A 57,671-nucleotide genomic window follows, 5' to 3' on the forward strand; every position below is an offset into this window, starting at 1 on the left:
GTAAGAATTTGTTGGTACTGATTGTAATAGTATCGCTAATAAAAGGAAAAGCAAAGTTACTTACCTTAATGGAAGAGGAATATAAAGAGGTTGTTTCTGTGAAGTTACTATTACTTCAAGATAAGCTTTATATGATTTACAAAGACAATCCACAGGAACTAGCAGAAAAAATTAAAACTATTCTCCAGAGTTAACACTGGCCTATTCCAGAGATCCTGTGTATGGGAATGAGTATAAATCCTATTGATACATATAGTGAAATTATTAAAAATCAATAAGTTACTTTGCCTTATCTTTGTGGCTCCTCGGCTCGAAAGGGTGTTGAAATGAGAAAAGCCATTTTTAATTATGGGTAAATCTTATAAAATGTATGAAGATATAGCGTCATCATAGTCATTTCTTTACTTGGTAAAATTATTAATAAAATTAAATGCTGTAAGATATTATTAGGTTTTCATTAGAATGGATAACGTAGATAAAATAATTAGCAATGAAAGTGTAAATCAATTTATTGATCTAAAATACGTGCTATTGGTCACGATTTTGACCATGATATGTCGACTATTTTATATGAATATGAGTTTAATGTTAGTTATGTTGAGATGTAATTAGTATGTGATTCATGGAATAGATGACTATTCTCTTTATGAATGCAGAGAGATATTTCAGTGATATGCAAGTAAATCACTTTAATATTTATGGCGATAATCATTGGAATAAAGGAAATATGTATGTCTTATTTTTTTGATACAGCAGTTAATATTGAGGGAAATAAGAAATTAAGAACGCCTCAAATTGAGGCATACATCAAAATTAGAGACTATTTTAGTCAACCAGATAATAAAGAAGCATTAGTAGTACTACCTACAGGTACAGGGAAGAGTGGTTTGATTTCTATTGCACCATATGGAGTATCAAATAAAAGAGTTCTCATTATAACCCCTGGGCTTGTTACTAAAGATAGTATACGAAAAACGCAAGAGGTTTTAGAGGACAATTTTTGGGTGAATTGTGATGTTATATTTAATAGCAAAGATATTCCTGTGGTGAATGAATATCTTCAAGATATCAGTGATGAGCATTTGTTTGCCAGTCATATTATTTACTCTAATATACATCGAGTATCGAGTAAGCGTGAGACAAGCCTAATAAGTAGAGTTCCGCAGGATTTTTTTGATTTTATTATTATTGATGAGGCTCACCATGCTCCTGCGCAGAGTTGGCGTGAGGTTTTAGGATATTTCAGTGAAGCTAAGATACTTCATGTTACAGGAACGCCATATCGAGGTGATAACCAAGAAATTCCTGGAGAAAAAATACATGAAACTCCTCTTTCAGAGGTTATGAAAAATAAGTATGTGAAATGGCTAAGAAAAGAAACGGTTAATGCTCATGAGCTGTATTTTTCTATAAAAGAAGATGAGGAAGTTAAATTATCAAAGGAAGAAGTGTTAGCATTTAAAGATAAAGAGTGGATAGAGAAAAGCGTTGCTCTATCGGAGGAATGCTCAAAAGATGTTATTGAATATAGCATATCAAAATTAAATGAATTAAAAAAATTATCTAGTAAAGTACCCCATAAAATATTGGCTGTAGGTTGTAGTATTTCTCATGCAGAAGATTTATGTCATTGGTATAAAGAAGAGGGATTAAATTCTATTATTGTTCATAGTGAAATGGCTTCTGATGAATTGCGTGTTGCTTTTAGAAATATTGAAAATCATCAATGTGATGTTATAATTTCAGTTAATATGCTGATGGAAGGTTATGATCATAAGTACTTAAGTATTCTGGCTATATTCAGACCATATAGAAGTCTTAATGCGTTTGCACAAGTGGTTGGTAGAATATTACGTGCAATACCTGATGATGAAATAAAAGCCTTTGAAATTGATAATAATGGATTAGTAATATTTCACGAAGAAATTGGGTTGAACACAATGTGGAATACATTTCAAAAGGAAGTTGATAGAGCTAAAAGAAGGAGTGTCCGAGAATATACATTCAGTGATAGGGAATATATTGAGAGAGAAAATTTGTTAGCTAATGTGAATAGTGAAGGTGCTTTTGTTAGTGATAAAGATTCGTATCTCGATGATATAGATTTTAATGAATTATTTGAGAGGAAGAGAGCAGAGATAAATGAGTCAGTATCTGAAAATATAAATAAAATTATTCAATCAGGGGTGGAAATACCTCCCAATGTACTTGAAAAATTGAAAGATTCTCTTGCGGAAGACGAAACTCGTAAAGCTGCTAAATTGATAGATCCTGAGTTGATAGAGAAGCGGCCTGCACAAGCGAGAAAAATGATGCGACAAATATTGAGTACACGAATACAGGATGAGGTTGCTAATCTTTTGATTGAAAATGGTATTGATGAAAAAGGTTCTGAGCTTTACCATGTTTTTAATCGCTATATTCTTAATCTAAAGACAACGGATGTTAATGATGGTATTGTTGTTCGCTTCATTAATAGTAAATTATCCAGGATATATGGTGCGGTTAAGGATAGGGATAATAAAACATTGCTAAAATCAATAGATGCAATAGCGGGGATACTTGAGGAAGTTAAGAGGATGATACGATGATCGACTTATTAAAAGTAAACGAGATTATAGAAAGAATGGTAGCCTTTTGTTTAGTGAGAGGTGTGCAACCCGATGAGCTCATAACAGCTATTTTTGAGAGTGAATACGATAGCATTGAAACCATAAAGGAATCTAATGATATTTATATGATTATCACCTATAAAGAAAATATAGATAACGAAGTGAATATTATTAAAATGAAATATGTATATAAAGAAAATAGACAATTACAGAGAGTGGAGCAAAAGATAAATGCGGGAGCTTATAAAGTTCAATGGGATAGAGCTGAGAAGTTAGACTCTATTATTAATGAGCTTGTAGAGGTTATTGGAGCAGATAACCGAATTTTAGCAGATATTAAGGAAAAGATTCCGGCTGAGTTTCGAAGTGTTGTTTACCCTAAGCTAAAACTCGTTTGCTAAATATGCACTGATAAGGAGGAAAATCCTCCTTATTTTATAGACAAGATTATCGACATTATATTTAGGAGATTTTATAAATCTAATAAGTTATCCAAAGAAGGAGATGAGTAAATATTACGATATTTTGATTTTTTAAAAACTTCGAAAGCCCTATCGTGGAGTTTCTATACACGCAAAAAATTACTTTCAAGGTTAATCGTTCAATAGTAGCGATACACCATACCAGCTAAATAAATGAAAACTAACAACAACATCAATACCCTGCACTTGATTCTTGTCGCCATAAATGCGCGGCTAATAGAGTTCTGTGGATAAAGTCGTTTTCATTTCTTCTCTCCAAATGTATGGGTGTTTAGTGATTATAGTTAGCACTTTGGATAAAAAACTCTGAACCTTGCTTTCAAATTCTAAAAATCCTTCTGACAGGAACAATATCGTCAATTTGTGGTCTTTATATATGTCAGTTAAAGGAGGGATTAATGAAAGCATATCATTCTATTTTACGACAGAAAATTATGACATCTGTTCTGCTTTTTTCATGTTGTATAGGTTTCGCTTACTCAAATACAAATACGCATAAACAATTTTTCCGCCATGATGGTAGTGAAATAACTTACTATCTTAAGCAAAGAGGTGGTAAGAATTTGTTGGTACTGATACAAGGTTCTGATTGTAATAGTATCGTTAATAATAAGTTTGTGAATGACACATTCAGTGATATTTATCCCGATAGTGATGTTCTGACCGTGGAAAAATATGGCATTAATGCATTACTCCCTTGGTCTGATGCTGTTGAGCGTTCAGATTGTCCTAAAGCTTATATTAGATTGGATACGCCAAAACAGCGGGTTAAGGATTATATTCAGATTATTGGTGATTTGAAATATCAGAATAAATATAACAAGATCATTGTATTGGGTGGCAGTGAAGGAGCAGTAGTTGCTAATTTGATTACATCACAAGTCAATTATATTGATAAAACCGTGTCACTGAATGGTGGCGGTCGGTATTTCGCTGATGATGTTATTCATAGTATGAGGAGTGAGGTGCCACCAGAGCATATCGATGAAGCAATTAAAGGATTTAGGGATTTTCAGCAGAAAATAGTTGCCGGGAATCATATGAGTCATATGGAGATGAGTAATCACGGTGTTAATTGGTGGAGAATATCTCTTGGTATTGATCAATATAAAGTGTTAAGTCAGACTAAAAGACCTATCTTGATTATTCAAACACTGGATGATAATTCGGTTAGTCCTGGTTTAGCGATAAAAATGGAAGAGCAATTAAAGAAAGAGAATATTACCTTTTATCAATACTCAGGTCTAAGTCATGGATTTAGAAATAGTGAAGGTATTTTGCAGATTACTCCTGTTGTTGAGGATATAAAGAATTGGTTATCCAAGGATTATGGATAAAAGTCTGTTATCTAAAATAGTATTAATTTGTCGGTGGTTTTTCTATATTGTAAAGTGATATTAAATTCAGTAATAAAACGTGGTATAGTCAAAATTGACACCACGTTTTATTAGTATTATTTTTGCATAGTAAATGTTGTTAATTTCATATCTCATTTTGCAATAAAAAATATATATAAATAACAAGTTGATGATTAATGATTTGTAATAAATTTAATAATATAATTACTTGGAATTTATTTTATATTCTTGTTATTATAATGGATGAATGGGATGAAATTATAATATTTACCATAAATCATCACTTGATTAATATACCGCTTGTTATTTCTATAAAATATAGTATTAAAACGTTATGAATTATTTGTTGTTTCTGAGATGATGTTCTCGATTTTAGCTTTTGTAGAGTAGAGGGAAATAGCTGTTTATTTCTTATTATCATTTATCTCTGTCATTATATTAGATTGAAAAAATTGCTGAAATATCCTGTTCATTACAGGATGTAATATCTTTTTTATTTTTTATTGGGTAATAAAATATTGATTTTAAATTAATTAAATTTATTTTTTTATTTTATTGACAATACATTAATGGCATCTATAGTTATATGTATTAGATAAAGCGTCAATATGGCATCAAAAATGCTGTATATTTTATCTAAATGCTGGATAAATTCCTGATAAACACCTTGTTTTCTAGTGAAAGTGGTTACAATTTTATATGGGAAAAATGAATAGCTTATTGTACGTATTCTTGAGTTATATAAGTTATTTATCAATTAGTTAGATTGAATTTTGGAGTTTATGTTATGATAATTAAGAAAGATATTTTATTAAATGAAGAGCTGATTGTAGATGATGAGCTCAGAGTGGGTAAAGTAGAGAAGGTCAATATTGATATTCTGTCACCCAGCTCAGTTATCGTTAGTCTGAACATTTTAGGCGTAGTTGATGATTTTCATCTATTACTAGTTGATGGTGATAAAGATAAAGACAAAATTGTGTTGCTTTATCTTTCTCTTTTACGTGTACTTCATGAAAAATTAGAAGTAAAAGTAAAAATCGCAAAAAGTCATCTTACTAAAATGAAATATATAGTAGGTGTTGAAATTTAAGAGGTATTTGTTAAATTTCTAAATGAGTGTGTGAAGTAAAATATTTCTTAGAATAACCGGATTTGATTTAAGCAATATAATCAGTTATCAAATACCGTATTGTTACTAATTGAAATTAAATGTAATATTTATTTGTATAATGAAACTGGTTTTATTCAAATCCTAAATGTATTTTCTATTAAATATACTTAACTACAGGCGGAATGGTAATATTACTGTTCTGCCTGTGTCTATTTTAATGAATTGTTATTACATTAAAGAAACAATATCTGGTAAATAAATACAGTTTATTTATCTGTGGTAATAATGATATAGAAAGAGAAAAAATTATCTCTATTTTACATACTATTAGTTTAATCTAAATGCGGAGAGATATGAGTAATATTACCTGAAGAGTGGCATATAGTTATACGATCAATACATCGATTATAATTTCTATAATTTATTTTTTGACTCTGTGATTGTACCAATAATTTTATATTTTTAAGGAGAGTGATAAATACCCATATTATTATAATTTATATATGTAACTGTTAGATGTAGAAAAAGTTAATGATGTATCAAGGTTCTCATATGGAAGATCTGCATTTCTGTCTTTTGTGACAATGTAGACGTATTTTAAAATTAAGCTATCACCTTTATTTGACAACGCATGAATGGCATCTATAGTTATATGTGTTAGATAAAGTATTAATGTAGTATTAAAAATGCGAACTACTATATCTGATGCGTAGATGACCTATTAATGCATATTGATTTTATAGTAGAAGTGTCCTTTATTTTATATTCCACAAGTAAACAGTTTGTTGTTCTGTATCTTGAGTAATATAAATTTATTTATTATATTATGGAGTTTGAAATGAGCGATAAAAATCTAGATAAGAGCAAAGTATTATCTGTCGAATTTAATAATAAACTTAAGCCAAGAGTTGTTGTATCTGTACTAACAGTGAAGGACCGTATTGAAAAGTATGGTATATATTGGGAAGATAGTGACGATGAGAAATCCACGGATCATTCGCTAGTAATTTATAACATATTGTTAGCGGCTATGTCTAATCAGAATCTTCGTATATCAGGAACATTTGAAGGCGTTAGTGATATAAAACTTACCGGTATGATAAAAACTTTAATTATAGAACCAATGCAATAAGAAATAATTAACTAAAAGCAGGCCAATAATATTATTGGCCTGCTTTCCTCTATTGGAATTCATCATTAAAAAATAAAACAACAATATCTCATAAATAAATTCCACTTTACTTACCTTCGATAATATTATTATAAGTAAATAATAATTTAGCAAACAATCACATTAACTCTATTTTACAATGCTTAAATTTAATTTCTTTACAAATTTAAATGTCTATATATTATTACTCGCAGACAAATTTATATTCTTATTTTAGCGTTATAAAATTACGGTGAAACTATCAAGTTGTTTTGTATATTATTACCTTGGTTAAACATTTTATAACGGGAAAATAAATCTTTTAACAGTTTTTACTGTTTTAAATAACCAATATTATGATTTGTTGTTGGATTTATTAGATCTAAAAAAATTATAGTTAATTTGATTTTTTAAACTGAAAAATATGTAAATCCATAATATTATGTATGATGACATATTGAAATTGAATTTTTTCCAAGAGGTTTATATTGATGAAATAGGGTCGCAATTAATACAGTTGTTATAGTTTTAAAGCGACATAATATTAAAATATCAGGAGACGACATGCTTGATTCAAATATAACAGATAGTAATAGTAAGAATGCTTCCCCAGTTTGTTCTTTTAATGAATGGGACCCACTTGAGGAGGTTATTGTCGGTGTAGTTGATGGCGCCAGATTTCCCGGCTGGCATATGGCGATAGAACCAATACTACCACCGAATCAGATTGCTAATTTTCATCGGTATGCGGGTCGGTCATTTCCGCAAGAACAAATTGATGCAGCATCTAGAGAGTTAGAAGAGTTTGTCCATATTCTTGAAGGTGAAGGTGTGACAGTACGTCGTCCAGATCCGCAAGATCAATCTCAGGTATTTGGCGCACCAGGCTGGAGTAGTACAGGATTTTATTGTGCAATGCCTCGTGATGTGCTGCTAGTTATTGGAAATGATATTATTGAATGCCCGCTAGCATGGCGTTCCCGTTATTTTGAGACGGCGGCATATAAGACTTTACTTAAAGATTACTTTAAGAAAGGTGCAAAATGGAGCGCCGGGCCAAAGCCACAGCTGATCGAAGAACAATATAATTTCGAATGGCATCAGCCTAATGACAAGGAGCGTGTTCCCCTTGCTATAACTGAATTTGAACCGACTTTTGATGCTGCGGATTTTATTCGATGTGGGCGAGACATCATTGCTCAAAAGAGCCATGTCACAAATGAATTTGGTATTGAATGGCTTCGTCGTCATATAGGTGATGAATATCGTATTCATGTTTTTGAATTTAACGATGATAGCCCTATGCATATTGATGCCACCTTTGTTCCTATGGCGCCAGGAAAACTATTAATTCACCCAGAAAAAGTATTAAAAATTCCTGAATTGTTTAGGAATTGGGATGTATTACATGCGCCTAAGCCGGTTATTCCTGATGACCATCCTCTGTATACGACCAGTAAATGGATCAACATGAATATTCTAATGTTGGATGAACAGCGGGTGATTGTTGAAAAGCAGGATGAGCCAATGATTGCTGCGATGAAACGTTGGGGCTTTACGCCTATTCCATGTAATTTCAGGAATTTTAATACGTTTGGCGGTTCCTTCCATTGTGCAACCGTAGATGTAAGGCGGCGCGGAACTTTACAGTCTTATCTTGACTAGGAATAATGATGGCTATCTGGAGATATTCCCTTTGGGATGCAGTAATGTTTGCATTACGTATCTTGCATACGGTAGCCACTATTACGCTAGTTGTGTATTGGGATAATTTCACTATTGTAAAAGTGATTGTGATATTGAAAGTTTTTCCAATATTTGACCATAGCTAAATATGCCTCTACATTTATATACGACGGATGTAAATGTTAGAGATGAATACCTGCATGCACACACTGGGATTAATCTTAACTGTGTGCATGCGTTTTGCTTGTATTTTCTCTCCCTTCCCCATCATTTCTATGATTATGAATAGTAACAGGCTGTTTAATTCTAGATTTAAGTATGAATTCTGAAATAATCGCTGGTAGCGAATCATTGCTAGTCTGAATTCACCTATTCTGATGAGTAACGGCAGTCACTTTCTGTTTCTCTTTATACCCGTTATCTTTCAAGCTGCCTCTTTGTTGGCTGCACTCACTCACCCCGGTCACATAGTTATCTATGCTCCCGGGGATTCGCTCCCTTGCCGTCGCGATGCAACTCGAAATCTATTAGGTATATATATTAAATGATAACCATTATTACTTGGATGTTGGTTATTTCCGTCTTACAGTACTGCCCACATATATATTGCTATCAGACTGAATATATATGTCTTGTTTTATGATATAATATAAGGAAATTAATGATGGAATCGATGATATATAAAGATAATATTCAGTTGTTTATCAATAAAATAGATGAATTGGTTAATATTGAAAATGAAAAAAAAGGTGGGGCTCTCGGTGTTGCTATTATCCACGATGATAAGATCATTTATCAGCGCCATATCGGGCAAGCTAGCATTGAACATGCTGTTGCTATACAGCCTAATACTAAATTCTATTTAGCAAGTGCTTCAAAACAATTCACGGCTTTTTGCATAGCCTTGTTGGAGAAAAAAGGAAAACTCAACGTCAAGGATAAAATCGGACAATATTTGGATTATTTACCCGCGCATTTCTGTGATATTACTATTGAGCATCTTATTCATCATACCAGTGGGTTACGGGATGTATTTTTACTTTATAGTCTGGCAGGTAAAAACTCGAGTTTTGACCACTGCAATGGTGATTTAGTGGAAAAACTTATCCAACGACAACAGACATTTAACACCCCAACTGGAGAATATTATATTTATAGCAATACAGGCTATTATTTGTTGGGGGAAATTATCAATGTGGTTTCAGGTAAATCGTTAAAAGAATATGCAGAAGAAAATGTTTTCGCTCCATTAGAGATGAAAGATACCATTATCTGTGATGATGTAACCGAGATTATCTCTAATCGGGCGATGGGTTACACTTATAATCAGAATTCGCAACAGTGGATAAGAAGCGATATCAATAATTCTGTGATGGGTAGTGCAGCGGTTCATTCCACTGTGAATGATTTATGTCGTTGGGCCAGAGCGTTTTATTCACCATCTATTGTTCAGGATCTACTGCCTCAATTATCCCGTACACCAGATTTAACCAATGGCAATCGTAACAATTATGCTTACGGTTTGATTATTGAGCAACGTGCCGGGCAAAGGATAATACAACACAGTGGTACCTATGCTGGCTTCCGAGCGAATATTTGTATTTTACCCGATGCTAAATTAGGTATCGCGATAACTGCTGCAATCGATGTTGATGTTGCTAAATGGACGGATCAGTATATTGATATCTTGCTTAATACCGATGTTGAGCCTGAAAAACCACATTGCCTAACCAGTGATATTGATATCACCGGTATTTTCCGAGGGGTAGAGCCTTATCCTTATATTATTACCAAAGAAGATGTTTATTTCTTAGGTAATTTATTTAAAAAAGGTAACCCGATTACTTTTAACTCTGACGGTACATTCCAAGAACAAGGAAGTAAAATCCAGTTCAGACCCGTCATTGAAAATGACAGTGTTATCGCACTGGAACATATTGATGAAAACGGTAATGTTTTTTATTTGAAAAAGATGAACAATGAAGGTAGTGTCGATATTCAGCTATTGTCAGGGCGCTATTATAGTCACGAAACAGAGGCGATAATTAATATTATATCATCTGGTGATAATATTTATATTGATGGGATTATCCATCCTGTAAAAAAAGAGGCTTTACGACGTATTTATGGGAATAGTTATTTCTCACCCAGTACTGAGTTTGTTATTGATTTTGAATTTGATCCTGATACAAATAAATCTCGTCTTTATATCGGTAATTCACGTTGCTTGAATGTGGAATTCGTTGCAATTTAATTACAGGTTAGTAAATATAAGTTTATACCCAATAGATTTCAATTTGCAGCGCGACGGCAAGGGAGCGAATCCCCGGGAGCATAGATAACTATGTGACTGGGGTGAGTGAGTGCGGCCAACAAAGAGGCAACTTGAAAGATAGCGGGTATATAATGAATCGCTTTAATAACATTATTTTATCCCTCTCAGCCAGCGCATCTGCTTTCATATTACGCCGCTTTTTAGTGATAAAGGTGATGCCGGTTTCTGCCAGCTTCTCCTTGAGTTCCTGGCTCAAATACCCTTTGATGCCCTTTTCTATGAGTTCACGAACGAGCTCTCTCATCCACGTTGCCTGCGGTCACTTTATTTAGCCGCCACGATTTCGCCCTGATGGTTAACAATCAAATGTAACTTGAATCCGTAAAACCATCCCATTAATGTTTTTCCTCTTTTGGCTACACCATCAAAGACCTTATAGCGAGGAATGCGGATGTTATGGCAAACATACAAACGGGTGGAATCAATAAAAGCAATCCCTGTAGGTTTTCCTTTTAATTTAGTGAGATAACTGCACAGAGGCACTAAAATAGAAGCAGCAACACCGATAAAACGCGTATAACTGAGTAAAGTTAGAAAATCATTGTGGTGATATCGCAGATACATTTCAGGTAAAAAGCCTTAAAGTTGCGATAATGTAACATGTGAAAAAGGATCAAAATGGTCATTATCTCGCTGGTCCACACGCTGGCGATACTCCATTTTCGATACAAAATTGTTCCCACTGGGGAATGAAAAAGCAGCAGAAATCATCGACATCACAGAAAATTTCAACTAACTTGTTCATAGTCTGTTCCTTTTTAGAACGGTTTTTTATTGGTCTAAAATTCTGATTTTGGAACAAGCGTTTAGCAAAAACCGCCGTAAACCCTTGCCCAGTGTGGGCGGGGATATCAGGCGAAAAGCCCAAAGGGCTTTAGGGCTGGCTACTATTGCTGCGGTCACAAAGTGCCGGAAATGCCGCTGCATAAGCGGAGCTGGCCATGCCCTTGCTGTGGTGTTGAACATGACCGCGATATCAATGCGGCGATCAACATACAGAGCAAGGGCACAGCAGAATTACAGGCGGCGGGACTCGTCGTTTCTGCCCATGGAGGCCAGCGTAAATCCGTCACACAGACGGTTGCGGTCTGAGAAGTGGGAAGCCTTGCCGTTGACGGTGGGGAGCAGTCACTTCAATATTTTATCCAGAATTCGGGTTATATTTATGTTCTGTCTGTTTTTTATAAATGTTAGGAGACTAATGATGAAACTGACAATATCTACAGATAATATTAAATTATTTATCAAGGAAATAGACGAATTAGTTAATATTGAGAATAAAAAAAAAGGTGGCGCTCTCGCTGTTGCGATTACTCACGGTAATAAAACCATTTATCAGCGTCATATCGGGCGAGCTAGCATGGAACATGCGGTGGCTATAAAACCTAATACTAAATTCTATTTAGCGAGTGTTTCAAAGCAATTCACGGCTTTTTGCATAGTTTTACTGGAGAAAGAAGGAAAGCTTAACGTCAAGGATAAGGTCAGACAATATTTGGATTATTTACCCGCGCATTTCTCTGATATTACTATTGAACATCTTATTCATCACACCAGCGGGTTACGGGATATATTTTTACTTTATGGTCTGGCAGGTAAAAATTCAGATTTTGATTACTGCCATGTTGATTTAGTCAGAAAACTGATCCAACGACAACAGGCACTTAACGCCCCCACTGGGGAATATTATCTTTATAGCAACACGGGCTATCATTTACTGGGGGAAATCGTCAGCGTGGTTTCAGGCCAGTCGTTGAAAAAATATTCAGAAGAAAATGTTTTCGCTCCATTAAAGATGAAAGATACTTTTATCTGCGATGATGTAACCGAGATTATTTCCAACAGGGCGATGGGTTACACTTATAATAAGGATTCGCAACGGTGGATAAGAAGCGATATCAACAATTCCGTGGTGGGTTGTGCAGGGGTTCACTCCACCGTGAGTGATTTGTGTCGTTGGATGAGAGCGTTTTATTCGCCATCGATTGTTCAGGATCTGTTGCCTCAATTATCCCGTACACCAGATTTAACCAATGGCAATCGTAACAATTATGCTTACGGTTTGATTATCAGTCAACGCGAAGGGCAAACGATAATACAACACGGCGGTACTTATGCTGGCTTCAGAGCTAATATTTGTATTTTACCGGATACTAAGTTAGGTATCGTGATAACTGCTGCAACAGGTGTTGATGTTGCTAAATGGGTGGATCGGTATATTGATATATTGTTTAACACCGATATTGAGCCAGAAAAACCGCATTACCTAACCAATGATATTGATATCACCGGTATTTTCCGGGGGATAGAGTCTTATCCTTATGTTATTACCAAAGAAGATGTTTATTTTTTAGGTAATTTATTCGAAAAAGGTAACCCGATTACTTTTAACTCTGACGGTACATTCCAGGAGCAAGGAGGTAAAGCCCGATTCAGGCCGATCATTGAAAATGACAATGTTATCGCACTGGAACAGATTGACGAAAATGGTAATATTTTTTATTTTAAAAAAATGAATGATGAAGGTAGTGTCGATATTCAGTTATTGTCAGGGAGCTATTATAGCCACGAAACAGAGGCGATAATTAATGTTATATCGTCTGGTGAGAGTATTTATATTGATGGGATTGTCCATCCTATGAAAAAGGAGGATTTGCGGCATATTTATGGGAATAGTTATTTGTCCACAAGAACTAAGCTTATTATTGATTTTGAGTTTTATCCTGATAAAAACAGATGTCGTCTCTATGTCAGTAATTCACGCTGCTTGAATTTGGAATTCATTGCAGTTTAATTTTTAGGTTAGTAAATGCAAATTTATAACAGTATTTTGTTAGCAAGGATAGGATTGATGCTATTGTGAGAACCTGGAGATATTTTCTACTAGATACACTTCATCCTCGGCAGAACAGTTATATTTATGTTCTGCCTGTTTTTGTAAATATTAGATCCTAAAATAATTTCTGAAAGAAAATAAATGTTTATAAAATTTAGCTAATTTTAATTTTCATCCGCAGTTACTTTATATTGTCATTCACACATTAAATGATAGTCATTATTACTTGGATATTTCTTATTTACGTCTTACAGTACTGCCCATATATGTATTGCTATCAAGTTGTATATATATATTTTCTGTTTTGTAACCTTAAATAGGGAAATTCATGATGGAATCGATGATATCTAAAGATAATATTCAGTTGTATATCAATATAATAGATGAGCTGGTTAATATTGAAAATGAAAAAAAAGGTGGAGCTCTCGCAGTTGCTATTATCCATGATGATAAGATAATTTATCAGCGTCATATCGGGCAAGCTAGCATTGAACATGCGGTTGCTATACAGCCTAATACTAAATTCTATTTAGCGAGTACTTCAAAACAATTCACGGCTTTTTGCATAGCTTTGCTGGAGAAGGAAGGAAAGCTCAACGTTAAGGATAAAATCAGACAATATTTGGATTATTTACCAGAAAATTTCTCTGATATTACCATTGAGCATCTTATTCATCACACCAGCGGATTACGGGATGTATTTTTACTTTATAGTCTGGCAGGTAAAAACTCAAGTTTTGACTACTGCAATGCTGATTTGATGGAAAAACTGGTCCAACGACAACAGACATTTAACGCCCCCGCTGGGGAATATTATATTTATAGCAATACGGGCTATTATTTGTTGGGGGAAATCGTCAATGTGGCTTCAGGTAAGTCGTTAAGAGAATATGCAGAAGAAAATATTTTCGCTCCATTAAAGATGAACGATACCATTATCTGTGATGATGTAACCGAGATTATCTCTAATCGGGCGATGGGTTACACTTATAATGAGAATTCGCAACAGTGGATAAGAAGCGATATCAATAATTCTGTGATGGGTAGTGCAGCGGTTCATTCCACCGTGAATGATTTATGTCGTTGGGCCAGAGCGTTTTATTCTCCATCTATTGTTCAGGATCTATTGCCTCAATTATCCCGTACACCAGATTTAAACAATGGCAATCGTAACAATTATGCTTACGGTTTGATTATCGACCAACGTGAAGGGCAAAGGATAATACAACACAATGGTACCTTTGCTGGCTTCCGAGCGAATATTTGTATTTTACCGGATGCTAAATTAGGTATTGCGATGACTGCTGCAAGCGATGTTGATGTTGATCAATGGACGGATAAGTATATGGATATCTTGTTTAACACGCATATTGAGCCGGAAAAATCACATTGCCTAACTAATGATATTGATATCACTGGTATTTTCCGCGGGATAGAGCCTTATCCTTATATTATTACCAAAGAAGATATTTATTTATTAGGTAATTTATTTAAAAAAGGTAACCAGATTACTTTTAACTCTGACGGTACATTCCAGGAGCAAGGAAGTAAAATCCAGTTCAGACCCGTCGTTGAAAATGACAGTGTTATCGCACTGGAACAGATTGATGAAAATGGTAATGTTTTTTATTTGAAAAAGATGAACAATGAAGGTAGTGTCGATATTCAGCTATTGTCAGGGAGATATTATAGTCACGAAACAGAGGCGGTAATTAATATTATATCATCTGGTGATAATATTTATATTGATGGGATTGTCCATCCTGTAAAAAAAGAGGCTTTACGACGTATTTATGGGAATAGTTATTTCTCACCCAGTACTGAGTTTGTTATTGATTTTGAATTTGATCGTGATACAAATAAATCTCGTCTTTATATCGGTAATTCACGTTGCTTGAATGTGGAATTTGTTGCGGTTTAATTGACTGGTTAGTAAATATAAATTTAGAACAGCGTTTCGCTAGCAGGATGGGATTGATACTGTTGAAAGTCTAAAAGTATTTTATATTAGATACACTTTATCCCAGGCAGAACTATGATATTTATGTTCTGTCTGTTTTTTGTAAACATCAACTTCTGTAGTTACTTTATATTGCCCTTCATATATTAAATGATAATCATTATCACTTGGATGTTTCCTGTTTACATCTTACAGTACTGCCCACATATGTATTGCTATTAGACTGAATATCTATGTTCTGTTTTATAACCTTAAATAAGGAAGTGAATGATGGAATTTACTATATCTACAGATAATATTAAGTTGTTTCTCAAAAAAATAGACGAGTTAGTTAATGTTGAGAATAAAAAAAAGGGAGGCGCCCTCGCCGTTGCTATTACTCACGGCAATAAAACCATTTATCAGCGTTATATCGGACAAGCTAGCATTGAACATGCTGTGGCTGTAAAACCTAATACTGAATTCTATTTGGCGAGTGCTTCAAAGCAATTCACGGCTTTTTGTATTGCTTTGCTAGAAAAAGCAGGGAAGCTTTGTGTCAAGGATAAAGTTGGACAATATTTGGATTATTTCCCCACAGAATATTCTGATATTACCATTGAACATCTTATTCACCATACCAGTGGATTACGGGATGAGTTTGTACTTTATAACCTAGCAGGTAAAAATTCAGACTTTGACCACCGCCATATTGATTTAGTCAGAAAATTGACTCAACGGCAACAAGCGCTTAACTTTACGCCGGGGGAATATTATCTCTATAGCAATACGGGCTATAATTTGCTGGCGGAAATAGTCGGTGTGGTTTCAGGCAAATCGTTAAAAGAATATGCGGAGGAAAATGTTTTTGCCCCATTAAAGATGAAAGACACTTTTTTCTATGATGACATAACCGAGATTATTCCTGATCGGGCAATGGGCTACACTTATAACGAGGGCTCTCACCAGTGGATAAGAGATGATCTCAACGATACGGTGGTCGGTGGTTCAGGGCTTCATTCTACGGTAAATGATTTGTGTCGTTGGATCAGAGCATTTTATTCACCATCCATTGTTCAGGATCTGTTGCCTCAATTATCCTGTACACCAGATTTAACCAATGGCAATCGCAATAATTATGCTTACGGTTTGATTATCAGCCAACGTGAAGGGCAAACGATAATACAACACGGCGGTTCCTATGCTGGTTTTAAATCTCATGTTTGTATTTTACCGGATGCTAAATTAGGTATTGTGATTACCGCTGCAACAGGTGTTGATGTTTCTAAATGGGTGGAGCAGCATATTGATATCTTGTTTGATACCGATATTAAGCAGGAAGAGCCGCACTGCCTAACCAGTGATATCGATATCACCGGTATTTTCCGAGGGATGGAGCCTTATCCTTATATTATTACCAAGGAAGAGACTTATTTGTTAGGTAATTTATTCGAAAAAGGTAACCCGATTACGTTTAACGCTGACGGTACATTCCAAGAGAAAGGCGGTAAAATCCGGTTCAGACCCATCATTGAAAATGACAGTGTCATTGCATTGGAGCTGATTAATGAAAATGGCAATGTTTTTTATTTAGATAAGATGATTGATGATGGTGGTGTCGATATTCAGCGATTGTCAGGGCGTTATTATAGCCATGAAACAGAAGCAACGATGACTGTTTCCGCTTCTGGCGATGGAATTTATATTGATGGAGTTGTTTATATTGGTAAAAAGGAAGTCTTACGGCGGATTTATGGGAATAGTTATTTCTCACCCAGTACTGAACTGATTATTGATTTTGAATTAGATACTGATACCAATAAACCTCATTTCTATATCAGTGATTCACGTTGTTGGAAGATAGAATTCGTTGTAGTTTGATGGGTAGGATGGAATTGATGTTATTGAGAGTCTAAAGATATTTTTTATTTAGATATACTTTATTCCAGGCAAAACTATCATATTTATGTTTTGCCTGTTTTCTGGAAATATAATTACCAAAATGATTACTGTCGGCGAATAATTGTTTGCAAGGGTTAACTAATTTTGATTTACAACCGTAGCTATTTTATATAGCTTTTCATACATTAAATGATGATGGTTATCACTTGGATGATTTGCTATTTACGTCTTACAGTATTACCCGTATATGATATTGCTATCAGGTCGTATATATGTTCTGTTTTATAACCTTAAAATAAGGGAATTCATGATGGAATCTACTATATCTACAGATAAAATTAAGTTGCTTCTTAAGAAAATAGACGAATTGGTTGATATTGAAAATAAGAAAAAGGGTGGCGCATTCGCTGTTGCTGTGACCCACGGTAATAAAACCATTTATCAGCGCCATATTGGAAAGGCTAATATTGAACATACTGTTGCTATAAAACCTAATACTAAATTCTATTTGGCGAGTGTTTCAAAGCAATTCACCGCTTTTTGCATTGCCTTATTGGAGAAAGAAGGAAAGCTCTGCGTCAAGGATAAAGTTGGGCAATATTTGGATTATTTTCCCGCAGAATTCTCTGATATTACCATTGAGCATCTTATTCACCATACCAGTGGAGTACGGGATGAATCTTTACTTTATCGCCTTGCAGGTAAAAACTCGCGTTTTGATTACCATCATATTGATTTGATAAGAAAACTGACGCAGCGGCAACGAGCACTTAATTTTACGCCTGGGGAATATTATGCTTATAGCAATACGGGCTATCATTTGCTGGCAGAAATCGTCAGCGTGGTTTCAGGTAAATCATTGAGAGAATATGCAGAAGAAAATATTTTCGCCCCATTAAAGATGAAAGATACCTCTTTCTATGATGATGTCACAGAGATTATTTTTGATCGGGCGATGGGTTACACTTATAACGAGAAACCGCACCGGTGGGCAAGGTATGATCTCAATGGTTCCGTGGTAGGTGGCACAGGGGTTTATTCTACGGTGAATGATTTGTGTCGCTGGATCAGAGCATTTTATTCGCCATCTATTGTTCAGGAGCTGTTGCCTCAATTATCTCGTACACCAGATTTAACCAATGGCAATCGCAATAACTATGCTTACGGTTTGATTATCAGCCAACGAGAAGGGCAAAGAATAATACAACATGATGGTTCCTATGCTGGTTTTAAATCTGAAGTTTGTATTTTGCCTGATGCTAAATTAGGGATCGCGATTACCTCTGCAACAAATGTTAATGTTATTCAATGGATTGAACAGTGTCTTGATATGTTGTTTAACACGAATATAATTGAACCGGAAAAACCATATTGTCTAACCTGTGATATCGATATCACAGGTATTTTCAGGGGGACAGAGCCTTATCCTTATATTATTACTAAGGAAGATGTTTATTTATTGGGTAATTTATTCGGGAAAGGCAATCCGATTACTTTTAACTCTGACTGTTCATTCCAACAGCAAGGAAGTAAGACCCTATTCAGACCTATCATTGAAAATGACAGTGTTATTGCATTGGAACAGATTGATGAAAATGGCAATATTTTTCATTTTAAAAAGATGACTGATGACGGTGGTATCGATATTCAGCTATTGTCAGGGAATTATTATAGTCATGAAATAGAAGCAACAATGACTATTTCTACTTCTGGAGATGGAATTTATATTGATGGGATTACTTATCCTGGGAATAAAGAAGCCTTGCGGCGGGTTTATAGGAATAGCTATTTCTCTCCAAGCACTGAATTTGTTATCGATTTTGAATTGGACTTTGATACGAATAAACTCCATCTCTATATCAATGATTGGGGTTGCTGGAGGGTAGAATTTGTCGCAGTTTAATTTATAAAGTGATAAGTCAGAATGAAGAACGGCATTGTTATAGCAGAATGGAATTAATGCTATTGAGGGCCTAAAAATATTCCTTATTAGATGCACTTTTTTCCAGGCAGAACTATGATATTTATGTTCTGTCTGTTTTTTGCAAACATCAGCTCCCGTAGTTACTTTATATTGCCCTTTATATATTAAATGATAACCATTATCACTTGGATGTTTCCTGTTTACGTCTTACAGTACTGCCTGTATATATATATTGCTATCAGGTCATATATATATGTTCTGTTTTATAACCTTAAAATAAGGAAATTCATGATGGAATCAAAGATATCTACTGATAAAATTGAATTATTTCTCAAGAAAATAGACGAACTGATTAATATTGAAAATAAAAAAAAGGGTGGCGGATTCGCTGTTGCTGTGACCCACGGTAATAAAACGATTTATCAGCGCCACATCGGAAAGGCTAATATTGAACATACTGTTGCTGTAAAACCTAATACTAAATTCTATTTGGCGAGTGTTTCAAAACAATTCGCCGCTTTTTGCATTGCCTTATTGGAAAAAGAAGGAAAGCTCAGCGTCAAGGATAAAGTTGGGCAATATTTAGATTATTTCCCCGCAGAATTCTCTGATATTACCATTGAGCATCTTATTCACCATACCAGTGGATTACGTGATCAATTTTTACTTTATAGCCTGGCAGGTAAAAATTCAGCCTTTGACCACCGTCATATTGATTTGGTGAGAAAACTGACGCAACGGCAACAAGCGCTTAATTTTACGCCGGGGGAATATTACCTCTATAGCAACACGGGCTATAATTTACTGGCGGAAATAGTCAGCGTGGTTTCAGGTCAGTCGCTGAGAAAATATGCAGAAGAAAATGTTTTTGCCCCATTAAAGATGAAAGATACCTTTTTCTATGATGATGTTACCGAGATTATTTTTGACCGGGCAGTGGGGTACTCCTATAACGAGGACTCGAGCCGATGGATAAGAGAAGATCTCAACGATGCGGTGGTAGGAGGTTCGGGGCTGTATTCTACAGTGAATGATTTGTGTCGCTGGATGAGAGCGTTTTATTCGCCATCGATTGTTCAGGATCTATTGCCTCAATTATCTCGTACGCCAGATTTAACTAATGGCAATCGTAACAATTATGCTTACGGTTTTGCGATCAACCAGCGTGAAGGGCAAAAGATAATACGACATGATGGTGGTTATGGTGGCTTCAGATCAGAAGTTTGTATTTTGCCTGATGCTGAATTAGGTATTACTGTGACTTCTGCAATGAATACTAATGTCTCTAAGTTTGTTCGACAATGTTTTGATGTATTGTTTAATCCCAATGGTACTAAACTAGAAAAACAGCCTTGTCGGACTAGTGATATCGATATTACGGGTATTTTCAAAGGAATACAACCTTATCCTTATATTATTACCAAAGAAGATTGCTATTTATTAGGTAATTTATTCGAGAAAGGTAATCCTATTATCTTTAACTCTGATGGAACATTCCAAGAGGAGGATGGGAAAATTCGGTTCAGACCTGTTATTGAAAATGACAGTGTTATCGCATTGGAGCAGATTAATGAAAATGGCAATGTTTTTTATTTAGATAAGATGATTGATGATGGTGGTACCGATATTCATCTACTATTAGGATATTATTATAACCACGAAACAGAAGCTGTGCTCACTGTTTCAGCCTCTGGTGATGAGCTTTATATTGATGCAATTATTTCTCCTGAAAGAAAAGAAGTTTTACATCGGGTTTATGGGAATAGTTATTTTTCTCCTAGCACAGAGCTTATTATTGATTTTGAATTGGACCCTGACACGAATGAACCTTACCTTTATCTCAGTAATGGTCGTTGCTGGAATGTAGAATTTGTCGCATTTTGATTGAGATGACAGTAAACACACATTGATAACAGTGTTGTTCTGGCAGGATGGTCATATTCATATTCTGTCTTATTACATTGTATTATCAAATTGTATATATGTGCTATGTTTGTATAACTTTAAATAAGGAAAATAATGATGAAATTGACGATATTTAGAGATAATATTAAATCTCTTCTTAATAAAATAGACAATTTAATTGATGTTGAAAATAAGAAAAAGGGTGGAGCTCTCGCGGTTGCTGTTACCCACGGAAATGAAACCATTTATAAGCGCTATATCGGGCAAGCCAGCATTGAACATTCTGCTGCTGTAACCCCAAATACGAAATTCTATATGGCGAGTGTCTCAAAACAATTCACCGCTTTTTGTATTGCTTTGCTGGAAAAAGAAGGAAAGCTCAACGTCAAGGATAAAGTTGGGAAATATGTGGATTATTTCCCAGCACATTTCTCTGATATTACCATCGAGCATCTTATTCATCATACCAGTGGGTTACGGGATAAATATGTCCCTTATGGTTTGGCAGGTAAGAACTCAGATTTTGACCACCGCAGTATAGATTTATTGAGAAAACTGATTCAACGGCAACAAGTACTTAATTTCACGCCGGGAGAACGCTTTCGGTATACCAATACGGGCTATAATTTGTTGGCAGAAATCATCAAAGTGGTTTCAGGTAAATCGTTAAGAGAATATGCGAAAGAAAATATTTTTATTCCATTAAAGATGAATAATACCTCTTTCTATGATGATGTGACTGAGGTTATTTCTGACCGGGCGATAGGTTATGTCTATAACGAAGATGTAAATCAATGGATAAGATCGGATCACAACGATTCAACTATAGGTAGTGCGGGGCTGCGTTCTACAGTCAGTGATTTATGTCGCTGGATGAAAGCGTTTTATTCACCATCGATTGTTCGGGATATGTTGCCTCAATTATCCCGTACACCAAATTTAACCAATGGTAATCGTAACAATTATGCTTACGGTTTGATGATCAGCCAACGTGAAGGGCAAAAAATAATACGGCATGATGGTTCCTATGGTGGTTTTAAAGCTGATGTTTGTGTTTTACCTGATGTTAAATTAGGTATCGTGATTACTGTTGCAACAGGTATTAATACCGTTGAATTTACTAATCAATGTCTTAATGTATTATTTAACACTGATATGACTGAGCCAGAGCATTGCCGAACCAGTAATATTGATATCACCGGTATGTTCAAAGGGGAAGATCCCTATCCTTATATTATTACCAAGGAAGATTGCTATTTATTAGGTAATTTATTCGAGAAAGGTAATCCGATTATCTTTAACGCTGATGGAACATTCCAAGAGAAGGGGGGAGAAATTCGATTCAGACCTGTCATTGAAAATGGCAGTGTTATCGCATTGGAACAGATTGATGAAAATGATAATGTTTATTATTTGAAAAAGATGACTGATAAAAGTGATATTGATATTAAGCTATTGTCAGGTCGCTATTATAATCACGAAACGGAGTCGATGATAAATATTGAAGCATCTAGCCATGATCTTTATATTGAAGCGGTTATCTTGCCCGGAAATAAAGAGGTCTTACGGTGGGTTTACGAGAATAGTTATTTTCATCCCAGTACTCAACTTATTGTTGATTTTGAATGGGATTCTGATACGGATAAACCTCGCCTCTATCTCAATGATTCACGTTGTTGGAAGATAGAATTTATCCCGGTTTAATTGATAGGGTTGTAAATATGAGTTAAGAGCTGTGTTTTTCTGGAAGGATGAGGAGATTAGATTGAGATCATAAAGATATTTTCTATCTAATCTATTTATTTACAGGCAGAATTATTATGACGATATTCTGCCTGTTCGACATGATTGTGATATTCTAATTGCTTCATAGATTGTTTTTGGTTTATATTCCTATCGCTCTCCAATTCATGAAGAGTAAATCTTTTCCTCTAATTAGAGATACAATTTAGTTTTTATTACAATAGAGCGGGATAAATGTGTGATAAACAGTGAGTTATATAATATTGATTCATGTTTTCTAATCTGGTGTTAGGAAAATAGCTTAAATCATAATATACAGGGTCAAGTAAATAAAACATTTATATTCATCGAAGAAATTATATTGTTATGAATGTTATATTGCATTTTATAGGTGTAGTTAACGTTATTTTGAATAAATTAAAACAACAATGAATGGAAATATTTAATATGATTAATAAAAATAACACATATCTATCTGAGGATGATCAGATATCTTGTGATTTTGATTCTGAGGTCGTTATTGGGTTAGTTGGTGCTGTAGGAACGGATTTGGAAATAATTAAAGATTCCATAACACAGAAACTTAATGCGTTCAGGTATGATGTACAGGAGATAAGAATATCTTCTGAAATCATTTCGGTATTAAGAGATATTCCCTCAACAAGGGATAATTATGAAAGGATAAGTTGTTTAATGTCGGAGGGTAATTATTTAAGAGAAGCTAGTCAGGATAATTCTATATTGGCATTGGCCGCAGCAGCAAAAATAAATAAAGGAAGAGAGAAGAAATTTTCTTTTTCAATACCATCTTATAGGAAAGCATATATTATAAATTCGCTTAAGCATCCAGATGAGGTCAATACATTAAGGGATATTTATGCTAATGGGTTTTTTCTGATAGGTGTATATACAAGTGAGTTTCAGAGGATAAGAAATCTTACCGTCGATAAATGTATTGATGAAATAAAAGCTAAAGAGTTAATTAATCGTGATTCTAACGAGGGAAATAAATGGGGTCAGCATACCAGAGATACTTATGAGTTATCAGATTTCTTTATACATTATGATGGAAATAAAAATAAGACCGATAATAATATATGGAGAATATTAGACCTGATTTTTGGTAATCCATATGTTACACCAACTTTTGATGAATACGCGATGTTTATGGCTTTTTCTGCTTCGTTACGATCTGGAGATCTTTCCCGTCAAGTTGGTGCTGTATTAACAAAAGATAAGAATATAATCTCAACTGGGGCTAATGATGTGCCACGGTTCGGCGGAGGATTATATTGGCCTGATTATGTGGGAGATGTAATCGAAGATGCTGAAAATGGTAGAGATTATAAAATAGGCGAAGATTCAAACGCTAAACAGAAAAGATTAATTATTGAAGATATACTTAAAGATATTTTAGATGAGAAAAAGGAAATATTTAAGGAGTATCTCCTACAAAGCAAGATAAAGGATATTACTGAATATGGAAGGGTTGTTCATGCTGAAATGGAGGCAATCTTAGCATGTGCAAGAAGTAATATTAGCACTCATAATGGAATATTATATTGTACTACATTCCCTTGTCATAATTGTGCAAAACATATCGTTGCTAGTGGTATAAAACGAATTGTCTATATTGAGCCTTATCCTAAAAGTAAAGCTTTTGATTTTCACCCTGACTCTATTTCAATACCTGAAGAAGAGATTTCTGATAATAAAGTGATTTTTGAACCATTCGTGGGTGTTGGGCCTCGCTGTTTCTTTAATTTGTTTTCAACAAATTTGGGGATAGGATATAAAATAAAAAGAAAAAATAAGGATGGTAAAGTTATTAAATGGCATAGAAAAGATGGAAGACTTAGGATGCAGATGCTACCATTATCTTATATAGAAAGAGAGACAAGATCAGTGATTAACGTTGATAGATTAATTAAAGGGTTAAAAAAATGACTGAGAAAGAAGAGTTTTTGGCTTATGTAGCCGAAATGAAAAAAATAGTTGAGCAATGGCCAGATTGGAAAAAAGTTGGACTGAGAACTCCCCGTAACCTATTACGGGTATCTCGTAGAGATAATATTGTTCCTAATCCTGAGGGTTATACGACAGATGAAGCTAAAAATAAGTTGGCATAACCTATTATTATTTATTGGAAAATATGTAACCCGATAGGAATTTTTTCACTCCAGATTTATGTATTAATAAATCAACTAAAATAATAAATTAAAATTTTAGCTTAAAATGAGCCTGTATATATACCCAATGGATTCCAAGATGCATCGCGACGGCAAGGGAGCGAATCCCCGGGAGCATAGATAACTATGTGACCGGGGTGAGTAAGTGCAGCCAACAAAGAGGCAATTTGAAAGATGACGGGTATAAAGTTGTAGTCAATTGCTTGAATGTGGCTTCATCTAAATAAAGTAACCCTTTATAGGGTTACTAATAAATACAGTTAATTACTCAAACCCATTATTTACTTTCAAAAAATGCTCGCCTTAAACCTAATTCCAGACCACGAATTTCTGCCAAACCTTTTAATCGGCCAATACAGGAATAGCCGGGATTAGTCTGTTTTTTTAGGTCATCAATTATTTGATGGCCGTGATCAGGGCGCATAGGTATCAAACGGTTATCTCCAGCCGCCTTACGGCGATATTCTTCATGCAGGATTTCCATCACTACGTTATACATATCCACATCACCAGTCAGATGAGCGGCTTCATGGAAAGTTTTGTTGTTTTCTTCCCGTTGGGTGGAGCGCAGGTGAGTGAAATAGATTCGGTTGCCATAGCGCTTAATCATCTCAACCAAATCATTATCACCACGAACACCATAGGAGCCGGTACACATCGTAATGCCGTTAACCGGGCTGGGTTCAATGGTTGTGAGCCATTCAATATCTTCAATAGTGGAAATAATACGTGGTAAGCCCAGAATAGGACGAGGTGGATCATCCGGGTGAATTGCCAGACGTAAACCATACTTTTCACATACAGGAACAATCTGGTGCAGGAAATAAGCCAGATGCTCACGTAGTTTATCGTGGGTAATATCTTTGTAGCGATCCAATTGCGCCTGAAATTCTGCTAACGTATAACCCTCTTCGGCCCCCGGTAGACCGGCAATAATATTTGCAGTGAGTTTCTCAATATCAGCAGCAGACATATTGTCATAATAGGCTTTTGCTTGAGCTTGCTCTTCAACGGTGTAATTAGCCTCTGCATCAGGCCGTTTGAGGATATAGATTTCAAATGCGGCAAAGGCAATTTGATCAAAACGCAGGGCTTTAGAACCATCAGGGAGCAGATATTCAAGATCGGTACGTGTCCAGTCCAGCACGGGCATAAAATTATAGCAGACGGTATCAATGCCACATTCCGCCAAATTTTTCAGCGAAGTTTTGTAGTGATTAATCCATTGCTGATAGTGACCGGTCTGGGTTTTAATCTCTTCATGAATAGGCACACTTTCAACAACTGACCAGATAAGCCCCTTATTTTCGATGAGAGTTTTACGGGCCAAGATTTCGTCTTTGCTCCAAATATGTCCGTTAGGAATATGGTGCAATGCGGTAACAATGCCGGTTGCACTAGCCTGACGAATATCATCTAAAGAAACAGGATCATTTGGGCCGAACCAACGCCAGGTTTGTTCCATTGTTATCTACCTTTGCATAAATTCAGAATGAAAAACAGTTACCAGAATAACTGGATATAAAAACTTACTTATTAATTATTCCGTTAAATTAATTACGCTTCTTTGCTATTTCATAGGGATATGAATTAAAGAGATAACCGTCGAAATAGGGATCGTCAACATCAGACAATTCCAGTAAACGTAATTTCACATTTTCCAAATGTTGCCACATTGCTTGTTTGGCTGCTGCCGGATCTTTCTTGATCATGGCGGATAAAATGATCTGATGATCATGCAGCCATTCTTTACGATAATCTTTATCACTAATTCGGGAGTGTAGCTTCTGCCACATGGGGTTATTTTCCCGCCATGCCCAAGATTGTTTAAGCAGTTCAACCAACATGCTGTTATGGGTGGCTTCCGCAATCGCCAGATGGAATTCTCTGTCACCGGATTCATCTTCACCGGAGGCCAAATCTTCGAATTCTTTTTGTAATGCTTGACGCATGTTAGCTATGTTATTTGGTGTCACTTGCATGGCGGCAAATTCGGCAATATTACTTTCCAGTAATTGGCGAGCTTGTAATAGCTCAAAAGGCCCTGCGGCGTTAACGGAGCATGAAGAGGAAGTTGGCAGGTGAGGGCGGTTAATAATATAGATGCCGGAACCTTTGCGGACTTCAATCAGGTTTTCTAGTTCGAGCATAATTAATGCCTCACGCACAACCGTTCTGGAAACTTCTAGTAATTCAGCAAGTTCTCGCTCCGGTGGTAAGCGATCCCCGATACGATATTCCTGGTTGGTAATCATCTCTCTTAATGAGATACCGACTTCTTGGTAAGGACGTTTTGGCTCAAATAAATGCTTCATGGTGTCACTATTGTTGTCATGATTATCGATGGTATTGTATGGATAATAGTCAAAAACAGAAGTTGGTCAACCAAAAATGCCGTTTAAGGGTGAAGGCCATTTGGCCTTCACCAATGATTATCTGACTGCGCGGATGCGTTCTACCATACGGTAAAGCATTGGATCGCTTTTCTTAATGTCGTCGTACATCGGTTTGACAGCTTCTTCAAACGATTTTTTATCCACATCGACGAACTTAACGCCAATTTTTTCTGCATTCTGACGTTCTTTCTCCTCTGATTTTTCCCATAATTTCGTCATATATTGAGAGGAGTTAATGGCCGCATTGATGAGAATTTTTTGTTGTTCCGATGACAGCTTATTTAGCGATTTATTAGAAATAACAAGGATGTCTGGCACCATCGTATGTTTATCCAGTGAGAAGTATCTGGCAACCTCACTGTGACGGCTCAGGCTAAAAGAAGGAATATTGTTTTCTGCGGCATCTACCACACCCTGTTGTAGCGCAGTATACAGTTCGCCGTAAGCTAGTGGTGTTGGGTTACCGCCTAAATTTTTCACCATCGAAATAGCTGTTGGGCTAGGCTGAACCCGAATTTTCATACCTTTCAAATCCGCTGGAGTACGGATAGGTTTTTTGGCGTAGAAACTGCGAGCGCCTGCTTCATAATAGGTTATGCCAATAAAGCCACGGTTTTTGCTGGATGTCAGAATCTCTTTGCCAATCTCGCCGTTTTTAATTTTTTCGTAATGGACTTTATCGCGGAACAGATAAGGTAAGTTAAAAGCAGAATAAGCGGGCGAAAAAGCTTCCAATTCCGCAGCGTTAGATTTGACTAAATCCAGTGCACCATTTTGCATCAGTTCCATTGATTCCCGTTGGTTACCCAATTGTGCGTCTGGATAGATCCGAATACGAACATCACCATTCGTTTTTTGGCGAACTTCATCAGCAAATTGCGTCATTGCCTTGTGCACTGCGTGATCGCGGTTATGGTTATGGCTGAGTTTTAATGTTGTGACTGCCATAACTTGTGATGCGCTTAAGGCGAACATCGCACCAATTACAGTAGATAAAATACGCTTAGAATTGTTCATTGTTCGTTCTCCAATTGTTGTAAACAGGTTACGGGCACAACTGAACTGACGGCTAAACCATAAGCATCACTTCGGATTTCGTCAAAAAGTAAAAGTGATTTGGTTGACCAGTGTCACAAAATAATCGGGTAAACGGGTGAACCAATCAGTTTGTGATCCCGCTCACTGGATGTTTTTTTGACCTGGATCTTATAATCCAAGCAACGTAAAGCTTCCTTTACTGATTTTGGTCAGACAGTTTGCCTATTTGGTCAATCAAATAGAGCATACGTTGAGGCCAATAAGGATAAAGCCCCGTGAAAAACCTTGTGTATTGCCTCAATAAAGGTTTGGCATTTTTTACCGTCAGTCTTTTCGTTTTTTTGGTGTTTTGTGTCACATGGCAGGTGGTTTCCCGCTATGTGTTTGGTACGCCGAGTACAGTAACGGATGAACTTGCCCGTTATCTGTTTATGTGGCTTGCCGTGATTGGCGCGGCATATACCACAGGTCAACATCGCCATTTAGCTATCGACCTGTTAACGATGAAACTTAAGGGTATAGGCAAAAATAGTGTGGGTTTGGTTATCCAGGCCGCGATCGCGCTGTTTGCTTTGATCGTGCTGGTGTATGGCGGATCGGTATTGGTGATCTCAACCCTTGAAACCGGACAAATCACCCCTGCGCTAGGACTACTGATGGGATATGTCTATTTATGTCTGCCAATCAGCGGTGTTCTGATGATTTTCTATGTGCTGGTAGACATTGTTGCTCTTATTCGGAATTTTTCAGGTAAAGACACGGTTATTTCTGAAAATCATTAAAGTCACCAGGCAGAAGAGGATAGGCTTATGGATTGGCAAGTGGTTTTAGCGTTGTTCGGTAGTTTTGCCGTGTTGCTGGCTCTGGGTATACCGGTATCCTTTGCGATTGGTTTGTCATCATTACTGGCAATTATGATGACTTTGCCAATGGAAGCGGCGATTACCGTGGTTGCGCAGCGTATGGCAGCCGGCGTTGATAACTTCTCTTTACTCGCTATCCCGTTCTTTATTCTGGCGGGAAATATTATGAATCAGGGGGGAATCGCTGCCCGTCTGATTAATCTGGCAAAAGTCATAGGCGGCCGTTTGCCCGGTTCTCTGGTGCACGTCAATATTATGGCGAATATGTTTTTCGGGGCAATTTCGGGTTCAGCGGTGGCATCGGCTGCGGCGGTGGGCGGAACGATGGCGCCAATGCAGAAAAAAGAGGGTTATGAGCCGGAATATTCTGCTGCGGTAAACATTGCTTCCTGCCCTGCCGGTTTGTTGATCCCGCCAAGTAACACCTTGATTGTTTACTCACTGGTTTCTGGTGGCACATCAATTGCCGCACTGTTTCTGGCGGGTTATATTCCCGGTATTTTGATGGGTGTATCCTTGATGATTGTGGCGGCAATCATTGCCAAACGCCGTGGTTATCCGGTGTCACCTAAGCCTACATGGAACGAGTTTTTCACCACATTGGTTCGCGCATTGCCTTCTCTGATGCTGGTTGTGATTATTATGGGAGGGATCATTGCGGGTATATTTACCGCCACAGAAGCTTCAGCGATTGCCGTGTTATACAGCTTTGTATTGGCAGTGCTAATTTATCGTGAAGTCAGTATCGCCAAACTACCAAAAATCATTCTCGATTCTGCGGTAACCACTTCCATTGTTTTGTTGCTGATTGGTGCATCAATGGGCATGTCTTGGGCAATGGCGAATGCGGATCTGCCCTATTTGATTGCTGATGCACTCATGGCGGTTTCTGAAAACCCACTGGTTATTCTGCTGGTCATTAATCTCATTCTGTTGCTGGTGGGAACCTTTATGGATATGACACCGGCGATTCTGATTTTTACGCCTATTTTCTTGCCGGTGGCGCAGAATATGGGTATTGATCCAGTACATTTCGGGATCATTATGACCTTCAACCTAGCTATTGGTATCTGTACACCACCGGTAGGGAGTGCGTTGTTTGTTGGTTGTTCTATCGGTGAAGTCAGTATTAATAAAGTATTGAAACCTTTGGTACCCATGTATTGCGCTTTGGTTATCGCGTTGATGTTGGTGACCTTTATACCGCAACTGAGCTTGTGGTTGCCTCAGATGTTACTGAACTATTAATCATTCAGGTAATCCGCGTCATTAAACAGGAATTGTTCTATGATCCGTAATATAGCCAACAGCAAAATCAATCCCGCTATTTCTCTGCCTTCTTATGATCGTCAAAAATTGGTTACCCGTATTGTTCATCTGGGATGTGGTGCTTTTCACCGGGCACATCAGGCCGTTTTTACTCACCAGATGTTGGAAAAAACCGGCAGTGACTGGGGAATTTGTGAAGTCAGTTTGTTCTCTGGTCATCGGTTGATTCAGCAACTTAAAGAGCAGGATTGCTTGTGTACCATTGCGGAGAAAGGGGCGGATAAAACCGAGCTAAAAATTATCGGCTCTATGATTGATGCTTTACACCCTGAGTTTGTCGGTCAGCAAGGTATTCTGGAAACCATAGCGCAGCCGCAAGTGGCGATTATTTCTCTGACGATTACCGAAAAAGGGTATTGCATTGATGCAGCCAGCGGCAAGCTGGATGTGAATAATGCATTAATTCAACGGGACTTAGCTAACCCAACTGAACCGACATCGGCCATTGGTTATATTGTCGAGGCGCTCCGTCTGCGTTATGAACGTAACTTGCCGCCATTGACGGTGATGTCCTGCGATAATATCAGGGAAAATGGCAAAGTTGCCCGTGAAGCGGTGGTGGATTTTGCCCGTTTACGTGATGAAACGTTAGCGCAATGGATTGAACGGAATGTGACTTTTCCATGCACCATGGTTGACCGGATTGTTCCTGCTGCCACGTCAGAATCGTTGGAAGAGATAGCCGAACAATTAGGTGTATATGATCCCTGTGCAATCACCTGTGAACCTTTCCGTCAGTGGGTGATTGAGGATAACTTTGCCAATGGCCGTCCAAACTGGGATGTGGCAGGAGCCCAATTCGTTAAAGATGTGCTGCCTTTTGAAACCATGAAATTGCGGATGTTAAACGGTAGCCACTCATTTTTAGCCTATCTGGGCTATTTGGCGGGATATGTGCATATTGCTGACGCTATGGCGAACCCCGATTACCGGCAAGCTGCCTTGAATCTGATGCTGAAAGAACAAGCGCCAACCTTGACGATGCCGGTAGGAACCGATCTTTTCCAGTATGCTAATTTGTTGATTGAGCGTTTTAGTAATCCCAACCTTAAGCATCAAACCTGGCAGATAGCAATGGATGGCAGCCAGAAATTGCCACAACGTATGTTTGATTCTGTCACTTATCATCTGGCAAACGGCAGCGATTACCGCCATTTGGCCTTGGGTATCGCCGGGTGGATGCGTTATGTCAGCGGTAAAGATGAGCAGGGCAAATTGATTGATGTGCGCGATCCACTGGTTGACCAATTTACGTCTATTTACCAGCAATATGGATTATCTGTTGATGTGGTTCCCGCATTGTTGGCGATTTTTGGCAACCCATTGTTAGCTGATGCGCATTTTGTCCGGGCAGTTACCGAAGCCTACCAGCTATTATTAGAGCGTGGTGCCTGCCACGCTGTGGCGACACTTTGATTTGTCTGACAGGGAAAGAGATATGAAAAATTTTATGTGTGAAGATTTTCTTCTGAACAATGAAACTGCCCGTCAGCTATATCATGAACATGCCGCAGATATGCCGATTTATGATTATCACTGTCATCTTAATCCGCGTGAAATTGCTGAAAATCGCCGGTTTGATAACCTTGGTCAGATTTGGCTAGAAGGGGATCACTATAAATGGCGGGCTATGCGCTGTGCGGGTATTGATGAATCGTTGATCACAGGTAAGCAAACGCGTGATTATGAAAAATATCAGGCATGGGCAAAAACAGTACCGTTGACATTAGGAAATCCGCTTTATCACTGGACACATCTAGAATTACGTCGCCCATTTGGTATTACTGGGAAATTGTTCGGGCCACACACTGCTGATGAAATCTGGCATCAATGCAATGAAAAGCTGGCAACCCCGGAGTTTTCAGCGCGTGGCATTATGCAGCAAATGAATGTGCATATGGTTGGAACCACGGATGATCCAGTAGATTCTCTGCAATATCACCGCCAAATCGTGACAGATGAGAGTTTCGATATCGAAGTATTACCAAGCTGGCGTCCTGATCGGGTATTTAAAATCGAGCTGGCGGGTTTCATTGACTATATCAAACAGCTTGAAGCCGTGGCTGATGTATCGATCACTGCTTTTACTGATGTGTTGAAGGCGTTGGAGCGTCGGCTTGAGCATTTTGCTGTTCATGGCTGCCGGGCGGCTGATCACGGCATAGAAAATCTGCGCTATGCTCCCATTCCTGATGAAACGGTATTAGATAGCATCCTGCAAAAACGGCTGGCAGGAGGCACTCTCTCTGAGCTTGAAATTGCACAGTACACCACGGCGATTCTGGTATGGTTTGGCCGACAATATGCCGCCCGTGGTTGGGTGATGCAAATGCATATCGGCGCTATTCGCAACAATAATAGCCGTATGTTCCGCTTACTTGGCGCGGATAGCGGCTTTGATTCCATGGGTGATAACAATATTGCTTGGCCGTTATCTCGCTTGCTGGATAGTCTGGATATGGCGGATGAATTGCCGAAAACGATTCTTTACTGTCTGAATCCACGAGATAACGAAGTGATTGCAACAATGGTCGGTAACTTTCAAGGTGGTGGCATCGCCGGTAAAGTGCAGTTTGGTTCGGGCTGGTGGTTCAATGATCAGAAAGATGGCATGTTGCGTCAGCTTGAACAACTTTCCCAACTTGGGTTGCTGAGTCAATTTGTGGGTATGTTGACCGATTCTCGTAGCTTCCTTTCATACACGCGGCATGAATATTTTCGTCGTATTCTGTGTAACTTGTTGGGACAATGGGCAGAGCACGGCGAAATTCCTAACAACAAAGCCATGTTAGGGCAGGTGATTGAGGATATTTGCTTTAATAACGCCCGCCGTTATTTTGCCTTGCCGGGAGAAAACCCATGAAGCAGATTGCATTCCTCGGTGAATGTATGATTGAACTTAATGGTGCCCCTTTTGCGACCATGCATCAGGCTTTTGGTGGTGATGTCCTGAACAGTGCAGTTTATTTAGCGCGTGCAAGCCAACAGCAGATTGCCGTTCATTTTGTGACTGCGTTAGGCATGGATTCGCTCAGTGAAGGGATGATGACACGTTGGCAAGACGAAGGCATTCATACGCATCTGGTTTTGCGTGATCCGGTTCATCAACCGGGATTGTATTTGATTCAACTTGATGAACTGGGAGAGCGGACCTTTCTGTACTGGCGTAATGATTCCGCTGCCCGTTATATGGTGCGCCATCCTGATTTCTCTTCGGTTATGCAAGCATTGCAGCAGATGGATGCCGTTTATCTCAGTGGTATCAGCCTGGCTATCTTGCCTGTCGATGATCGTGAAAAGCTACTAAACTTGCTGGCTGAACTGGCGGCGCAAGGAAAAACCATCATTTTCGACAGTAATTACCGTCCGGCATTGTGGGAAAGTGTGGAAGAAACCCAAATTTGTTATCAGAAATTACTTGCCTTTACCTCTCTGGCACTGGTGACAGATGACGATGAATGCAAGCTGTGGGGCGATAAATCGGTTACAGCAACCATGATTCGTCTTAAACAGGCAGGAGTTAAAGAAGCCATTATTAAAGCGGGGGCTGTCGGCTGTTATTATCAGCATTTGGAACAGGACACTCCGATTGAGCTGATCCCAACGGCGCCGGTGGTTAACGTGGTCGATACCACGGCGGCGGGAGACGCCTTTAATGCTGGGTTTCTGGCAGGATTTCTGACGGATTGCCCGAGACAACAAGCGGCAATCATGGGGCATCGTCTTGCTGGTACAGTTATTCAGCATAAAGGGGCGATTATTCCAATCAGTGCCACTAAGACAGTGACGGACAGTTTCTTTTAACAGCGGAGAGAAAATTGATGAAACAGATGATTGAACAGTTACGCCAGTTAAAAATTATACCTGTGATTGCTGTTGACCGAGCGGAAGATATTATTCCGTTAGGTAAGGCATTGGCTGACAATGGCTTGCCGGTAGCGGAAATTACTTTCCGTTCTGCGGCAGCGGCGGAAGCTATTCGCCTGTTGAGAGAGGCTCAGCCGAATATGTTGATTGGCGCGGGTACTGTTCTGAATCGTGATCAGGTGGTTGCTGCGAAACAGGCTGGCGCCGATTTTATGGTTTCTCCGGGTTTTAATCCAAATACGGTCAAAGCTTGTCAGCAATTGAATATTCCTATTATTCCGGGTGTGAATAATCCAAGTGCGATTGAAGGTGCAATGGAGTTGGGGCTAAAACTGCTGAAATTCTTTCCGGCAGAACCTTCTGGCGGTTTGCCAATGATTAAAGCGATATTAGCACCTTATACTGAACTGCAAATTATGCCTACTGGGGGGATCGGACCAAATAATATCCGTGATTACCTTGCTGTGCCGCGTATTGTGGCGTGTGGCGGTTCATGGATGGTCAGTAAAGCGCTGGTGGATAATCGAAATTGGCAGGAAATTGGTCGCCTGACTCGTGAAGCGGTGGATTGGGTTAATGCTTAAGGCATAATCGTCCCTGCGTTTTGAGAAAATATGTAGGCAGGAAATTATTTGATGAGTGTAACTTTACAGGAAATCCTTGATCTTCAAACGTTGATCGAAACGAGTGAAGTTGAGTTCAAACTAGCCAACGGCAGAGATGGCAAAGGCGAATTGCCCCGTGATTTTTGGCCAAGTTATAGTGCTATGGCAAATAGCGGTGGAGGTTGGGTTATTCTTGGTGTGAAAGAAAAAAAAGGTAAATTCACTCCGGTTGGTGTTGAAAACGTAGAAAAAATAAAATCTGATTTATTTAATACTGTTAACAATCCATCTATGGTCAGTATTAATTTGTTAACCGATAGCAGTGTTCAATCTGTAAAATTACAGGGAAAAAATGTTGTTGCTGTTCGTATCCCTGCTGCGCTACGTAAACAAAAACCCGTGTTTATAAAAGGTGATCCTTTAAAAGGTTCTTATCAAAGAAGAAATGAAAGTGATCAACTTTGCGATGCTGAGACAGTAAAACGGTGGTTAGTGGAACAGGTTGAAGATGAGCGTGATGCTCGTATTTTAACTGGTTTCGATATAACCGATCTTAATATGGATAGCTTAAAGACTTTCCGGCAACTACTTGCTAGTGCAAAACCAAATCATCCCTATTTGGAGCATGAACTCCCCGAATTTCTGCGTTTAATACGAGCATGGCGTAAAGATCGAGTAACTGGACAAGAAGGCTTAACACTTGCTGGTGTTCTGATGTTTGGTAACTGGGATGCTATTATGGAGGCTGCCCCACATTACTTTGTGGATTATCAGGAACGGCCAGAAGCTAAAACTGAATTGCGTTGGATTGATCGTGTTTATCCAGATGGAACGTGGTCTGGGAATTTGTTTGATTTCTATCGCAGAGTTTATCGAAAACTAATCACTGATCTTAAAGTTCCTTTCGGGATCCAGTGTGGTCAGCGTCAAGATGATACGTTGGTTCATATTGCGTTACGTGAAGCATTAGTCAATACATTAGTGCATGCGGATTTTACAGGAAGGGTATCCATACTTGTTGTAAAACGGCCAGATATGTTTGGTTTTCGTAACCCTGGATTAATGAGAGTACCGATTGAATTTGCAATTAAAGGTGGAGATAGCGATTGCCGGAACAGGATCATGCATCAAATGTTTTTGCTGATTGGTTTAGGAGAGCGGGCGGGATCTGGGTTACCTAAAATATATAGCGGATGGTCTTCTGCTGATTGGCGTCGGCCTAATTTACATGAGCGTCAGATACCAGAGCAAACCTTGTTGGAGCTACCTACTGCTAGCTTGATCCCTGAAAATATCTTAATGCAGTTGAGACTCAGGTTTGGAAGCGAATTTGAACAATTAGAAAATCTTGATCGAGTGATTTTAGCTACAGTTGCTGTAGAAGGGTGGATTAATCATCAACGGGCTTGTGAGCTAACAACTCTACACTCCCGGGAAGTCACTTTGGCCTTCCCCCGGCTTGAATATAAAGGCTTTTTGGTTGCATCAGGTGAAAAACGTAATAAGTCCTACACATTACCGGGTATGTCGTTACCGAACCCAGAAGAAATTTTTTCATCTGTAATAATAAATAGTGTTAATAATGGATTGGGCTTGCTTCATAAGGACTCTAGCTTGCCTCATATGGACTCTAGCTTGCCTCATAAGAACTCTAGCTTGCCTCATAAGAATTCTAGCTTGCCTCATAAGGACTCTAGCTTGCCTCATAAGGATTCTAGCTTGCCTCATACAGCTTCAGATGCTCAAATCACCCGGGATGAGTTAGGACGGCTCACTTCTTCTTCGTTTAGCTTGCCATTTGTTGATCACTTAGAGTACATAAAGTTAGATTTAAGAAAAAAACTGCAAGAAATTGCTAAACCTGCTTATGAGAATCGACGATTAGAACCGGAGCAAATGCAACTGCTCATCACGAAACTTTGCTATTCTCACTATATCTGTATTGATGTGTTGAGTACGTTATTAAATCGTTCAGCGAAAAATCTTAGACAGCGTCATATAAAACCATTGATTGATAAACAATGCTTGATTATGGCATTTCCACAAACACCGAATCATCCTAATCAGGGGTACACTGCCAGAATGTCATCACAGGGGTAACACCTTTTGCTAAATTAGGTGGGATTCTTTAAGGTACAGTCCTGCCTAAATAATATGGATGGAAATTATGGCAGAAAGATACGGGAGGATATTTAGTTTCCTGTATGTGGCAAAATAGGTTTATATATGCAATATTTTATTTGCATAGGATGAGAAATATATACATCATAAGAAAGAGACTTAGAACCTCCATGATTGTTTGTCTGTAATTACTCTATTAACCATTCAGTTATTTTTTTGAGTGATTAATAAAGTAGATTGAATATTAGTATTTTAATGTTTCTGTTAAATAATAAGTTTTTATTAATGACTTGTAATTGTTTAAATATATTTTAATTTGAATGTCATTCTGCTAATAGTAGCACAATCTGTCCTCGGTGTTATATAAGATAAAATAACCAGAATAATATAGAAATAAAGTAAATCGATATTCATAGTTTTATACTCTACAATGAGTTGTTACCTGAATAAAATCAGCAGATTCACCGATCTTCATTTCAATATTGACACTTTTGACTTCATTAATGTTCTTTATATGTGTACCACCACATGGAATTGTGATTACCATAGAGCCAATAGTCGATTTCCATAATCTGGTATCACTGATCTCTTTCGATTTATATTCGACAGTGATTTCTGCTCCTTGGGTCAGCCAATTATTGAGTGTGTTATTAACTTCTTTATTAATTTTATCTAGATTTTCAATTAATATATTTTTATCAAATCCTTTCTTTTTGATCGATTTACCAAAGCGGTAAATATCCACTGATTTAAGTTCTGTGACCGAAGATTGGTAAATGGCGGCTTTATCTAAATTATAATTTCCTAAATCGTCGGTGTCGTATACTTTAGACCATAGATGATTAGTTGCTTTATTTAAAGCAAGAGACATAAAGTGAGCCATCGAGTGTGCGGCACTTACCCTATATCTTGTTTCATCGTTCACAGATAGAGTTACTGTTTTCCCTATGAGGTCTCTTTCAGAAATTCCCTGTAAATCAGGTAAGTAATGTGCTGGAATAATTTTAGCTGGCGACGTTGCTTGTTTCGTTATTTCCTGATCTATATATAAATGACCATTGATAAGGCCAGCAGTGTAAACTTTTGTCACGGTAAGTTCTTTATCGCCTACTAAAACTATTCCATTATCATATAATTGGTCCGGCCACTTATAGTTCTTCGGGTAGAACGGACTATCTTGGGTTATCAAAATGGTGCCATCTTCGTATTTCATAACCCCGATAATGTTAGATTCTAACGTCAGGGTTCCCAGCATAAATGAGGCTTCGGCTGTCAATAATTCATTAATATTCATATCTATAATCATGTAACATCTCGCTAGTTATCATTTTGTGGTATCTATTGCTACCAAGTCGTTTGTTAATTTTATTCCCTAAAAATTTTTTTTATTTGAATTTTTAGTTAATCAAAGAGATAGTTGGCAGTGGTATCAAATATGATTATCCTCATCTCCGTATATTAATCAAAGATAGAATTAAAAAAGCCGTATTGATATGTATGTAATAGCTTTATTCATAGGCTATTTTATACCCTTCATCTTTCAAGCTGCTGCTTTGTTGGCTACTTTCACTCACCCCAGTCACATAGTTATCTATGCTCCTGGGGATTCGTTCACTTGCCGCCGCGCTGCAACTCGAAATCTATTAGGTATAGGTATTATTGCAAATGGAAAAGTCACATGTTTTAAATGTTTTGTTTACATGATCAATTGCTATTTTCAGAGTAAAATTTGTTGATTAGTTATCAAAATAATTTTCTGGACCAAAAAATAGACAGTCGAACTAATGAGGTATACGATACATACATCTGATATCTGATAAGAGGAAATAAATATGGTTGCTATGGTAAGAATTAATATAGATTTACCGGAAGAAACGATTAGGAAGCTTGAGATTTTGAAGGAACGCTCTCCTGATAAGTCACGTGCTGCACAGATCCGAAAAGCAATAGATGCTTATCTTGATGCTAATATTTCAGAACAGAATAATAGTGTTTTCGGTTTGTGGGGCGACAAAAAATCGGATGGATTGGAATATCAAAATAATTTACGCAAGGAATGGCAATGATTGCTATGAAGTCGTTATTTGATACTAATATATTTATAGGATATTGAAGGTATGGTTGCAAGTGTTGCATAACATAAGGTTGAAAAATCATGCCAATGAGATTATGAATGGCTTAAAGGAATACGAGCCTATTTATTCGTAGCATAATTATGTTGCGCTTAACTATCTATGCGAAACTGTGACATCTATTATTTTTATGAAATCTACTGGGTGATGATCAGAATTTTGTTCCCTAGTTAGACTATGAACGAAAGATAAAACTTGAATTTCATCTTCATGTCCAATTTGATACCTATTTCCTATAGAGTCAGATGTTGAACACCCTGATGATATTAACCCTTGTTTACGGCCAGTTAGTTTTAAGTAAATAGAGAAGCTCATATAAACATCCTATATCAATCCCATAACAGTTAATAGAAGTGTCTATATTATCTCCATAATATAAAAGAATCAAAAGTATTGTTTATATAAGAATCTTAAAATGTTCGTGGTTAATTGCTCCAACAGGGAGCATGAGACAGTATTTTACACTGAATATATATAATATTTGGTCAATTTATATATCAATCCGGAATTGGAAAGACTGATGTAACGTTTAAGGGAGAAATAGGGCGTGAGTTCAACGTAATAAAAACCGCGAGAAAGTTTTTAATATTCTCGCGGTAGTCGCGTTTTCTAAACTGAAAGATCGATGATTTTCTGTGAAGAAAAATCAAATCTCGGTATGTGGTTTAGCATTCTCCGCCAACCATGCTGCAACGCGCTGCTTCTGTTCTTCATTCAGCCACATACCCAGTTTGGTCCGACGCCAAATTGCGTCATCCAGCTCAACAACCCACTCATTATCAACCAGATAGAGAAGCTCTGCTTCATACAAGCCGTGGCCGAAAGATGCACCCAGATCTGCCAGATTATTAGCATCTTGCAGAATCAGTTCGCTGTTGCTGCCGTAAGTACGTGCATAACGTACAGCAACACCTTCCGGTAACCAGTTGTAACGTTTACGAAGTAGGCGGGCATAACCATCACGATCGCACCCTTCCAGATTACCTCCCGGTAACTGACCATTTTTGGTCCAGGCTTTTCCGGCATTGGGATAGTATTGAATGAGCTTCTCGGTTGCGTGTTCTGCCAGCTTACGGTAAGTAGTTAACTTACCACCAAACACAGACAGTAATGGTGCTTTGCCGTATTCATCATGAATATCAAGGGTATAGTCGCGTGTAATGGCCTGAGGTGAATCGGATTCATCATCGCACAGTGGACGTACGCCAGAATAGGTCCAGACGATATCGTCACGGCTAAGTTGTTTTTTGAAGTGATCGTTATAAACTCTCAACAGATAATTAATCTCCTGATCGTCAATCTTCGCCTCTTTTGGATCACCTTGATATTCCACATCGGTGGTTCCGATAATGGAAAATTCATCCATCCAGGGAATAACAAATACGATACGATGATCTTCGTTTTGCAGAATATAAGCTTGCGGCTCATCATGCACTCTTGGCACCACAATATGACTGCCTTTGATCAGGCGAATACCATAAGGTGATTTCAATTTCAGGCCATCGTCAAAGAATTCTTTAACCCAAGGGCCAGTAGCATTAACCAGACCTTTTGCCCGCCAAGTATAGGTCTTACCTGTACGCAGATCTTCGGCTTCAACCATCCAACCCTCTTGTTCGCGCCATGCACGGGTCACTTTTGTTCGGGTACGGACTTCCCCGCCACGTTTTTTGACTTCTTGAGCGTTAAGGACAACTAAACGAGCATCATCAACCCAGCAGTCAGAATATTCGAAGCCGCGGACCAATTCTGGTTTCAGTACGGAATTGGCACCGAATTTTAGCCCTTTACTGCTCGGCAGGCTGACACGTTTGCCCAAATTGTCATAGAGGAACAGGCCAATACGGATCATCCATGCTGGACGCAGATGTGGCTGGTGCGGCAGGCGGAAACGCATCGGAAAAGCGATGTGTGGTGCAAGGTTCAGTAAAACTTCACGTTCTGCCAGCGCTTCGCTGACCAAACGGAATTCATAATGTTCCAGATAGCGTAAGCCACCGTGGATCAATTTTGAACTGGAAGATGACGTGGCTTTGGCTAAGTCTTGTGCTTCCAGCAACAGAACAGAGAGTCCCCGGCCAGCGGCATCTGCCGCAATCCCGGCGCCGTTAATCCCGCCGCCGATCACAATCAAGTCTTTAGTTTCCATGCATCCTCCTAAAATGTTCGAAACAGTTCTTTAATGCTCGTTTTCGCTCATGATTGTAATCAGAAACCGATCAATAGCCAACTATTTGTTAAGAAAAAACATGTTCGCGTGATATGGATAGCAAATATTACCTTATCCATATAATTTGAATGGTATTAATGAAGAAGCTAAAAGATAGCGTAATTGTGGAACGGCAAGAAGATAGGGGATAGCGTTATCCCCAAATGTAGAAAAAACTCTCAGCAGAGTTCGAACTGAACATTATGTTGCTCAATGACTTTCTGAATGCTTGGAGGGGGAGGCTGGTCAGTAAATAGGTGATCAATGAGATTCATGTTACCCAGATTAACCATAGCATTGCGGCCAAATTTAGAATGGTCAGTGACTAGCATAACGCAACGGGAGTTTTCGATAATTGCGCGTTTTATGCGTACTTCATGGTAATCAAATTCCAGTAATGAGCCATCCATATCAATGCCACTGATGCCGAGAATACCGTAATCAAGCCGAAATTGGGAAATAAAATCCAGTGTGGCTTCACCAATAATCCCGCCATCACGGGAACGAATCTCCCCACCTGCTAGGATTAAACGGAAGTCTTCTTTTGTCATTAATAGAGTAGCGACGTTGAGGTTGTTAGTGACAATCCGCAGATCTTTATGATTTAACAATGCGTGAGCGACAGCTTCGGGTGTGGTGCCAATATCAATAAACAGGGTTGCGCCGTCCGGGATATGGCTAGCAACACGTTGCGCAATACGCGCTTTCTCTTCTGACCACATGATCTTGCGGTCGTGATAAGCAGTATTAACTGAACTTGATGGCAATGCGGCACCGCCGTGATGTCGCTGTATTTTGTTTTTATCTGCCAGGTCGTTCAAATCACGGCGGATAGTCTGGGGGCTGACATTAAAGTGTTCAACCAACTCTTCAGTACTGACATAGCCCTGAAGACGTACCAGCTCAACTATTGCATCATGCCGTTGAGTTTGCTTCACGATAGTCCCCTAATGTTCTTAAAAATGCCGGTTATTATTTTTGAATGTATGACGGTTATCCCATAACGCCATCAGTAAACCGATAGTTAAACCGGAGAAATGGGCTGCGTTGGCAATGGATAGCCCAAATGCATCGAAGTATCCAACAATCAGCCAGAAGAGCGAAAAAGCCATCAAACCACGGGGAACACCAATACCACGCTCGGGTGCGCGTTCACCGGTTAGCCAGACATAACCAATTAAAGCGTAAACAACACCAGAAAGGCCGCCAAAGTGAGAACCACTGAATAATGATTGTCCCCAACCGCTGAAAACCGCGGAAACAATCATAATAACAAACAGTTTTCCTGTACCGAGGTGCTTTTCTGTTTGTCCGCCAAGATACCACCACCACATGAGATTAAAGATGATATGCAGTAGTGAGAAGTGCAATAAGCCGTGGGTGACCCAACGCCATAGTTCCATATGTTGGCTATCGTCAGGCCAGGCCAGCCAAGACATCACCTGATAATCGCCGGCAAATTGCATCCAGAGATAAACGACGATATTTAGGAGTAAAACGGTAAGGGTTAATGGGCCAGCCTGACGACTTAAGTATTGCCAATTCAGATTATTGTGGTACTTCAATGGGTGATTCACATCGCCAGATTGCCAACTGGCCGCTTGATAACGTTCATTTAGCGGATCGCGAGTAAATTGCTCCAACTCTTGCTGAACTAGAGTAAGTTTCGTGTCATCTTCTAGCCACAGTTCGACGTGTTGCCCATCGTGACTGGGGCGCATAGTGAGATGGACCTGATGGGTTGCCATATAATCGATAAAGGCTTGCGCCAGACGTGGGTTTGAAATAGCGATTACGCGGATCATGAGGTGTGTTATGCCGGATTATGTGAGGAGTCAACAGCGTGAGGATAGTCTCTGCGCCAGGCTTCAAAGCCGCCATTAATGCTGTAGACAGTTTCAAAACCGATGTTTAATAAATACTGAGCGGCACTCTGGCTGCTATGACCGTGATAACACATGACCATAACCGGCTGCTCGAAATTGGCCTGTAACATAAATTCATTCAATGTGTCATTAGTCAAATGAAAAGCGCCACACACATGGCCTGCTCGGAAACTTTGTGGATCGCGAATGTCCACCATAATGGCGGATTTATCCTGCCAGTGTTGATAAGCCTGCTCAGGGCTGATGGTTTGAAAATGTTCCATATATATTCTGAATTGCTCTTAGAACTTAGAGATTATCCCATTAGGTTATTATTGTAATAATGTTTTCCCGACGATTATCCGAGCGGGAAAATTTGTTATCAGTAATAAGTTATCAGTAATACATTATCAGTAATACATTATCAGTAATACATTATCAGTAATAAGAGTGTTCACCACGTTGGTGTTCAGTCAAGTCTCTTACCCCTTTTAGTTCTGGGAACATGTTCAGCAACTCTTTTTCAATCCCTTCTTTCAGGGTGACATCAACCATTGAACAACCATTACAGCCGCCGCCGAATTGAAGGATAGCGAAACCATCATCAGTGATTTCCATTAGGCTGACGCGGCCACCGTGACCGGCTAACTGTGGATTAATTTGTGACTGCAAAACGTATTCCACACGTTCGACAAGTGGGGAATCGTCAGAAACTTTACGCATTTTGGCGTTAGGGGCTTTTAATGTTAGCTGAGAACCTAACTGATCGGTGACAAAATCAATTTCTGCTTCTTCAAGGAAGGGGGCGCTCAGTTCGTCAACGTAAGCTGACAGTTTATCAAATTTCAGTTCAGTATCTGTCGCTTCAACGGCATCAGGCGGGCAGTAAGATACGCCACACTCAGCGGTAGGCGTACCTGGATTGATGACAAATACGCGTATTTGTGTTCCAGGTTCTTGATTTACCAGTAATTTGGCAAAGTGAGCTTGCGCTGCTTCAGTAATATTAATCATATCATTTGCTCAATAGTTGACTGCTATAGTTGGTTATAATACGCCCATTCTCGTATTGACTACAAGGTTCGACAAATCGCCCAGACCTGCACTGAACGGGCGCCAGCACGAATTAACAAACGGGAAATTTCAGTCATGGTCGCACCGGTGGTAATCACATCATCAAGTATGGCGACATGTTGTCCCGCGACTGGGCCACAAAGCTGAAATGCTTTCCTGAGATTAATTTTACGCCGTGCTGCCGATAAATTTCTTTGTGGTAGTGTAGCATGCGACCGCTGTAGAAAGCTTTGCTGATAATCGCATTGTAGCCATTCTGATAACTGTTTTGCCATTAATACACTTTGATCAAATCCCCGTTTCCAGCGCCGGTGTCGATGCAGTGGCACATTGAGCAGAATGTTGGGTTTATACCATTGTCCATCACGATAGCCCTGTTGCCAGTGCAGCAGAAACAGACGCGCCAGAACTGATGCAAGTTGTGGGGTGCCGTGATATTTATAGCGACGAATCAGGCCACTCAAGGGTGGGCAATAGTCGGTAATCGCTATCATATTCTCCCATAGCGGAGGTTTTTTGAGGCAGCGTCCACAAGGCAGTGAAGGAAGTTCTGAGGGCAGAGCGCAGCACGGGCACATATTTGTCAAACGTTTCAACCGTTTGTTGCAAAAGCTGCATACTCCATGATGTGGAAACCAAAGAGGCTGATGGCATAGCCAACAGTACCCAACCATTGTTAGCATAGACTTCTTCCTTGATGGCAAATAAAGTTGAGAATAACAATGGCTGATCTATTTTGGCAGACTTCTGCGGGAGATTCGCGTGATCTTGTGTTGCTGCACGGATGGGGGCTGAATGCAGAAGTTTGGCGTTCCATTGAAATGCGATGTGCTCCGCATTTTCGTTTACATCTGGTGGATTTACCGGGTTATGGCCGTAGCCAGAAATATGGTCCGATGAATCTTGCAGACATGGCGGATGAAGTTTGGCGATATGCACCGGAAAATGCGTTATGGCTAGGTTGGTCGTTGGGAGGATTAGTTGCCAGCCGGATTGCACTTGACCATCAGGATAAGGTTGCCGGATTAATTACCGTGGCATCTTCACCACATTTCAGCGCAGAAAGTGACTGGCCGGGGATTAAGCCGGAAGTTTTGCGCGATTTCGAACATCAGCTTAGTGAAGATTTCCAGCGCACAGTTGAGCGTTTTCTTGCTTTACAAACATTAGGCACAGATAGTGCCCGTCAAGATGCGCGATTACTGAAATCCGTTGTGCTGGCGCAGCCGATGCCTTCCGTTGAAGTGTTGCATGTTGGTCTGGAAATTTTGCGTACCGAAGATTTAAGGGAGCCTTTGGCTGAGCTTACCATCCCATTTCTGCGGATTTACGGTTATCTTGATGGGTTGGTGCCAAGAAAAATCCTCAACATTCTTGATGAAAAATGGCCGAGTTCAGTTTCAGCCATGATGCGTCATGCCGCTCATGCGCCTTTTATTTCTCATCCAGATGAGTTTGTTGGATTGTTGACTGAATTTGTTAGTAGAGAAGGATTGTAAGGTCGATGAGATAACAGATTTTTATTGGCGTGGTTTGGAGAAGTAAAGCGTCCGCCGCGTGAATGCGGCGGCTCAATTAATTCATAGTCAAATAAATATAAATCAAAGCCATTTTTAAATTCAGTACCTGGTAAATATTCTTTCGTTGAATGATTTAAGTAAGAGTATAAGTATGATTTGAATCTATACCAATTAATTAGGGATAGCGCTTTCTCAGTAAAAATTTTATTAAAGGGATGAGTAAATAGAACACCTTTATCTTCAAGATGAATATTTACCTGCTCTGTTGGAGTTAAAAAATGTTTGTTATAAACAGACATTTAATAGAATCTCATAGTTAGTTCTTCTGACGATTAGATAAATTATAGGGATTAAATTTGTTACTAAGAAAGGCAAATTCTATCGTTTAACTCCATATATTTTCCTTGTCCCTTGATATGGCGCTTTATTTGGTGTGAATACATCATCTCTGAGATACCAAAAAGGGTCGTTTAGATACTTTGTTATGATTTGGTCAAGAATACTCTTTGCTTTAACTTCTATTCTTAATATGTATTTGTTACATAGTTCTCTTGATTAGTATTGAGAAAGTGTTATTAACAAAATAATTCTACTAAGTTTTTCTGTACATGAAAAAAACCCGCTGATCTCGTCGGTGGATTGACGCTATCGCGGGTGTTGATATTCACAGTATAGTATCTTTTCAGCAAGGTCAAGTGATGGCTACTTCACATTGAATTGATTATTTTTTTAATTAACCTCAGATCTGTTTAAAGGGCAGTTAGCTCAGAGTTTAGTAATACTACTAAATAGATATACTAAATAAAAGCAAAGGGGCAATGAGATTAATACGAGAAAATATTATTCAATCTTTTATGTGGTATGTATTTGAATGATTTTTAAAGGCAATATATCAACCTAAAATTAAAAAATGAGATGTTATGGACTATCAACCTTTGGCTAGCTAATATGAGTCTTTAAGAACCAAGGATAGGTGTAAATATTTATTTATACCTATCCTCACGTGGGTGATAATTGATGAAAAAGTACATTAGTATAAGTGTCCACGAACTTGATACTTATCTTGATTACGCTATTTTAAGCATCATAGCTATATATAGCTTGCATGCTACTCCATCCGAAATGGGGATATTGGGTGCTTGCTTTGCTGCTCCATTTCTGGTGGCAAGTGGATTATTCGGCAAGCTGTTTGACAACGGAAATGTATTAAATTGGAGGACATTGTTGTTCTTTATTAATGGCATTACCATGCCTTTTCTATCTGTAGCTGATCCAATTATATTTCTTTATGTCATTACATTAATCAAGACAACTTGTCGGTGTGGGTTTGGAATATCAAATACAAAATTGAATGTAGATGATAATGAATCTCAAAGATTTTATGAGATTTATGGATATATTACCAACTTTAGCAGAATAGTCATTCCCTTGCTTGTTGTATCTCTAAACACAAACTATGGGTTATGGTTTGTCCTGTTATTATCAATGGCATTTAATCTGGTCGGCATGTTGACATCATACTTTGATAATACCTCTCGGCTTGATGTAAATAAAAGTATAACTGTTACTGTTGTAGAACGTTTCTCATTCGTACAGCAATTGCGAAATAAACCGGATTTATATTTACTTGTTTCGGCCTATACTTTGTCAAACTTAGCCTTTTTTCTTAGCAATGATATGCTCGGTATCTTCTTCGAGAAGATTGGGCAAAATCAAAGTAGTATAGGTTACATAATTTCACTTCTCGGGGTCGGTGGCATATTCGGAACTCGAGTTTCTGGCTGGTTACTTAAAAGGTTGTCAGCCAAGAATGTCTTATTATTTTCCGTTATGGCTAATTTTTTGGCCTTTTGGGGATTTGGTTTTTTAGACGCAAAAACATATCATTATGCTACATATTATTTATTGGTTTTCCTAGTTGGTATCGCCTCTGGTGTGACGTTTTTCGCAATTAGATACGGTGTAAGAAATATTATTGGTTTTGAACACGTAGGAAAAGCTACAGGAGATATACAGAAGATTTCATCTGTAGTAGAAATTTTGATGCCAATTATTGGTGGGTATATTGCAAAACTCATTTCTATCGAATTCACTTTTAAATTAACAAGCATCTTGCTTGCTGTGATATTTCTGTATTTTTTATTTAAAAAGCATAAATTAACTGAGGAAAGGAATAAATATGTACAACCAAAATAATCTTAGCAATATTGATTTTATCAATGCAAAACACTATGACTTGTACTTGAAAGGAAAAACCAAGCAAACATGGGATAGTAATCTGAATTGGAACTTGGCCGGGAGAGTTTAATCCCTGAGAATTTAAAGACAGAAATCGATGCTGCCTTTGAGAAATTAGCGGCGGGATTCGTCGTTTCTGCTCATTGAGGCTTGTGTCAGACTGGTCAAGCATGAGCAACAGCCGATGATGTGGGAAGCCGTCACATATTAGTCTAAAATAGGGAGCAATACTAAATTTATTGAATTCTGATGATTTGGGATTGTTATTCCTGTCTGTAGATCTTTTCAACTCCTTATGCCATAAGGCTTGAAGGGATATTTCAATAAAATTATTTTTTATCAATCATATGATTCGATTCGTAAGGTTTACTTATTTTTACAATTATTAACCGCTGGTTTAGTTGCATATCACTTTTTGTTCGTTTTACACTGCCAACGCTTTAGTTTATTAGTCTGAAAATTTAAGTATTGGTGGATCAGCTAATCAATCTATATCGTGTATTCAGGTAAATGAAATGTGCTTGCCTGTGGACCTATTTTTTTAGCTAAAAGATTCAATGGATTAAATGACACTGGTTCCATTTGGTAAAAAAAAGAGATTAAAGAAAGATAGTTATGTAATGACAGGAATATTTGATGACAGAAATAAAGACACAAATTAATTATGATTTTTCTCCCGATGTGATAAACCGGCAGAAAGCCTGTTTGCTGGCGGACCTGAGTACAGTGTTTAACCAGCATAACGGACAAGGGCTATTAGTGGTTGATACGGCGGTTTTTCTGGATCGCCGTCAGGAAGAATGGTTTCCTGAGGTAGTCCTTAATCATCAGCCAGCGGCAATACCGACCCAGATAAATCATCCCCGTTATGCATCTCGTTATTCTCCTTGGCTGATCCCGCTGGATATTAATCGGTCTGAGGATGCTGAACTGTTGGCGTTGAGTATCACTCAGGCGTTACAGGAAGCAGATCCCGCACAGTTGATTACCGGGCGTGGCCGGATGGTTTGTGGTTGGCTGTTCAGTATTAGTCCGGTCTCTGTGATTGCGCAACATATCAGCATGACTGCGGTACAGGAATTATCATCAGTACAGAAAATCATGCTACGTTTTTATGATCCGGCAGTGAATAATGCCATATGGCCGTTGCTGGATAGCTGGCAGCGCTCGCGTCTGCTGGGACCGCTGACAGACTGGTATCTGGTTGATGGCGATGGTCAGTTACTGCATCGGGACAATGCACAGTCTGCGAGGGAGTTATACACCTTTTCACTGGGCCTGTCCTCGGAAGAAGTAGCCGAAATAACTTGGTCAGGTCCGATGAATCGGGCATTGCGCCAATATCGTCAGGCACACCGTAACCGGTTACGCCGAACAGAACCTGAACTATTGGATGTCATACTGACCTTATTACGCCGGATAACCAAGCGCTATTCCTTTAGTGATGCTCTGGATCTGGAAGTTTGTGCATTGCATGGCTTGCTATATCACCCGGCGATTGATTTACACCCTCGGATACAATCGCTGTTGTCTGCCGAAGAGGGTAATAGTACTGGTAGCTATGTCGAGCGTACAGCCAGACTGACAGAAGAAGAATGGCAGGTTCTGGCCCGTGAGTGTTGCCATCTCAATATTTCTACTATTTCGCCAAAGAATAAGGAGATTCTGTAATGAATCGACTATCGTGCCAGATGTGCGAAGTAACCGGACCAGCGCTGCTGCCTGTGCGTTATAGCGTGGTGCCTGATTGTGTTGGTGAAACTTTACCGATGTGGGCAGAAACTCTGACTCCCTCGGCTCAGGGCTACCATTATGCCCTGCGTGCCTTACGACAAGGGTTTTTATATGTTTATTACACCGACTCTGGACCCTTGGTTCAGTATTGCTGGGAAACCTGGAGCATTAGCGAGGATGGCGCGCTGTGGAAGCAGCCGAATGCCTTTAGTGTGTTTGATAAGAAAACAGCGGATTGTTACGCGCCGACCCATCAAAGTACTAATGTGGAATTTATTGTGTTGAGGGATATGGCTTTACGTCAAGATGTCTGGCTGGCCTTTTCTCCCTCAGTCTGGAGTCAAGAAACAATCCAGTACTATCACAACCACCCTGAAGCACGGCAAAAACGCATGCAGTGTGTGAAACCGTGGCAGTGGCGCGGAGTGCCTGAGGGTGTTGGCATCAGTCAGGTTACCGTGGATAACTTGAATACGGTGATGGATTACCATAAGGAGGATGACTCCGCCGCCAAATATATTCTGCCTTACAACCCTAAAGTGAGGCGGATCAGCCGGACAAGTGGAAAAGCGCCATATTATACCTTTGATCCTAACACCGTTGGTCCACAGGGTACACTCTATCCGTGGAGTGAAAAGCGGTCGGGGAATGCAGAGGCGACCGTTAAAGCCATGCAAAAACGAGGATCGGCAGAGGATGGTAGTTCTGTCTCTCCAGTGTTAATCGTTTTGCATGATCCGATTGGTATTGCTCATGAGCTGGCTGGTTGGAGTGATGACATCGCCGGAGAACACTCCGCTTGGTTAGATGATTTGTCGATTGAATTTATGACCCAACAATCACTGAATGGAGCGAAGAATCAAATTCAGCAGGTTGAAAAAGCTAGGGCAGAGCAGCAGACGCTGGATGCTTATAAAAGTACGGCCAATTACGGGATGGATAAGGTTTTGGTAAAAATCCCCTCGGTGGCGATGTCACAGCGGCAAAGTACACTTGATGCATTGATGGTAAAAGCAAAGCAAGTCGCGGAACAGAATGGGGAGATAGCCCTGGCGACCAGTTGGAATAAATATGAGGCAGAACTGAATCTAGCTAAACGACAGGCGTTTTCAGATTGTTATGACAAATTCTGCCATACGATTGCCAGCCGGTTAGAGTCTTTGGCTGAATTTCGGGTAAGCTGGTTAAAAGAAGAGCGGCTGATAACACATTGCCATGATTTTTATTCAACTCAGGTTTCTGACAACCTTAGTTATCGGGAGGCAGTGGATTATGCAATGGCCTCACTCAATGTTACGGATAGTGGTAGTGCTTTTTTGGATGAATTAATAGGACAATATTCGGCAAAACCGGAGGGTAATTTTGTTTGGCGTTCTCTGTTATTGAATAATCCGGAAGTAATGGCGGATACCGAAGCGTTATTATATAAAATGAAGGCGAGTAAAAACGATACATTACCTGCTGCTGAATCTGACTATCTTTCTGTCGTGCAGAAATGTTTTGGCAAACTGGTTGATGCTTATGATAAGGCGAATGAAGCACTGGAAGCGCCTATATCGTCAAATTCGTCTTTTTCTCGTGCTATGTTGGCATGTGATAGACGTTTATCCACGATTGGGCAGCGTGTGTTCCGGCTTTCTGGTCTGGATAGTGCGCTGAATAGTTTGAATATATTGCTGAATAAGACAATATTTTCTGTCGCATCTGGTGTACCGTTGGATAGAATCCAAGAGCTTTGTCTTGCAGATATTCAAAATGGTAATTCATGTAGACAGGTAATTGCTCGTGGCCTTCAGACTTATAAGTCCTCGAAAGATCTTGAAAAGCTAAATAGTTATAAACAGCAATTTGATAAATTTGCCGAAAGTGCCGAAGGCGAAAAAACCTTAAAAGCTTCACGAATAAAAATTCTGGTTCTGTTTTTTAACGGGATGGAATTTGCTGATCAACTGAAAGAGAGTAAAGGAGATGCTAAAGGGTATGCTCAGGTTACTTCGGCGTTTCTAAGTACACTGAGCACGGTTGCTGATGTGATCAAACCAGCTATTGAATATGGGATAAAAAATCAAGCAGCAACTACGTCGATTAAATTTGTAGGAGCCAGCGCTGGAGTGGTAGCGTCTGTATTGAATTTAGGGATTGATGGTAGTGATGTTGTCAGTGAATGGAGAAAAGAAGATACTCGCTGGTCTTTCTTTGGGTTGTCTCTTCTAAAATCATCGGCGGATGTGGGTTTACTTGTGAAATCAATGAGTGGCTTATTAGAAGTGTTGGTTAAGCGTGAGTTTAGTAATAAGATAATAGAATTAGCATTTGACCAAATAGGTAAGATCGCTGCTTGGCGTATTATTGGATTCTTCGCTAGCTGGCAGTTCATGATAATAATATTTGTTCTTGATGAATTATATACTCTTTTTATTGATAATGATTTGCAAGGTTGGTGCCGTAACAGTGTATTTGGTAAAGAACCTGATAAATATCTCGTTTCAACTATATTGATTGAGACACAGGATAAACGTAATGAGCTTTATCAAAAACAAAGCGAAAAGTTAGGCGAAGCTTTGGGGGCAGTATTATGACTAAACGTAGAGATATTAAAGAGTTTATTAATTTCGAAAAAATCAGAAACGAATTATCAGATGCAAAATTCTATATGGGATTAAGTTCTTATGGTACTGTTGAGGAAAGAAATAAAGCTGCTGAAGCAGAGAAAAAAATTCCAGAATTAGAAGCACTACTTGCTAAAGAACCGCCACCGCCAGAATTACCCCCGAAAGCACCATTGATTAAAGTGACCGGAACTCTGGAAGAATTTAGTGTAATGAAAGTATGGGGTTATTTTACTGATCGTGAATATGATCCGGAGGGATTTGCACGGCAGGAAAAACGTGCTCAAGTAGGCGCATTACTGCTTGCTATCGCAGGGAATGCCGCAGCAGCGGCAGTGACATCACAGAGTCGAGAAAGGATGAGTGATCCCAGTGATTTTGTTCGTGGAAAAATTAACGGTATTCCATTTCATGGTTGGTTAGGGATGACCAATGCCAAAGTTGGTGATTATGTTGAATTAGCTGTAGCGCCTAAAGATAATCATTATGTTGTTTATGCCTTGGCTAATCCTTATACAAGGATTATTTCAATGACTCCTCGTTGCGAATGTGGTCTTGATGGATATATCAAGTTTGGTACGAAAGTTAATCATGGATTAGCATTGTTTTTATTTTTAATGACTCTTTCTTTCATGTTTTACGGAAATGCAGAAAAAGTGACAATGGTGGTTTTCTTGTCTCTTGTTTTTATCTTTATTCTTGTCGATGTTTTATTCTACTTTAAAGGTAAAAGTCTTGAGAAAAAAGATCCAAAACCAACAATACTATTATCTGAAAGAATATTTATAACTTTGGGATTTCCTGAACCATCTTTGGTTGATTTAAATATTTCAACTAAGAAAAAGCTTAAGGATTTAAAACTACAGGGAAAATATGTTGATCCTGATAGTGAAGAAGGGGAGAATATTCCTTGCAAATGGTATCGCTTGGAATTTTTTTATTACTATTAATTAAAGGAAAATAAAAAAGTTAGCAGAAATTTTGGGGCAGCATTATGACCAAATGCAGAGAATGAAAGAGTTTATCGACTTTCAAAAAGATAGAAATCCACCAATCCCGCCGATAAGCTGACGCTATCGCAGATGTTAGTTCGAGTAATCTATCGTATTTTTGCGAGTCTAAATGGCGATCGAACATTGATTAATTGTTTTAGACCATTCAACATTCCCCAGCAATCCGATAAACCGCCGTATCACATTTCTGTGCTTCAGGGCATTGTTTGCAACCGCCGCTTAGGCAGGCAGTTGCATCAATTTTTTCCAATTTGCCCATCACTGTAAGTTGTTCAAGCATAGCGGCAATCATCTGTACTGACGCAGAAAGCTGGTGGCTCAACAATTTGGCATCTGCCCGTCCATTCAGAGCGACTGCATCCCTTACTTGTAACAGGCTAATCATTTTCAACTCCTAGTGACAGTTTCCACTGGAGCAGTGGCAGCTATTTCCCGGGTTGCTGATTAACTTCATTGTCACGCGGCTGCGTACTCGACGCAGGAAGTAGAACACCAATGCGTTAAATAGAATGACGGTCAGAATAATGATCAGGCTGCTTTGCGAATGCTGTGAGAAAGTCACCATCTGGTAGAACAGGGCTGAAATTGAATAAGCTACGTTCAGCCCCCACAGAATGGAGAATGTCATCCAACCACGGCTTGTTTCACGAGCGATCGCGCCCATCACCGAAACACAAGGCACATATAACAGAACAAAGATCAGATAACTGTAAGCAGAAATAGCGGAACCAAATTTGGCACTCATTGTTCCCATAGAGCTATTATCCATTTCACCGTCACCTTTACTGGCTTCGATTGGGTTGGCAAGCACGCTCAGAGTGAATGTCTCTTTTAAACTATTCCAGGTTTCACCAACCGCATCTTTCAGCTCAGCAAACAGGTTGAACTCATCTGCATTAAACGGTTCATTAGCAATGTTTTCTGCGGTATACAGAGTATTCAGTGTTCCAACCACCACTTCTTTTGCCATGGCACCAGTTATCAAACCAACAGTTGCTTGCCAGTTATCAGAGTGAACACCAATTGGCTGTAACACAGGTGTAATGACCTTGCTGACCGAAGCCAGAGCAGATTGGTTGATGCTATCCACTGTTTTACCAGAGAATGAGAAGCTGTTGAGTGCACCAATAAACATACTGGCGATAACGATCACTTTACCGGCACGGATAACAAAACCTTTCAGGCGTTGCCAGGTTTGCAGAAGCAGGGTTTTTAGATGTGGAATATGGTAAACCGGGAGTTCCATAACGAATGGTGAAGCTTCGCCACGCATAATGGTGTATTTCAACATCAGGCCAGTCAGGATAGCAACTGCAATGCCCAATATATAAAGGGAAAAAACAATGGTTGCCCCGTTTTTGCCAAAGAATGCAGCGGCAAAGACGGCAAAGATGGCTAATCGTGCACCGCAAGACATAAAGGGGGCCATCATAATCGTGATCAAGCGTTCACGCGGCGCATCTAGCGTTCTCGCCCCCATAATGGATGGGACGTTGCAACCGAAGCCAACGATCAACGGGACAAACGATTTACCCGGTAGTCCTAAAACTTGCATCAGACGATCCATGACAAACGCAGCCCGCGCCATATAACCGGAGTCCTCAAGGAAAGAGAGGAATAAATACATCATGCCGATTTGTGGTACCAGTGGTAAAACCGTATTAATACCACCACCGATACCTTGCGCGAGGAAAATCGTCAGCCATTCAGGGAAACTTAAGGTATGCCCAAGCCATTGAACCCCATGAATGAAAATAGCGACAGAACCACCGTCAAAAATAGGTTGTAATGCACCGCCGATATTAATCGCTAGCACGAACATTAAATACATAACCGCCAGGAAAATAGGTACGCCTAACCAACGATTGAGGATAATTCTGTCAATTGCCTGAGTGAGTTTGTTTGGCATGGCTTTTTGGGTATCAATCACTGCCATGCACAATGTATTGATGCTTTGATAGCGCACATCGGCAATCACTAGTTCGGGCTCTTCATGTTGCTGTTGTTGCAAGCGTTCTTTGGATTCAATCAGCATTGAGGTAGCAAGGCCGGAACGTTCCAGACTGTAAATATCCCCTTCAAGCATCTGAAGCGCTAGCCAACGGCGTTGTTGAGCATGAAAATTGTCTGAAATTGCACCAGATAACGTCTCAACTTCTTGCAACAGGCAATCAGGGTAGTGAATTAGTGATTGCCCGGAATTCTGCTTATGGCGGTCAATTGCCCGTTTCAGCTCATTCAGTCCCGTTGCTCGGGTTGAAACCATTGGAATGACTGGACAACCAAGGCGTTGCTCCAGTTCGGCAATATCAATTTGGATATGCTGACTGTCAGCGATATCCAACATATTGAGAGCAACGATGCATGGAATGCCTGATTCCAACAGTTGTAACGTCAGATAGAGATTTCGTTCAAGGTTAGAAGCATCTACGACGTTAATCAGCATGTCTGCATCACCGCTCAGGATATAGTGGCAGGCTATCTGCTCATCCAGTGATGTTTGTTCAGAAATCGTGGTTAGAGAGTAGGTTCCCGGCAGGTCAACTAACTCAATTTTGTGTTCTGCGGTGATAAAACGGCCAACTTTTCGTTCTACCGTAACGCCAGCCCAATTGCCTACACGTTGACGAGCGCCAGTAAGCTGGTTAAATAATGTCGTTTTGCCGGCATTGGGGTTGCCAATTAAGCCAATAGTCAGTGCTTTCATGTTTTTAGTGCCAGATTAGGAGTTACCGTTTTGCTACTTGCAATGGATTATGCGTTGCATTGAGCGTTGTCTAATGTGAGAAATTCCAAGTCTTTTTTTCTCAGAATTAGGCTGACTCGGCGAGTCTCAATTTGTATCGGATCACCTAAAGGTGCTAAGCGGACCACATGAAAAGAGGAGCCGGGCAACATACCTAATGACAGCAATTTCTGTCGGTAAGCTGGGCTGATCTTCGGAGAAAAACCAATGATCTTGTAACTATGGTTTGGAAGAAGTTGCATATAACCTTCCGGAATTTGTGATAAGTAAAATAATACCGAGAATTAGTCGTACCCATTCATTATGAAGTGCGATTTTTAATCCAATTCATACTAATTGCAAATAAGAATAATAACCAACATTAATTTCAATGTTAATCGTATTTTCATTATTGATGTTAATTTAGCCACTCAGGTTGGCATAAATCCGTGAATTTGGATTCTTGCCGACACAAGCGGTGAAATGTGCACTGCCGAAGCAGTGCATCTGTTTACAGCGATAGGAATCTTAACGTTTTTTTCCGAATGCGGCGGCTAGCGCATCACTCATAGCACTGTTTCCGGCTGAGGTAGAAGAACGGGAAGTATTACGGTTCCTGTCATTACGTTCAGGGCGGCGATCAGTTTGTGCATTATTACTGCGGCGTGAGTGGGTTTCTCCCGGTTGCTCATCAAGGCGCATGGTCAGAGCAATGCGCTTGCGGTTCAGATCAACTTCCAACACTTTTACTTTAACGATATCACCTGCTTTTACCACGGTGTGAGGATCTTCTACAAAACGATCGGACAGCGAAGAGATATGAACTAAACCATCTTGATGAACGCCGATATCGACAAATGCGCCAAAATTAGTCACGTTAGTGACTGCACCTTCTAGCACCATTCCCGGACGCAGATCATTCATGGTTTCCACACCTTCCGTGAAAGTCGCAGTTTTAAACTCTGGACGTGGATCGCGGCCAGGTTTTTCCAGCTCTTTCAAAATATCGGTAACGGTTGGAACACCAAATTGCTCGGTGGTGAAATCCAGAGGTTGTAATCCACGCAATGAAGCAGGGTTACCCATCAATTCTTGGAGTTTCTGCTCAGTGGCCGCCAAAATTTTTTCAACTACTGGATAAGCTTCCGGATGAACGGT

The 57,671-nt window shown here is 39.0% G+C and carries 45 protein-coding genes and 3 pseudogenes (1 of these 48 only partly in view); 31 read left to right on the plus strand and 17 right to left on the minus strand.

Annotated features, from left to right (window positions below; translation table 11 throughout):
- From KZ793_RS11660 to KZ793_RS11700, 9 genes and pseudogenes are all read left to right on the plus strand, one after another.
- A pseudogene (locus KZ793_RS11660) lies at window positions 1-194 on the plus strand (TIR domain-containing anti-phage reverse transcriptase); the annotation flags it as partial.
- 537 nt (window positions 195-731) lie between these two features.
- Entirely contained in the window at window positions 732-2,591 is a 1,860-nt protein-coding gene (locus KZ793_RS11665; protein ID WP_225815496.1) for a DEAD/DEAH box helicase, read from the plus strand.
- Entirely contained in the window at window positions 2,588-3,013 is a 426-nt protein-coding gene (locus KZ793_RS11670; RefSeq protein WP_225815497.1) for a hypothetical protein, read from the plus strand. Before KZ793_RS11665 ends, KZ793_RS11670 begins: the two co-directional genes overlap by 4 nt.
- A gap of 479 nt (window positions 3,014-3,492) precedes the next feature.
- Window positions 3,493-4,431: an alpha/beta hydrolase family protein gene (locus tag KZ793_RS11675; RefSeq protein WP_225815498.1), complete on the plus strand. Its 939-nt coding sequence runs from the start codon at window positions 3,493-3,495 to the stop codon at window positions 4,429-4,431.
- 808 nt (window positions 4,432-5,239) lie between these two features.
- Window positions 5,240-5,545 (plus strand): Cro/Cl family transcriptional regulator, encoded by a 306-nt coding sequence (locus KZ793_RS11680; RefSeq protein ID WP_225815499.1) that lies wholly within the window; start codon window positions 5,240-5,242, stop codon window positions 5,543-5,545.
- Window positions 5,546-6,404: 859 nt separating this feature from the next.
- Complete coding sequence (locus KZ793_RS11685; protein ID WP_225815500.1) at window positions 6,405-6,698, plus strand: hypothetical protein; 294 nt, start codon at window positions 6,405-6,407, stop codon at window positions 6,696-6,698.
- A gap of 582 nt (window positions 6,699-7,280) precedes the next feature.
- Window positions 7,281-8,381 (plus strand): amidinotransferase, encoded by a 1,101-nt coding sequence (locus tag KZ793_RS11690; RefSeq protein ID WP_225815501.1) that lies wholly within the window; start codon window positions 7,281-7,283, stop codon window positions 8,379-8,381.
- A gap of 8 nt (window positions 8,382-8,389) precedes the next feature.
- On the plus strand, window positions 8,390-8,548 hold the full coding sequence (locus KZ793_RS11695) for a hypothetical protein (protein WP_225815502.1): 159 nt from the start codon (window positions 8,390-8,392) through the stop codon (window positions 8,546-8,548).
- A 515-nt stretch (window positions 8,549-9,063) separates the two neighbouring features.
- A complete protein-coding gene (locus KZ793_RS11700; RefSeq protein ID WP_225815503.1) occupies window positions 9,064-10,656 on the plus strand; it encodes a serine hydrolase domain-containing protein in 1,593 nt (530 codons plus the stop codon).
- 127 nt (window positions 10,657-10,783) lie between these two features.
- Here the strand turns inward: KZ793_RS11700 and KZ793_RS11705 are convergent.
- A pseudogene (locus KZ793_RS11705) lies at window positions 10,784-11,482 on the minus strand (IS982 family transposase); the annotation flags it as partial.
- Between the two features lie 143 nt (window positions 11,483-11,625).
- Here KZ793_RS11705 and KZ793_RS11710 point away from each other — a divergent pair.
- From KZ793_RS11710 to KZ793_RS11750, 9 genes and pseudogenes are all read left to right on the plus strand, one after another.
- Window positions 11,626-11,829: pseudogene (locus KZ793_RS11710) on the plus strand (zinc ribbon domain-containing protein); the annotation flags it as partial.
- A gap of 109 nt (window positions 11,830-11,938) precedes the next feature.
- Window positions 11,939-13,531, plus strand: a complete 1,593-nt coding sequence (locus KZ793_RS11715) for a serine hydrolase domain-containing protein (protein WP_225815504.1) — start codon at window positions 11,939-11,941, stop codon at window positions 13,529-13,531.
- Between the two features lie 370 nt (window positions 13,532-13,901).
- Entirely contained in the window at window positions 13,902-15,494 is a 1,593-nt protein-coding gene (locus KZ793_RS11720) for a serine hydrolase domain-containing protein (protein ID WP_225815505.1), read from the plus strand.
- A gap of 306 nt (window positions 15,495-15,800) precedes the next feature.
- On the plus strand, window positions 15,801-17,393 hold the full coding sequence (locus KZ793_RS11725; RefSeq protein ID WP_225815506.1) for a serine hydrolase domain-containing protein: 1,593 nt from the start codon (window positions 15,801-15,803) through the stop codon (window positions 17,391-17,393).
- A 328-nt stretch (window positions 17,394-17,721) separates the two neighbouring features.
- Complete coding sequence (locus tag KZ793_RS11730; protein ID WP_225815507.1) at window positions 17,722-19,317, plus strand: serine hydrolase domain-containing protein; 1,596 nt, start codon at window positions 17,722-17,724, stop codon at window positions 19,315-19,317.
- Between the two features lie 309 nt (window positions 19,318-19,626).
- On the plus strand, window positions 19,627-21,222 hold the full coding sequence (locus tag KZ793_RS11735; RefSeq protein ID WP_225815508.1) for a serine hydrolase domain-containing protein: 1,596 nt from the start codon (window positions 19,627-19,629) through the stop codon (window positions 21,220-21,222).
- 135 nt (window positions 21,223-21,357) lie between these two features.
- The gene (locus KZ793_RS11740) at window positions 21,358-22,947 is read left to right on the plus strand and encodes a serine hydrolase domain-containing protein (RefSeq protein ID WP_225815509.1); all 1,590 of its coding nucleotides are present in this window, start codon (window positions 21,358-21,360) and stop codon (window positions 22,945-22,947) included.
- 486 nt (window positions 22,948-23,433) lie between these two features.
- Window positions 23,434-24,933, plus strand: a complete 1,500-nt coding sequence (locus KZ793_RS11745) for an anti-phage dCTP deaminase (protein ID WP_225815510.1) — start codon at window positions 23,434-23,436, stop codon at window positions 24,931-24,933.
- The gene (locus KZ793_RS11750; protein ID WP_225815511.1) at window positions 24,930-25,115 is read left to right on the plus strand and encodes a hypothetical protein; all 186 of its coding nucleotides are present in this window, start codon (window positions 24,930-24,932) and stop codon (window positions 25,113-25,115) included. The genes KZ793_RS11745 and KZ793_RS11750 overlap by 4 nt, the downstream gene beginning before the upstream one ends.
- A 337-nt stretch (window positions 25,116-25,452) precedes the next feature.
- Here KZ793_RS11750 and uxuA read toward each other — a convergent pair whose 3' ends face one another.
- The 3 genes from uxuA to KZ793_RS11765 form a co-directional block, all read right to left on the minus strand.
- Window positions 25,453-26,640, minus strand: coding sequence for a mannonate dehydratase (gene uxuA / locus KZ793_RS11755; protein WP_225815512.1), 1,188 nt, complete (start codon window positions 26,638-26,640; stop codon window positions 25,453-25,455).
- A gap of 88 nt (window positions 26,641-26,728) precedes the next feature.
- Complete coding sequence (locus KZ793_RS11760) at window positions 26,729-27,490, minus strand: FCD domain-containing protein (protein ID WP_225815513.1); 762 nt, start codon at window positions 27,488-27,490, stop codon at window positions 26,729-26,731.
- A 117-nt stretch (window positions 27,491-27,607) separates the two neighbouring features.
- Window positions 27,608-28,588, minus strand: coding sequence for a TRAP transporter substrate-binding protein (locus KZ793_RS11765; RefSeq protein WP_225815514.1), 981 nt, complete (start codon window positions 28,586-28,588; stop codon window positions 27,608-27,610).
- 296 nt (window positions 28,589-28,884) lie between these two features.
- Here KZ793_RS11765 and KZ793_RS11770 point away from each other — a divergent pair, with 296 nt between their 5' ends.
- Genes KZ793_RS11770 through KZ793_RS11800 form a run of 7 tightly spaced genes read left to right on the plus strand, consistent with a single transcriptional unit; the run spans window position 28,885 to window position 37,373 of the window.
- Complete coding sequence (locus tag KZ793_RS11770; RefSeq protein WP_225815515.1) at window positions 28,885-29,391, plus strand: TRAP transporter small permease; 507 nt, start codon at window positions 28,885-28,887, stop codon at window positions 29,389-29,391.
- 27 nt (window positions 29,392-29,418) lie between these two features.
- Window positions 29,419-30,720, plus strand: a complete 1,302-nt coding sequence (locus KZ793_RS11775) for a TRAP transporter large permease (protein WP_225815516.1) — start codon at window positions 29,419-29,421, stop codon at window positions 30,718-30,720.
- Window positions 30,721-30,759: 39 nt separating this feature from the next.
- Entirely contained in the window at window positions 30,760-32,217 is a 1,458-nt protein-coding gene (locus KZ793_RS11780) for a fructuronate reductase (RefSeq protein ID WP_225815517.1), read from the plus strand.
- 22 nt (window positions 32,218-32,239) lie between these two features.
- Window positions 32,240-33,664 carry a glucuronate isomerase gene (gene uxaC, locus KZ793_RS11785; protein ID WP_225815518.1) on the plus strand — a complete coding sequence of 475 codons (1,425 nt, stop codon included), beginning with the start codon at window positions 32,240-32,242 and terminating at the stop codon, window positions 33,662-33,664.
- Window positions 33,661-34,605: a sugar kinase gene (locus KZ793_RS11790; RefSeq protein WP_225815519.1), complete on the plus strand. Its 945-nt coding sequence runs from the start codon at window positions 33,661-33,663 to the stop codon at window positions 34,603-34,605. The genes uxaC and KZ793_RS11790 overlap by 4 nt, the downstream gene beginning before the upstream one ends.
- A 17-nt stretch (window positions 34,606-34,622) precedes the next feature.
- On the plus strand, window positions 34,623-35,252 hold the full coding sequence (locus tag KZ793_RS11795; protein ID WP_225815520.1) for a bifunctional 4-hydroxy-2-oxoglutarate aldolase/2-dehydro-3-deoxy-phosphogluconate aldolase: 630 nt from the start codon (window positions 34,623-34,625) through the stop codon (window positions 35,250-35,252).
- 51 nt (window positions 35,253-35,303) lie between these two features.
- Window positions 35,304-37,373, plus strand: coding sequence for an RNA-binding domain-containing protein (locus KZ793_RS11800; RefSeq protein WP_225815521.1), 2,070 nt, complete (start codon window positions 35,304-35,306; stop codon window positions 37,371-37,373).
- Between the two features lie 439 nt (window positions 37,374-37,812).
- Here KZ793_RS11800 and KZ793_RS11805 read toward each other — a convergent pair whose 3' ends face one another.
- The gene (locus KZ793_RS11805) at window positions 37,813-38,688 is read right to left on the minus strand and encodes a hypothetical protein (protein WP_225815522.1); all 876 of its coding nucleotides are present in this window, start codon (window positions 38,686-38,688) and stop codon (window positions 37,813-37,815) included.
- Between the two features lie 538 nt (window positions 38,689-39,226).
- Here KZ793_RS11805 and KZ793_RS11810 point away from each other — a divergent pair.
- A complete protein-coding gene (locus KZ793_RS11810) occupies window positions 39,227-39,460 on the plus strand; it encodes a ribbon-helix-helix protein, CopG family (protein ID WP_225815523.1) in 234 nt (77 codons plus the stop codon).
- 162 nt (window positions 39,461-39,622) lie between these two features.
- Here the strand turns inward: KZ793_RS11810 and tssD are convergent, their stop codons facing one another.
- The 7 genes from tssD to gntX all read right to left on the minus strand — a co-directional run bounded on the left by tssD (window position 39,623) and on the right by gntX (window position 45,357).
- Window positions 39,623-39,841 (minus strand): type VI secretion system tube protein TssD, encoded by a 219-nt coding sequence (tssD, locus tag KZ793_RS11815; RefSeq protein ID WP_317987460.1) that lies wholly within the window; start codon window positions 39,839-39,841, stop codon window positions 39,623-39,625.
- Between the two features lie 331 nt (window positions 39,842-40,172).
- Window positions 40,173-41,675, minus strand: coding sequence for a glycerol-3-phosphate dehydrogenase (gene glpD, locus KZ793_RS11820; protein WP_225815524.1), 1,503 nt, complete (start codon window positions 41,673-41,675; stop codon window positions 40,173-40,175).
- Between the two features lie 239 nt (window positions 41,676-41,914).
- Complete coding sequence (locus KZ793_RS11825; protein WP_118985154.1) at window positions 41,915-42,673, minus strand: DeoR/GlpR family transcriptional regulator; 759 nt, start codon at window positions 42,671-42,673, stop codon at window positions 41,915-41,917.
- Window positions 42,674-42,691: 18 nt separating this feature from the next.
- The gene (glpG, locus tag KZ793_RS11830) at window positions 42,692-43,540 is read right to left on the minus strand and encodes a rhomboid family intramembrane serine protease GlpG (protein WP_225815525.1); all 849 of its coding nucleotides are present in this window, start codon (window positions 43,538-43,540) and stop codon (window positions 42,692-42,694) included.
- 8 nt (window positions 43,541-43,548) lie between these two features.
- Window positions 43,549-43,884: a thiosulfate sulfurtransferase GlpE gene (gene glpE / locus KZ793_RS11835; RefSeq protein ID WP_225815526.1), complete on the minus strand. Its 336-nt coding sequence runs from the start codon at window positions 43,882-43,884 to the stop codon at window positions 43,549-43,551.
- A 154-nt stretch (window positions 43,885-44,038) separates the two neighbouring features.
- Window positions 44,039-44,614, minus strand: coding sequence for a Fe-S biogenesis protein NfuA (gene nfuA, locus KZ793_RS11840; protein ID WP_225815527.1), 576 nt, complete (start codon window positions 44,612-44,614; stop codon window positions 44,039-44,041).
- Between the two features lie 59 nt (window positions 44,615-44,673).
- The gene (gntX, locus tag KZ793_RS11845) at window positions 44,674-45,357 is read right to left on the minus strand and encodes a DNA utilization protein GntX (protein WP_225815528.1); all 684 of its coding nucleotides are present in this window, start codon (window positions 45,355-45,357) and stop codon (window positions 44,674-44,676) included.
- Between the two features lie 39 nt (window positions 45,358-45,396).
- On the opposite strand from gntX, the gene bioH reads away from it, so the two are divergent.
- Window positions 45,397-46,173: a pimeloyl-ACP methyl ester esterase BioH gene (gene bioH / locus KZ793_RS11850; protein ID WP_225815529.1), complete on the plus strand. Its 777-nt coding sequence runs from the start codon at window positions 45,397-45,399 to the stop codon at window positions 46,171-46,173.
- Here bioH and KZ793_RS11855 read toward each other — a convergent pair.
- Window positions 46,116-46,493 carry an Abi family protein gene (locus KZ793_RS11855; protein ID WP_225815530.1) on the minus strand — a complete coding sequence of 126 codons (378 nt, stop codon included), beginning with the start codon at window positions 46,491-46,493 and terminating at the stop codon, window positions 46,116-46,118. The genes bioH and KZ793_RS11855 overlap by 58 nt on opposite strands.
- 718 nt (window positions 46,494-47,211) lie before the next feature.
- Between KZ793_RS11855 and KZ793_RS11860 the strand changes: the two genes are divergently transcribed.
- From KZ793_RS11860 to KZ793_RS11875, 4 genes are all read left to right on the plus strand, one after another.
- Window positions 47,212-48,390: an MFS transporter gene (locus KZ793_RS11860; RefSeq protein ID WP_225815531.1), complete on the plus strand. Its 1,179-nt coding sequence runs from the start codon at window positions 47,212-47,214 to the stop codon at window positions 48,388-48,390.
- Between the two features lie 678 nt (window positions 48,391-49,068).
- Complete coding sequence (locus KZ793_RS11865) at window positions 49,069-50,103, plus strand: DUF4123 domain-containing protein (RefSeq protein ID WP_225815532.1); 1,035 nt, start codon at window positions 49,069-49,071, stop codon at window positions 50,101-50,103.
- The gene (locus tag KZ793_RS11870) at window positions 50,103-52,745 is read left to right on the plus strand and encodes a T6SS effector BTH_I2691 family protein (RefSeq protein ID WP_225815533.1); all 2,643 of its coding nucleotides are present in this window, start codon (window positions 50,103-50,105) and stop codon (window positions 52,743-52,745) included. The genes KZ793_RS11865 and KZ793_RS11870 overlap by 1 nt, the downstream gene beginning before the upstream one ends.
- Entirely contained in the window at window positions 52,742-53,725 is a 984-nt protein-coding gene (locus KZ793_RS11875; RefSeq protein WP_225815534.1) for a putative type VI secretion system effector, read from the plus strand. Before KZ793_RS11870 ends, KZ793_RS11875 begins: the two co-directional genes overlap by 4 nt.
- A gap of 208 nt (window positions 53,726-53,933) precedes the next feature.
- On the opposite strand, the gene KZ793_RS11880 is transcribed toward KZ793_RS11875, so the two are convergent.
- From KZ793_RS11880 to KZ793_RS11895, 4 genes are all read right to left on the minus strand, one after another.
- Complete coding sequence (locus tag KZ793_RS11880; RefSeq protein WP_225815535.1) at window positions 53,934-54,173, minus strand: FeoC-like transcriptional regulator; 240 nt, start codon at window positions 54,171-54,173, stop codon at window positions 53,934-53,936.
- Between the two features lie 9 nt (window positions 54,174-54,182).
- Window positions 54,183-56,495: a Fe(2+) transporter permease subunit FeoB gene (feoB, locus tag KZ793_RS11885; RefSeq protein WP_225815536.1), complete on the minus strand. Its 2,313-nt coding sequence runs from the start codon at window positions 56,493-56,495 to the stop codon at window positions 54,183-54,185.
- 47 nt (window positions 56,496-56,542) lie between these two features.
- The gene (feoA, locus tag KZ793_RS11890; protein WP_225815537.1) at window positions 56,543-56,776 is read right to left on the minus strand and encodes a ferrous iron transporter A; all 234 of its coding nucleotides are present in this window, start codon (window positions 56,774-56,776) and stop codon (window positions 56,543-56,545) included.
- Between the two features lie 265 nt (window positions 56,777-57,041).
- Window positions 57,042-57,671 carry the end of a Tex family protein gene (locus KZ793_RS11895; RefSeq protein ID WP_225815538.1) on the minus strand. 1,695 nt of this gene lie beyond the right edge of the window, so only the last 630 of its 2,325 coding nucleotides appear in the window; the start codon falls outside the window, past its right edge; its stop codon occupies window positions 57,042-57,044.

Origin of the sequence: Photorhabdus antumapuensis (assembly GCF_020387775.1) — a bacterium.
GTDB lineage: Bacteria > Pseudomonadota > Gammaproteobacteria > Enterobacterales > Enterobacteriaceae > Photorhabdus > Photorhabdus antumapuensis.

Excerpts from the sequence above, each read along its gene's own strand:
- KZ793_RS11665 (WP_225815496.1), top strand. The coding sequence starts at position 732 with ATGTCTTATTTTTTTGATACAGCAGTTAATATTGAGGGAAATAAGAAA.
- KZ793_RS11670 (WP_225815497.1), top strand. The coding sequence starts at position 2,588 with ATGATCGACTTATTAAAAGTAAACGAGATTATAGAAAGAATGGTAGCC.
- KZ793_RS11675 (WP_225815498.1), top strand. The coding sequence starts at position 3,493 with ATGAAAGCATATCATTCTATTTTACGACAGAAAATTATGACATCTGTT.
- KZ793_RS11680 (WP_225815499.1), top strand. The coding sequence starts at position 5,240 with ATGATAATTAAGAAAGATATTTTATTAAATGAAGAGCTGATTGTAGAT.
- KZ793_RS11685 (WP_225815500.1), top strand. The coding sequence starts at position 6,405 with ATGAGCGATAAAAATCTAGATAAGAGCAAAGTATTATCTGTCGAATTT.
- KZ793_RS11690 (WP_225815501.1), top strand. The coding sequence starts at position 7,281 with ATGCTTGATTCAAATATAACAGATAGTAATAGTAAGAATGCTTCCCCA.
- KZ793_RS11695 (WP_225815502.1), top strand. The coding sequence starts at position 8,390 with ATGGCTATCTGGAGATATTCCCTTTGGGATGCAGTAATGTTTGCATTA.
- KZ793_RS11700 (WP_225815503.1), top strand. The coding sequence starts at position 9,064 with ATGATGGAATCGATGATATATAAAGATAATATTCAGTTGTTTATCAAT.
- KZ793_RS11715 (WP_225815504.1), top strand. The coding sequence starts at position 11,939 with ATGATGAAACTGACAATATCTACAGATAATATTAAATTATTTATCAAG.
- KZ793_RS11720 (WP_225815505.1), top strand. The coding sequence starts at position 13,902 with ATGATGGAATCGATGATATCTAAAGATAATATTCAGTTGTATATCAAT.
- KZ793_RS11725 (WP_225815506.1), top strand. The coding sequence starts at position 15,801 with ATGATGGAATTTACTATATCTACAGATAATATTAAGTTGTTTCTCAAA.
- KZ793_RS11730 (WP_225815507.1), top strand. The coding sequence starts at position 17,722 with ATGATGGAATCTACTATATCTACAGATAAAATTAAGTTGCTTCTTAAG.
- KZ793_RS11735 (WP_225815508.1), top strand. The coding sequence starts at position 19,627 with ATGATGGAATCAAAGATATCTACTGATAAAATTGAATTATTTCTCAAG.
- KZ793_RS11740 (WP_225815509.1), top strand. The coding sequence starts at position 21,358 with ATGATGAAATTGACGATATTTAGAGATAATATTAAATCTCTTCTTAAT.
- KZ793_RS11745 (WP_225815510.1), top strand. The coding sequence starts at position 23,434 with ATGATTAATAAAAATAACACATATCTATCTGAGGATGATCAGATATCT.
- KZ793_RS11750 (WP_225815511.1), top strand. The coding sequence starts at position 24,930 with ATGACTGAGAAAGAAGAGTTTTTGGCTTATGTAGCCGAAATGAAAAAA.
- uxuA (WP_225815512.1), bottom strand. The coding sequence starts at position 26,640 with ATGGAACAAACCTGGCGTTGGTTCGGCCCAAATGATCCTGTTTCTTTA.
- KZ793_RS11760 (WP_225815513.1), bottom strand. The coding sequence starts at position 27,490 with ATGAAGCATTTATTTGAGCCAAAACGTCCTTACCAAGAAGTCGGTATC.
- KZ793_RS11765 (WP_225815514.1), bottom strand. The coding sequence starts at position 28,588 with ATGAACAATTCTAAGCGTATTTTATCTACTGTAATTGGTGCGATGTTC.
- KZ793_RS11775 (WP_225815516.1), top strand. The coding sequence starts at position 29,419 with ATGGATTGGCAAGTGGTTTTAGCGTTGTTCGGTAGTTTTGCCGTGTTG.
- KZ793_RS11780 (WP_225815517.1), top strand. The coding sequence starts at position 30,760 with ATGATCCGTAATATAGCCAACAGCAAAATCAATCCCGCTATTTCTCTG.
- uxaC (WP_225815518.1), top strand. The coding sequence starts at position 32,240 with ATGAAAAATTTTATGTGTGAAGATTTTCTTCTGAACAATGAAACTGCC.
- KZ793_RS11790 (WP_225815519.1), top strand. The coding sequence starts at position 33,661 with ATGAAGCAGATTGCATTCCTCGGTGAATGTATGATTGAACTTAATGGT.
- KZ793_RS11795 (WP_225815520.1), top strand. The coding sequence starts at position 34,623 with ATGAAACAGATGATTGAACAGTTACGCCAGTTAAAAATTATACCTGTG.
- KZ793_RS11800 (WP_225815521.1), top strand. The coding sequence starts at position 35,304 with ATGAGTGTAACTTTACAGGAAATCCTTGATCTTCAAACGTTGATCGAA.
- KZ793_RS11805 (WP_225815522.1), bottom strand. The coding sequence starts at position 38,688 with ATGAATATTAATGAATTATTGACAGCCGAAGCCTCATTTATGCTGGGA.
- KZ793_RS11810 (WP_225815523.1), top strand. The coding sequence starts at position 39,227 with ATGGTTGCTATGGTAAGAATTAATATAGATTTACCGGAAGAAACGATT.
- tssD (WP_317987460.1), bottom strand. The coding sequence starts at position 39,841 with ATGAGCTTCTCTATTTACTTAAAACTAACTGGCCGTAAACAAGGGTTA.
- glpD (WP_225815524.1), bottom strand. The coding sequence starts at position 41,675 with ATGGAAACTAAAGACTTGATTGTGATCGGCGGCGGGATTAACGGCGCC.
- glpG (WP_225815525.1), bottom strand. The coding sequence starts at position 43,540 with ATGATCCGCGTAATCGCTATTTCAAACCCACGTCTGGCGCAAGCCTTT.
- glpE (WP_225815526.1), bottom strand. The coding sequence starts at position 43,884 with ATGGAACATTTTCAAACCATCAGCCCTGAGCAGGCTTATCAACACTGG.
- nfuA (WP_225815527.1), bottom strand. The coding sequence starts at position 44,614 with ATGATTAATATTACTGAAGCAGCGCAAGCTCACTTTGCCAAATTACTG.
- gntX (WP_225815528.1), bottom strand. The coding sequence starts at position 45,357 with ATGCTAACAATGGTTGGGTACTGTTGGCTATGCCATCAGCCTCTTTGG.
- bioH (WP_225815529.1), top strand. The coding sequence starts at position 45,397 with ATGGCTGATCTATTTTGGCAGACTTCTGCGGGAGATTCGCGTGATCTT.
- KZ793_RS11855 (WP_225815530.1), bottom strand. The coding sequence starts at position 46,493 with ATGTCTGTTTATAACAAACATTTTTTAACTCCAACAGAGCAGGTAAAT.
- KZ793_RS11860 (WP_225815531.1), top strand. The coding sequence starts at position 47,212 with ATGAAAAAGTACATTAGTATAAGTGTCCACGAACTTGATACTTATCTT.
- KZ793_RS11865 (WP_225815532.1), top strand. The coding sequence starts at position 49,069 with ATGACAGAAATAAAGACACAAATTAATTATGATTTTTCTCCCGATGTG.
- KZ793_RS11870 (WP_225815533.1), top strand. The coding sequence starts at position 50,103 with ATGAATCGACTATCGTGCCAGATGTGCGAAGTAACCGGACCAGCGCTG.
- KZ793_RS11875 (WP_225815534.1), top strand. The coding sequence starts at position 52,742 with ATGACTAAACGTAGAGATATTAAAGAGTTTATTAATTTCGAAAAAATC.
- KZ793_RS11880 (WP_225815535.1), bottom strand. The coding sequence starts at position 54,173 with ATGATTAGCCTGTTACAAGTAAGGGATGCAGTCGCTCTGAATGGACGG.
- feoB (WP_225815536.1), bottom strand. The coding sequence starts at position 56,495 with ATGAAAGCACTGACTATTGGCTTAATTGGCAACCCCAATGCCGGCAAA.
- feoA (WP_225815537.1), bottom strand. The coding sequence starts at position 56,776 with ATGCAACTTCTTCCAAACCATAGTTACAAGATCATTGGTTTTTCTCCG.